This is a genomic window from Streptomyces sp. NPDC005004 (assembly GCF_053600675.1).
Genome location: NZ_JBSGAH010000006.1, coordinates 167,924 through 222,001, shown reverse-complemented (window position 1 = coordinate 222,001; position 54,078 = coordinate 167,924). Strand labels below are relative to the sequence as shown.

The 54,078-nt window shown below is 72.1% G+C and carries 57 protein-coding genes and 1 pseudogene (1 of these 58 running past the window's edge); 23 read left to right on the top strand and 35 right to left on the bottom strand.

All coding sequences use genetic code 11. The features are described from left to right. Positions 1-61: 61 nt before the first annotated feature. Entirely contained in the window at positions 62-379 is a 318-nt protein-coding gene (locus ACWEEU_RS10685) for an ATP-binding protein (RefSeq protein WP_385747455.1), read from the bottom strand. 466 nt (positions 380-845) lie between these two features. Here ACWEEU_RS10685 and ACWEEU_RS10680 point away from each other — a divergent pair, with 466 nt between their 5' ends. Then, positions 846-1,604, top strand: coding sequence for an alpha/beta hydrolase (locus tag ACWEEU_RS10680; protein ID WP_451730817.1), 759 nt, complete (start codon positions 846-848; stop codon positions 1,602-1,604). A gap of 13 nt (positions 1,605-1,617) precedes the next feature. Here ACWEEU_RS10680 and ACWEEU_RS10675 read toward each other — a convergent pair whose 3' ends face one another. Further along, complete coding sequence (locus ACWEEU_RS10675; RefSeq protein WP_451730814.1) at positions 1,618-2,571, bottom strand: LysR family transcriptional regulator; 954 nt, start codon at positions 2,569-2,571, stop codon at positions 1,618-1,620. 63 nt (positions 2,572-2,634) lie between these two features. Here ACWEEU_RS10675 and ACWEEU_RS10670 point away from each other — a divergent pair, with 63 nt between their 5' ends. Both ACWEEU_RS10670 and ACWEEU_RS10665 read left to right on the top strand, forming a co-directional pair. Continuing rightward, a complete protein-coding gene (locus tag ACWEEU_RS10670) occupies positions 2,635-3,915 on the top strand; it encodes an MFS transporter (protein WP_451730811.1) in 1,281 nt (426 codons plus the stop codon). Between the two features lie 163 nt (positions 3,916-4,078). After that, a complete protein-coding gene (locus tag ACWEEU_RS10665) occupies positions 4,079-5,092 on the top strand; it encodes a sigma-70 family RNA polymerase sigma factor (protein ID WP_385747462.1) in 1,014 nt (337 codons plus the stop codon). On the opposite strand, the gene ACWEEU_RS10660 is transcribed toward ACWEEU_RS10665, so the two are convergent. The 9 genes from ACWEEU_RS10660 to ACWEEU_RS10620 all read right to left on the bottom strand — a co-directional run bounded on the left by ACWEEU_RS10660 (position 4,976) and on the right by ACWEEU_RS10620 (position 14,401). Next, complete coding sequence (locus ACWEEU_RS10660; protein WP_451730807.1) at positions 4,976-5,374, bottom strand: STAS domain-containing protein; 399 nt, start codon at positions 5,372-5,374, stop codon at positions 4,976-4,978. The genes ACWEEU_RS10665 and ACWEEU_RS10660 overlap by 117 nt on opposite strands. Continuing rightward, positions 5,371-5,616 (bottom strand): hypothetical protein, encoded by a 246-nt coding sequence (locus tag ACWEEU_RS10655; protein ID WP_451730804.1) that lies wholly within the window; start codon positions 5,614-5,616, stop codon positions 5,371-5,373. Before ACWEEU_RS10655 ends, ACWEEU_RS10660 begins: the two co-directional genes overlap by 4 nt. 96 nt (positions 5,617-5,712) lie before the next feature. Beyond that, positions 5,713-6,996 carry a thymidine phosphorylase gene (locus ACWEEU_RS10650; RefSeq protein ID WP_385747497.1) on the bottom strand — a complete coding sequence of 428 codons (1,284 nt, stop codon included), beginning with the start codon at positions 6,994-6,996 and terminating at the stop codon, positions 5,713-5,715. A 70-nt stretch (positions 6,997-7,066) separates the two neighbouring features. Then, positions 7,067-7,468 carry a cytidine deaminase gene (locus ACWEEU_RS10645; RefSeq protein ID WP_161178717.1) on the bottom strand — a complete coding sequence of 134 codons (402 nt, stop codon included), beginning with the start codon at positions 7,466-7,468 and terminating at the stop codon, positions 7,067-7,069. Further along, positions 7,465-8,754: an ABC transporter permease gene (locus ACWEEU_RS10640; RefSeq protein WP_385747468.1), complete on the bottom strand. Its 1,290-nt coding sequence runs from the start codon at positions 8,752-8,754 to the stop codon at positions 7,465-7,467. Before ACWEEU_RS10640 ends, ACWEEU_RS10645 begins: the two co-directional genes overlap by 4 nt. Beyond that, complete coding sequence (locus tag ACWEEU_RS10635; RefSeq protein ID WP_385747470.1) at positions 8,754-9,881, bottom strand: ABC transporter permease; 1,128 nt, start codon at positions 9,879-9,881, stop codon at positions 8,754-8,756. Before ACWEEU_RS10635 ends, ACWEEU_RS10640 begins: the two co-directional genes overlap by 1 nt. Continuing rightward, positions 9,878-11,404, bottom strand: coding sequence for an ABC transporter ATP-binding protein (locus tag ACWEEU_RS10630; RefSeq protein WP_385747499.1), 1,527 nt, complete (start codon positions 11,402-11,404; stop codon positions 9,878-9,880). The genes ACWEEU_RS10635 and ACWEEU_RS10630 overlap by 4 nt, the downstream gene beginning before the upstream one ends. Positions 11,405-11,662: 258 nt before the next feature. After that, on the bottom strand, positions 11,663-12,721 hold the full coding sequence (locus tag ACWEEU_RS10625; RefSeq protein ID WP_385747472.1) for a BMP family lipoprotein: 1,059 nt from the start codon (positions 12,719-12,721) through the stop codon (positions 11,663-11,665). 426 nt (positions 12,722-13,147) lie between these two features. Next, complete coding sequence (locus tag ACWEEU_RS10620; protein ID WP_385747474.1) at positions 13,148-14,401, bottom strand: M20 family metallopeptidase; 1,254 nt, start codon at positions 14,399-14,401, stop codon at positions 13,148-13,150. Between the two features lie 231 nt (positions 14,402-14,632). On the opposite strand from ACWEEU_RS10620, the gene ACWEEU_RS10615 reads away from it, so the two are divergent. Further along, complete coding sequence (locus ACWEEU_RS10615) at positions 14,633-15,283, top strand: class I SAM-dependent DNA methyltransferase (RefSeq protein WP_451730798.1); 651 nt, start codon at positions 14,633-14,635, stop codon at positions 15,281-15,283. A gap of 13 nt (positions 15,284-15,296) precedes the next feature. Here the strand turns inward: ACWEEU_RS10615 and ACWEEU_RS10610 are convergent, their stop codons facing one another. Genes ACWEEU_RS10610 through ACWEEU_RS10590 form a run of 5 tightly spaced genes read right to left on the bottom strand, consistent with a single transcriptional unit; the run spans position 15,297 to position 20,561 of the window. Further along, on the bottom strand, positions 15,297-15,695 hold the full coding sequence (locus ACWEEU_RS10610; protein ID WP_451730795.1) for a YunG family protein: 399 nt from the start codon (positions 15,693-15,695) through the stop codon (positions 15,297-15,299). A 58-nt stretch (positions 15,696-15,753) separates the two neighbouring features. Then, the gene (locus ACWEEU_RS10605; protein ID WP_451730792.1) at positions 15,754-16,962 is read right to left on the bottom strand and encodes a hypothetical protein; all 1,209 of its coding nucleotides are present in this window, start codon (positions 16,960-16,962) and stop codon (positions 15,754-15,756) included. 40 nt (positions 16,963-17,002) lie between these two features. Further along, a complete protein-coding gene (locus ACWEEU_RS10600; RefSeq protein WP_385747481.1) occupies positions 17,003-17,941 on the bottom strand; it encodes an N-acetylneuraminate synthase family protein in 939 nt (312 codons plus the stop codon). A gap of 14 nt (positions 17,942-17,955) precedes the next feature. Beyond that, complete coding sequence (locus ACWEEU_RS10595) at positions 17,956-19,209, bottom strand: cytidylyltransferase domain-containing protein (RefSeq protein ID WP_451730789.1); 1,254 nt, start codon at positions 19,207-19,209, stop codon at positions 17,956-17,958. A gap of 38 nt (positions 19,210-19,247) precedes the next feature. After that, the gene (locus tag ACWEEU_RS10590; RefSeq protein WP_451730786.1) at positions 19,248-20,561 is read right to left on the bottom strand and encodes a DUF6716 putative glycosyltransferase; all 1,314 of its coding nucleotides are present in this window, start codon (positions 20,559-20,561) and stop codon (positions 19,248-19,250) included. Between the two features lie 198 nt (positions 20,562-20,759). Here ACWEEU_RS10590 and ACWEEU_RS10585 point away from each other — a divergent pair, with 198 nt between their 5' ends. From ACWEEU_RS10585 to ACWEEU_RS10575, 3 genes are all read left to right on the top strand, one after another. Further along, positions 20,760-21,737, top strand: a complete 978-nt coding sequence (locus tag ACWEEU_RS10585) for a glycosyltransferase family 2 protein (RefSeq protein ID WP_451730783.1) — start codon at positions 20,760-20,762, stop codon at positions 21,735-21,737. Continuing rightward, positions 21,734-23,068: an alpha-2,8-polysialyltransferase family protein gene (locus ACWEEU_RS10580; protein ID WP_451730780.1), complete on the top strand. Its 1,335-nt coding sequence runs from the start codon at positions 21,734-21,736 to the stop codon at positions 23,066-23,068. The genes ACWEEU_RS10585 and ACWEEU_RS10580 overlap by 4 nt, the downstream gene beginning before the upstream one ends. 67 nt (positions 23,069-23,135) lie before the next feature. Beyond that, positions 23,136-24,248, top strand: a complete 1,113-nt coding sequence (locus ACWEEU_RS10575; protein WP_451730778.1) for an acyltransferase family protein — start codon at positions 23,136-23,138, stop codon at positions 24,246-24,248. 2 nt (positions 24,249-24,250) lie between these two features. On the opposite strand, the gene ACWEEU_RS10570 is transcribed toward ACWEEU_RS10575, so the two are convergent. Continuing rightward, positions 24,251-24,469, bottom strand: coding sequence for a TetR/AcrR family transcriptional regulator C-terminal domain-containing protein (locus ACWEEU_RS10570; protein ID WP_451730775.1), 219 nt, complete (start codon positions 24,467-24,469; stop codon positions 24,251-24,253). A gap of 28 nt (positions 24,470-24,497) precedes the next feature. Here ACWEEU_RS10570 and ACWEEU_RS10565 point away from each other — a divergent pair. Then, a pseudogene (locus ACWEEU_RS10565) lies at positions 24,498-24,893 on the top strand (aromatic-ring hydroxylase C-terminal domain-containing protein); the annotation flags it as partial. On the opposite strand, the gene leuE reads toward ACWEEU_RS10565, so the two are convergent. Both leuE and ACWEEU_RS10555 read right to left on the bottom strand, forming a co-directional pair. After that, a complete protein-coding gene (leuE, locus tag ACWEEU_RS10560; RefSeq protein WP_385751121.1) occupies positions 24,890-25,543 on the bottom strand; it encodes a leucine efflux protein LeuE in 654 nt (217 codons plus the stop codon). The pseudogene ACWEEU_RS10565 and the gene leuE sit on opposite strands and share 4 nt — an antisense overlap. 96 nt (positions 25,544-25,639) lie before the next feature. Continuing rightward, positions 25,640-27,220, bottom strand: coding sequence for an acyl-CoA mutase large subunit family protein (locus ACWEEU_RS10555; RefSeq protein WP_451730772.1), 1,581 nt, complete (start codon positions 27,218-27,220; stop codon positions 25,640-25,642). 83 nt (positions 27,221-27,303) lie between these two features. Between ACWEEU_RS10555 and ACWEEU_RS10550 the strand changes: the two genes are divergently transcribed. After that, on the top strand, positions 27,304-28,113 hold the full coding sequence (locus tag ACWEEU_RS10550) for a L,D-transpeptidase family protein (RefSeq protein WP_451730769.1): 810 nt from the start codon (positions 27,304-27,306) through the stop codon (positions 28,111-28,113). A gap of 195 nt (positions 28,114-28,308) precedes the next feature. On the opposite strand, the gene ACWEEU_RS10545 is transcribed toward ACWEEU_RS10550, so the two are convergent. Together ACWEEU_RS10545 and ACWEEU_RS10540 are read right to left on the bottom strand one after the other, a co-directional pair. Next, positions 28,309-29,439: a hypothetical protein gene (locus tag ACWEEU_RS10545; protein ID WP_451730766.1), complete on the bottom strand. Its 1,131-nt coding sequence runs from the start codon at positions 29,437-29,439 to the stop codon at positions 28,309-28,311. Then, complete coding sequence (locus tag ACWEEU_RS10540; protein WP_385751110.1) at positions 29,439-30,101, bottom strand: RNA polymerase sigma factor; 663 nt, start codon at positions 30,099-30,101, stop codon at positions 29,439-29,441. Before ACWEEU_RS10540 ends, ACWEEU_RS10545 begins: the two co-directional genes overlap by 1 nt. 456 nt (positions 30,102-30,557) lie before the next feature. Between ACWEEU_RS10540 and ACWEEU_RS10535 the strand changes: the two genes are divergently transcribed. Then, positions 30,558-31,949: a hypothetical protein gene (locus ACWEEU_RS10535; protein ID WP_451730763.1), complete on the top strand. Its 1,392-nt coding sequence runs from the start codon at positions 30,558-30,560 to the stop codon at positions 31,947-31,949. 98 nt (positions 31,950-32,047) lie between these two features. Here the strand turns inward: ACWEEU_RS10535 and ACWEEU_RS10530 are convergent, their stop codons facing one another. The 4 genes from ACWEEU_RS10530 to ACWEEU_RS10515 all read right to left on the bottom strand — a co-directional run bounded on the left by ACWEEU_RS10530 (position 32,048) and on the right by ACWEEU_RS10515 (position 35,795). Then, complete coding sequence (locus tag ACWEEU_RS10530) at positions 32,048-32,446, bottom strand: hypothetical protein (RefSeq protein ID WP_451730760.1); 399 nt, start codon at positions 32,444-32,446, stop codon at positions 32,048-32,050. Positions 32,447-32,610: 164 nt separating this feature from the next. After that, positions 32,611-33,171: a hypothetical protein gene (locus tag ACWEEU_RS10525; protein ID WP_385750969.1), complete on the bottom strand. Its 561-nt coding sequence runs from the start codon at positions 33,169-33,171 to the stop codon at positions 32,611-32,613. 91 nt (positions 33,172-33,262) lie between these two features. Continuing rightward, entirely contained in the window at positions 33,263-34,087 is an 825-nt protein-coding gene (locus ACWEEU_RS10520) for a DUF4328 domain-containing protein (RefSeq protein ID WP_451730757.1), read from the bottom strand. A gap of 127 nt (positions 34,088-34,214) precedes the next feature. Further along, the gene (locus ACWEEU_RS10515; protein ID WP_451731025.1) at positions 34,215-35,795 is read right to left on the bottom strand and encodes a beta-N-acetylhexosaminidase; all 1,581 of its coding nucleotides are present in this window, start codon (positions 35,793-35,795) and stop codon (positions 34,215-34,217) included. Between the two features lie 214 nt (positions 35,796-36,009). On the opposite strand from ACWEEU_RS10515, the gene ACWEEU_RS10510 reads away from it, so the two are divergent. The 5 genes from ACWEEU_RS10510 (at position 36,010) to ACWEEU_RS10490 (ending at position 40,360) form a co-directional block, all read left to right on the top strand. Then, positions 36,010-36,558 carry a 2-oxo-4-hydroxy-4-carboxy-5-ureidoimidazoline decarboxylase gene (locus ACWEEU_RS10510; RefSeq protein ID WP_385750973.1) on the top strand — a complete coding sequence of 183 codons (549 nt, stop codon included), beginning with the start codon at positions 36,010-36,012 and terminating at the stop codon, positions 36,556-36,558. Between the two features lie 407 nt (positions 36,559-36,965). Further along, positions 36,966-37,346: a succinate dehydrogenase, cytochrome b556 subunit gene (sdhC, locus tag ACWEEU_RS10505; RefSeq protein WP_078495794.1), complete on the top strand. Its 381-nt coding sequence runs from the start codon at positions 36,966-36,968 to the stop codon at positions 37,344-37,346. 5 nt (positions 37,347-37,351) lie between these two features. After that, positions 37,352-37,825 (top strand): succinate dehydrogenase hydrophobic membrane anchor subunit, encoded by a 474-nt coding sequence (locus ACWEEU_RS10500; protein ID WP_018544066.1) that lies wholly within the window; start codon positions 37,352-37,354, stop codon positions 37,823-37,825. Between the two features lie 19 nt (positions 37,826-37,844). Continuing rightward, positions 37,845-39,599 (top strand): succinate dehydrogenase flavoprotein subunit, encoded by a 1,755-nt coding sequence (sdhA, locus tag ACWEEU_RS10495; RefSeq protein WP_385750975.1) that lies wholly within the window; start codon positions 37,845-37,847, stop codon positions 39,597-39,599. Beyond that, positions 39,599-40,360: a succinate dehydrogenase iron-sulfur subunit gene (locus ACWEEU_RS10490; RefSeq protein WP_385750977.1), complete on the top strand. Its 762-nt coding sequence runs from the start codon at positions 39,599-39,601 to the stop codon at positions 40,358-40,360. Before sdhA ends, ACWEEU_RS10490 begins: the two co-directional genes overlap by 1 nt. Positions 40,361-40,437: 77 nt before the next feature. Here the strand turns inward: ACWEEU_RS10490 and ACWEEU_RS10485 are convergent, their stop codons facing one another. From ACWEEU_RS10485 to ACWEEU_RS10475, 3 genes are all read right to left on the bottom strand, one after another. Next, on the bottom strand, positions 40,438-40,701 hold the full coding sequence (locus ACWEEU_RS10485) for a TM2 domain-containing protein (RefSeq protein WP_385749468.1): 264 nt from the start codon (positions 40,699-40,701) through the stop codon (positions 40,438-40,440). Positions 40,702-40,850: 149 nt separating this feature from the next. Further along, positions 40,851-41,243: a DUF2752 domain-containing protein gene (locus ACWEEU_RS10480; protein WP_451730749.1), complete on the bottom strand. Its 393-nt coding sequence runs from the start codon at positions 41,241-41,243 to the stop codon at positions 40,851-40,853. A 5-nt stretch (positions 41,244-41,248) separates the two neighbouring features. After that, a complete protein-coding gene (locus tag ACWEEU_RS10475; RefSeq protein WP_385749464.1) occupies positions 41,249-41,722 on the bottom strand; it encodes a TM2 domain-containing protein in 474 nt (157 codons plus the stop codon). Positions 41,723-41,869: 147 nt separating this feature from the next. Between ACWEEU_RS10475 and ACWEEU_RS10470 the strand changes: the two genes are divergently transcribed. The 5 genes from ACWEEU_RS10470 to ACWEEU_RS10450 are packed head-to-tail and all read left to right on the top strand — an operon-like array spanning position 41,870 to position 44,673. Continuing rightward, a complete protein-coding gene (locus tag ACWEEU_RS10470; RefSeq protein WP_451730746.1) occupies positions 41,870-42,289 on the top strand; it encodes a hypothetical protein in 420 nt (139 codons plus the stop codon). After that, the gene (locus tag ACWEEU_RS10465; protein ID WP_451730743.1) at positions 42,286-42,774 is read left to right on the top strand and encodes a thiol-disulfide oxidoreductase DCC family protein; all 489 of its coding nucleotides are present in this window, start codon (positions 42,286-42,288) and stop codon (positions 42,772-42,774) included. The genes ACWEEU_RS10470 and ACWEEU_RS10465 overlap by 4 nt, the downstream gene beginning before the upstream one ends. Before the next feature lie 11 nt (positions 42,775-42,785). After that, entirely contained in the window at positions 42,786-43,517 is a 732-nt protein-coding gene (locus ACWEEU_RS10460) for a TetR family transcriptional regulator (protein ID WP_385749456.1), read from the top strand. Next, entirely contained in the window at positions 43,514-44,275 is a 762-nt protein-coding gene (locus tag ACWEEU_RS10455) for a transglutaminase domain-containing protein (protein ID WP_451730740.1), read from the top strand. Before ACWEEU_RS10460 ends, ACWEEU_RS10455 begins: the two co-directional genes overlap by 4 nt. Beyond that, on the top strand, positions 44,272-44,673 hold the full coding sequence (locus ACWEEU_RS10450) for a hypothetical protein (protein ID WP_451730737.1): 402 nt from the start codon (positions 44,272-44,274) through the stop codon (positions 44,671-44,673). Before ACWEEU_RS10455 ends, ACWEEU_RS10450 begins: the two co-directional genes overlap by 4 nt. Before the next feature lie 14 nt (positions 44,674-44,687). On the opposite strand, the gene ACWEEU_RS10445 is transcribed toward ACWEEU_RS10450, so the two are convergent. Then, positions 44,688-45,896, bottom strand: coding sequence for a cytochrome P450 (locus ACWEEU_RS10445; RefSeq protein WP_451731022.1), 1,209 nt, complete (start codon positions 45,894-45,896; stop codon positions 44,688-44,690). 402 nt (positions 45,897-46,298) lie between these two features. On the opposite strand from ACWEEU_RS10445, the gene ACWEEU_RS10440 reads away from it, so the two are divergent. Beyond that, positions 46,299-47,081, top strand: coding sequence for a VOC family protein (locus tag ACWEEU_RS10440; RefSeq protein ID WP_451730734.1), 783 nt, complete (start codon positions 46,299-46,301; stop codon positions 47,079-47,081). 6 nt (positions 47,082-47,087) lie between these two features. On the opposite strand, the gene ACWEEU_RS10435 is transcribed toward ACWEEU_RS10440, so the two are convergent. Beyond that, complete coding sequence (locus ACWEEU_RS10435) at positions 47,088-48,569, bottom strand: oxidoreductase (protein WP_451730732.1); 1,482 nt, start codon at positions 48,567-48,569, stop codon at positions 47,088-47,090. Between the two features lie 69 nt (positions 48,570-48,638). After that, positions 48,639-49,094, bottom strand: coding sequence for an NUDIX domain-containing protein (locus ACWEEU_RS10430; protein ID WP_451730729.1), 456 nt, complete (start codon positions 49,092-49,094; stop codon positions 48,639-48,641). A 250-nt stretch (positions 49,095-49,344) separates the two neighbouring features. Here ACWEEU_RS10430 and ACWEEU_RS10425 point away from each other — a divergent pair, with 250 nt between their 5' ends. Then, entirely contained in the window at positions 49,345-50,109 is a 765-nt protein-coding gene (locus tag ACWEEU_RS10425; RefSeq protein WP_451730726.1) for an alpha/beta hydrolase family protein, read from the top strand. Positions 50,110-50,189: 80 nt separating this feature from the next. Here ACWEEU_RS10425 and ACWEEU_RS10420 read toward each other — a convergent pair whose 3' ends face one another. The 3 genes from ACWEEU_RS10420 to ACWEEU_RS10410 all read right to left on the bottom strand — a co-directional run bounded on the left by ACWEEU_RS10420 (position 50,190) and on the right by ACWEEU_RS10410 (position 52,545). After that, on the bottom strand, positions 50,190-50,876 hold the full coding sequence (locus tag ACWEEU_RS10420) for a maleylpyruvate isomerase family mycothiol-dependent enzyme (RefSeq protein WP_451730723.1): 687 nt from the start codon (positions 50,874-50,876) through the stop codon (positions 50,190-50,192). A 20-nt stretch (positions 50,877-50,896) separates the two neighbouring features. Then, complete coding sequence (locus tag ACWEEU_RS10415; protein WP_451730720.1) at positions 50,897-52,201, bottom strand: metallophosphoesterase; 1,305 nt, start codon at positions 52,199-52,201, stop codon at positions 50,897-50,899. A gap of 104 nt (positions 52,202-52,305) precedes the next feature. Continuing rightward, positions 52,306-52,545 carry an SCO4848 family membrane protein gene (locus ACWEEU_RS10410; RefSeq protein WP_385749436.1) on the bottom strand — a complete coding sequence of 80 codons (240 nt, stop codon included), beginning with the start codon at positions 52,543-52,545 and terminating at the stop codon, positions 52,306-52,308. 91 nt (positions 52,546-52,636) lie between these two features. On the opposite strand from ACWEEU_RS10410, the gene ACWEEU_RS10405 reads away from it, so the two are divergent. After that, positions 52,637-53,968 carry a D-alanyl-D-alanine carboxypeptidase family protein gene (locus ACWEEU_RS10405; RefSeq protein WP_451730716.1) on the top strand — a complete coding sequence of 444 codons (1,332 nt, stop codon included), beginning with the start codon at positions 52,637-52,639 and terminating at the stop codon, positions 53,966-53,968. Here ACWEEU_RS10405 and ACWEEU_RS10400 read toward each other — a convergent pair. Then, positions 53,916-54,078 carry the 3' end of a YihY/virulence factor BrkB family protein gene (locus ACWEEU_RS10400; RefSeq protein ID WP_451730713.1) on the bottom strand. The gene runs 770 nt beyond the window's last position, so the window shows 163 of its 933 coding nt (coding positions 771-933); its start codon lies beyond the right edge, outside the window; it ends in the stop codon at positions 53,916-53,918. The two genes, ACWEEU_RS10405 and ACWEEU_RS10400, sit on opposite strands and share 53 nt — an antisense overlap.

The window sequence follows — 54,078 nt, the reverse complement described above, 5'->3', positions numbered from 1 at the left end:
CGAGCCGCCGACGCGTCCCGGACGGATCCGGGCGCGACGACGGCTCGCGAGTGCCTCGGGGTCAGCCGAGGGGAATGCCGTTGACCGGCAGACCGTGGGTGGGCAGACCCTTGAGCGGCAGACCGCCGAGCAGCCCGGCGACCGGCGCCGCCGGCCCCTGGGCGACGACCTTCTGAACGGCCGGCTGCGCGGCGGCGAGCCCGCTGCCGACGGCACCCTGGCCCTGGGTGAGGGCCCCGGTGGCGCCCGGGAGCGTCTTGGTGACGGAGTCCAGGCCCTGCGGAGCGGCCGGTGCCGCGTTGGCGGCGCCCGCCCCGACGGCGGCGATGGCGGCACCGAGCGCGGCGACACCGAGGGTCTTGACGGCAGACTGCTTCATGGTGAATGGCGTCCTTGGAATGCGAGAAACGGGGATCTCATTCGATGAGCGGTCCCCGACCGTAAACGCGCCGAACCGTCCCCCGCAAACCCCGAAATGCGGACGACCTGTGAATGCGCGTCCGTATCACCGCCCCCAACACCCCATCTCCCGTCCGCCCGTTCGAGAGATAACCCCTGATGGGCGCCCCGCCCATGAACAGACATTCGCCCTTCTCTCCCTCGCATCCTCATTCGAGGGCGTCATTCCGTGCCCCACTCCGTTCATCGAAAGGAATGAACCCTGTTTTCATCGCATTGACGGAGAAGCGGCTCCGGTAAACCGCACATCCAACCGAACTCCCCACCGCCGTACGCCTTCACACCCGCCGCCCTGCCCGCCCCACGTCGGGCACACGTTCGGTCGATACCCAACGGTGACCGCCACGAAGGGTTTGGTTCACTGCCGCTTCTGACACTGTTCTGGCATGGGACAGCAAGCGGCGCCGGTCCGAACGGCCAGGCTGGGGAAGGCGGTCGGCTCCGGGCCGGGCGCGGTGAGTGGGGCGGTGCTGCTGCTCGCCGGGGGAACGGAGGTGTCGGAACAGCGGCCGTTTCCCTTCTCCACGGGGCTGGTTCGCGCGCTGGGGCGGCGGCTCGCCCGGACGGGGCGGACCGAGGGGCTCGCCGTGCATCCGGTGCACTACCGGTACCGGGGCTGGAACGGCACCGAGGCGCACCTCGCGGCGGACGCCACGTGGGCGGCCGACGAGACGGTTCGGCTCTACGGCGACGTGCCCGTGTGCCTGGTGGGGCTGCACATGGGCGGGCGGGCCGCGCTGCGCGCCGGAGGCCACGAGGCGGTCAACTCCGTGGTGGCACTGGCGCCTTGGCTGCCCGAGGAGGACGTGGCGAGGCCGGCCGAGCCGGTGAAGCAGTTGGTGGGGCGCCGGGTGCTGATCGCGCACGGCACCAACGACGAGCGGTCCGATCCGGAGCTGTCCTTCCGTCTCGCGGCCCGCGCAAAGAAGGTGAACCGGGACGTGTGCCGGTTCGAAGTGCACTCGGACGGTCACGGCTTGCATCAGTACCGGGACGAAGTGGTCGCCCTCACCGAGGACTTCGTCCTGGGCGCCCTCTTCGGGCACGCGGTGTCCCGTCCGGTGGAGGACGCCCTCGCGGCACCGCCGCCGATAGGGCTGCGGATGCCGCTGGCGTCCGGCTTCGGCCGCTCGCTGCGCAAGTAGGGCCACCGGTCGATCAGTTGGGCAACAGGCTGCCTCGCCGGGAGAGGAGGAACTTCTTGAAGGCGGCCACCGGCGGGGTGTCCGGGCGGTCGGCCAGCCAGGCGACGCCGATCTCGCGGACCGCGCGCGGGGCCGTCACGGTCAGCTCGACCACGCCGGGCCTCGGCACGGTGGGCGGGGGCAGCAGGGCGACCCCGAGTCCGGCCGCGACCAGGCCGCGCAGGGTCTCGGTCTCCTCGCCCTCGAAGGCGACCCTCGGCCGGAACCCCGCCTCGCTGCACAGATCGTCGGTGATGCGGCGCAGCCCGTAGCCGGGTTCCAGGGTCACGAAGGTCTCCTCTGCGGCCTCCGCGAGCCGGATGCGGCGGCGCCCGGCGAGGTGGTGGTCGGCCGGTACGACCAGCCGCAGCTTCTGCTCGTCCAGGCGGCGGGCGACCAGGTCCGGAGCGTCCGGCACCGGCGAGGTCAGGCACAGGTCGAGCTCGCCCGCGCGCAGCCGCTCCAGCATGGCCTCACCGTAGTTCTGCACCAGGCTGAAGCGGATGCGGGGATGGTCGGCGCGGAAGGCATGGAGCAGCCCGGGCACGGTCTCCGGGCCCATGGTGTGCAGGAAGCCGAAGGCGACCTTGCCGGTGGCGGGGTCGGCGTCGGCGCGGACCTCCTCGGCGGCGCGTTCGACCTCGGCGAGGGCGCGCTCGACGGAGGCGAGGAAGGTGTGACCGGCGGGGGTGAGGGAGACGGTGCGGCCGTGCCGGGCGAACAGGCCCACGCCGAGGTCCTGCTCCAGGCGGACCATCGCGCGAGACAGGGTGGACTGGGGGACGTTCATCTCCCGCGCGGCCCGGGTGACGTGCTCGGTGCGGGCCACCCCGGCGAAGTAGGCGAGGCGGGGCGCGAGCAGCATCGCCATGTCTTCTGTGTCACCGGTCGGTGACAGGCGCGGCTGCGACCTGTGCTGATGCTCCATGGGAACGATTATGGCGATTCCATGCATTGGACGGATCAGCGGGAGCGTACGTAGCGTCGAGGTATGTCTCCCGCCAGTACCGGGGCGTCCATCCGCGTGGACGCCGGCCAGCCCGTCCCCTCTCCCCAAGCCGCAGCGGCAGTCGACTCGCGCATGACGCCCGGCGGTCCCGGCTACCGCCGGATGAGCCTCGCCCTCTTCCTCGCCGGGGTCGCGACCTTCGCGCTGCTCTACTCCACCCAGGCCCTGCTCCCGCTGATCTCCGCCGACCTCGGGGTCGCGGCCGGCGAGGCGAGCTGGACCGTGGCCGCCGCGACCGGCGGGCTCGCGCTGTTCGTGCTGCCGATGAGCGCGCTGTCCGAGCGCTTCGGGCGCCGTACGGTCATGACGGTCTCGCTGGCGGTCGCGGTGAGCGTGGGCATGTTGGTGCCGTTCGCGCCGTCCATCGGCGCGCTGGTCGCGCTGCGCGCGGTGCAGGGCGCGGCACTGGCCGGGCTGCCCGCCTCCGCGACGGCGTATCTGGCCGAGGAGGTCCGCCCGAAGGCGCTGGTCACGGCGATCGGCCTGTTCGTGGCGGGCAACAGCGTGGGCGGCATGAGCGGCCGGGTGATCACGGGCTGGGTCGCGCAGGAGTGGGGCTGGCGGACGGCCGTCGGCGTGATCGGCCTGGTGGCGGTCGGATGCGCGGTGGCGTTCCGGCTGCTGCTGCCGGCGCCTCGGCACTTCCGGGCCGGCTCGCTGCGCCCGCGCGTGCTGGCCGGTACGGTCCGCGACCACCTCTCGAACCCGCTGCTGCGGCGCCTGTACGCGATCGGCGCGCTGTTCATGACGGTGTTCGGCGGGGTGTACACGGTGATCGGCTACCGCCTGACGGAGGCGCCGTTCTCGCTGCCGCAGGGCATCATCGGCTCGATCTTCCTGGTGTACCTGGTCGGCACGGTATCCGCGTCCACCTCGGGCCGTCTGGTGGGCCGCCTCGGGCGCCGGGGCGCGCTGTACACGGCGGCCGGGACCACCGCGGCGGGTCTGCTGCTCTCCCTCGCCCCGTCGGTGCCGCTGGTGCTGCTCGGTCTGGTGCTGATCACGGCGGGGTTCTTCGCGGGCCACGCGGTGGCGTCCTCCGCCGTGGGGCGTACGGCGGCGCACGGGCGGGCGCAGGCGTCGGCGCTGTACCAGTCGGCGTACTACATCGGCTCCAGCGTGGGCAGCACGGTCGGCGCGCTGGCGTTCCACTCCGACGGCTGGGCGGGCACGGTCTGCGTGGGGCTCCTCGCGGTGCTGGGCGTCGTCACGATCACCCTGCTGGGCACGCGGGCGGCGCGGCGGGAGGCGGTTCCCGCCTAGCCGGACGCGTGACGGTTCCCGCCCGGTCCGAGCCCGCGGTCCAGCGCGGTCCCGGACCGGGCATTTTCGTACTCCGGGGGCCGTTGTCAGTGGGCTGCGGTAACTTCCGGAGTGCTGGGGCGCGACGAGGCGCGATCAGGACGGCCACGGGGGTGGGTGGACCATGGGCGAGGGTACGGCGACGGCGGATCTCGACACCGCGCTGGAGAAGCACAGGACCGAGCTGACCGGGTACTGCTACCGGATGCTGGGCTCGTCCTTCGAGGCCGAGGACGCGGTGCAGGACACCCTGGTGCGCGCCTGGCGGGCGTACGACAAGTTCGAGGGCCGCTCCAGTCTGCGGTCGTGGCTGTACCGGATCGCGACGAACGTGTGCCTGGACATGCTGACGGCGAGCGGGAAGCGGGCCCGGCCGATGGATCTGACGGAGGCGACGCCGCTCGCGCGGGCGGCGCTGTCACCGCGTCCGGACCACACCTGGCTGGAGCCGGTGCCGGACGCGCGGGTGCTGCCCTCGGTGCAGGACCCGGCAGAGGCGGCGGTGGCGCGGGAGTCGATCCGGCTGGCGTTCATGGCGGCGCTCCAGCAACTGCCGCCCAAGCAGCGGGCGGTGCTGATCCTGCGGGAGGTGCTGGCCTGGCGGGCGAGCGAGGTCGCGGAGCTGCTGGGCACGACGGTCGCCTCGGTGAACAGCGCGCTCCAGCGGGCCCGGGCCACCCTCGCCGAGCGCGCGGACGCGGGGGACGACGCGGCGGTCTCCGACCCGCTGGACGAGGAGCAGCAGCGGCTCCTGGAGCGCTACGTGAAGGCGTTCGAGGGGTACGACATGACGGCGCTGACGGCGCTGCTCCACGAGGACGCGGTGATGACCATGCCGCCGTTCGACCTCTGGCTGCGCGGTCCGGCCGACATCACGGGCTTCATGTCGACCATCGGCGCCTCGTGCGCGGGGTCGCGCCTGGTCCCGGTCGAGGTCAACGGCCTTCCGGGCTTCGCGCACTACAAGCCGGACCCGGAGAAGGGCGGCTTCACCCCCTGGGCGGTCCAGGCGCTGGAGATCTCAGACGGCCGGATCACCGGTTTCCACTGCTTCCTGGACACCGCCCGCTGGTTCCCCCTGTTCGGCCTGCCCCTCCACCTCGAAGCGGAGGCCGACGAGAGCGAGGAGCGCGGCTAGGGCGGGCGCGGGGTCGCGCAGCCGTATCCGCCCGCCGCTGCGGCGGGCGGTGAGTTCGAGGCGGGCGAGCAGGTCGACGTGCCCGAGACCGGGTGCGCGGATCGCGCCCACGTCGCAGACGACGGTCCTGGTGCGGCCGTCCGCCAGCAGGGCCCGCACACGGTCGCACAGTCCGGCCAGTGCGCGGGGGTCGGCGGGGCCGGGCGGTATGGGCACGACGGGGATGTCGGCCGGGGTCTCGGGGTCCACGTGCGGTGGACCGGCGGGAGGCGCGGAAATCATCGCGGAGCCGCGGGTGAGGTCGCGCGGATCGTGGACATCCCGGTGCCCGCGGTGACCGGTCGTGGGGTCGCCCCGGGGGATTCCGCGATCACGTTGTGGCGGTAGGCGGGAGAAGGCGACACGGTGACGATCCCCTCGGTGATCTCCGCCTTGCCGCCCTCGGGCCAGTCCCTTTCCTCACGGAACCGGACAAGGTCGTCCCAGGTCCGGTAGGGGTCCTGGCTCACGGTGAGTGCGCTCATGGCGGACTCCGGTCAGTGCGCCACCGGGCGCTGCATGACGAACGGGACCGGTGGAGGTCCACCGGTCCCGTTCACCCGAACGAAGAAGTCCCCTGATCAGGCGATCCGCTCCAGCACCACAGGCGAAGCCGCGAAGTCCGTACCGGCCGGCGCGATGTCGAACGAGCCCTCCGTCGCCTCCAGGGCGTAGGCGAAGCGGTCCGGGGTGTCCGTGTGGAGGGTGAGCAGGGGCTGGCCGGCGACGACCTGGTCGCCCGGCTTGGCGTGCATCTCGACGCCCGCGCCCGCCTGGACCGGGTCTTCCTTGCGGGCGCGGCCCGCGCCCAGGCGCCAGGCGGCGATGCCGATGTCATAGGCGTCGAGGCGGGTGAGGACGCCGGAGGTGGGGGCCGTCACCACGTGCTGCTCGCGGGCGACGGGGAGCGTCGCGTCCGGGTCGCCACCCTGGGCGGCGATCATGCGGCGCCAGACGTCCATCGCGGAGCCGTCGGCCAGGGCCTTGGCCGGGTCGGCGTCCTTGAGGCCGGCCGCGTCGAGCATCTCGCGGGCCAGGGCGAGGGTCAGCTCGACGACGTCCGCCGGGCCGCCGCCCGCCAGGACCTCCACGGACTCGCGGACCTCCAGCGCGTTGCCCGCCGTCAGGCCGAGCGGGGTGGACATGTCGGTGAGGAGGGCGACCGTCTTCACGCCGTGGTCGGTGCCGAGGCCCACCATGGTGGAGGCCAGCTCACGGGCGTCGTCCAGGGTCTTCATGAAGGCGCCGGAGCCCACCTTCACGTCCAGCACGAGCGAACCGGTGCCCTCCGCGATCTTCTTCGACATGATCGAGGACGCGATCAGCGGGATCGCCTCCACCGTGCCGGTCACGTCGCGCAGGGCGTACAGCTTCTTGTCCGCCGGGGCCAGGCCGTCGCCCGCCGCGCAGATCACCGCGCCGACGCCGTCCAGCACCGACAGCATCTCCTCGTTGGAGAGCAGCGCGCGCCAGCCGGGGATGGACTCCAGCTTGTCGAGGGTGCCGCCGGTGTGGCCGAGGCCGCGGCCGGAGAGCTGCGGGACGGCCGCGCCGCACGCCGCGACCAGCGGGGCGAGCGGAAGCGTGATCTTGTCGCCGACGCCGCCCGTGGAGTGCTTGTCGGCGGTCGGGCGGGACAGCGAGGAGAAGTCCATGCGCTCGCCGGAGGCGATCATCGCGGCGGTCCAGCGGGCGATCTCCCGGCGGTCCATGCCGTTGAGCAGGATGGCCATGTTGAGGGCGGCCATCTGGTAGTCGGCGACCTCGCCGCGGGTGTACGCGTCGATGACCCAGTCGATCTGCTCGTCGGTCAGTGCGGCGCGGTCCCGCTTGGTGCGGATGACGGAGATGGCGTCCATGGCCAGGGTGTTCCTTCCGGGAGGTGCAGGTGTACGGCCCCCCTGCTCGGAAAGCGAGCAGGGGGGCCGTACGGACTTACTTGGTGAGATGGTCCGGGCCGAAGGCCTGGGGCAGCATCTCGGAGAGCGGGAGGACGCCCTCGGGGGTGTCGAGCAGCAGTCCGGGGCCGCCGAACTCGTACAGCAACTGACGGCAGCGGCCGCACGGCACGAGGAGGGCGCCGGTGCCGTCCACACAGGTGAAGTGTGTCAAACGCCCGCCGCCGGTGCGCTGGAGCTGGGAGACGAGGCCGCACTCGGCGCACAGGCCGAGCCCGTAGGAGGCGTTCTCCACGTTGCAGCCGGTGACCGTGCGGCCGTCGTCGACCTGGGCCGCCACACCGACCGGGTAGCCGGAGTAGGGCGCGTAGGCGTGCGCCATGGCCTCGCGGGCCTCGGCGCGCAGCGCCTCCCAGTCGAACGCGGTCGCGGTGGTCACTTGCCCTGCCCCTTCCGGTACCGCATTCCGTCCGCCTTGGGCATCCGCAGCCGCTGGGCGGACAGCGAGAGCACGAGCAGCGTGACGACGTACGGCGTGGCGCCCACGAAGTCGCTCGGGACCTCGTCGGTGAACAGGTACCAGGCCAGGACCAGGACGGCCATGACCGCGCTGATCACGCCCTGCCACAGGGCCTTGCGGTACAGCTTCCAGCCCGCGAGGGCGGCGAGCAGGACGACCAGCAGGAGCAGCAGGGCGTGCACGGTGACGCCGCCGTTGCGGAGCTGGAGGGCGTCGGAGTAGCCGAACAGGGCGGCGCCCATGGCCAGACCGCCGGGCCGCCAGTTGCCGAAGATCATCGCCGCGAGGCCGATGTAGCCGCGGCCGCCGGTCTGACCCTCCAGGTAGGTGTGCGAGGTGACCAGCGCGAGGAAGGCGCCGCCGAGTCCGGCGAGACCGCCGGAGATGGCGACGGCGGCGTACTTGTAGCGGTAGACGTTGACGCCGAGGGACTCGGCCGCCACCGGGTTCTCGCCGCAGGAGCGCAGCCGCAGGCCGAAGGGGGTGCGCCACAGCACCCACCAGCTTCCGGCGAACAGCAGCGCGGCCAGGATCGTCACCACGGACACGTCGGTGACGATACCGCCGAGAATGCCCGCGATGTCGGAGATGAGGAACCAGTGGTGTTGCTCGACCGAGTGCAGCGCGCCGGACAGGCCCGGCACGGTGATGTCGGTGAGGGAGTCGACCGGCGGGGACTGCTTGGGGTTGCCGCCCGCCTCGGCGGCCTTGCCACCGGCGAAGAAGAGCTTGGCGAGGTACTGCGTGGCGCCGAGCGCGAGCAGGTTGACCGCGACACCGGAGACGATGTGGTCGACGCCGAAGGTGACCGTGGCGACCGCGTGCACGAGACCGCCGAGGACACCGAAGCCGATGCCGCACAGCAGACCGAGCCAGGGGCTGGACTGCCAGCCGATCCAGCCCGCGCCGAAGGTGCCGAGGATCATCATGCCTTCGAGGCCGATGTTGACCACACCGGCCCGCTCGGACCACAGGCCCGCGAGACCGGCGAGACCGATCGGCACGGCGAGCCCGAGCGCGGCGTTGACCTGGCCCTCGGAGGTGAGCTGGTTCGCCCCGGTGATCAGGCGCACGACGGCGACGAGCAGCAGGGCGCCGGCGATGACCAGGAAGAGCCGGGTGGTGGAACGGCCCGGGCGCTTGTCCGCGCTGCCCGGGGCCTTGGGCGCCGCGGGCGGCGGCGCGTCCGTCATCGTGGCGGTCATCACGCCACCTCCTGCATCTCGGTCGGCTTGGCGGCCTGGGCGGCGAGTTCGGCGCCGACCCGCTGCTGCTGGCGCTTGAGGCCGTAGCGGCGGACGACCTCGTAGGCGATCACGACGCACAGGACGATGACGCCCTGGATCACGCCGAGGATCTCCTTGTCGTAGCCCTGGAACTCCAGGTGGTTGGTGGTGCGCTCCAGGAAGCCCCACAGGAGGGCGCCGAGCGCGATGCCGATCGGGTGGTTGCGGCCGAGCAGCGCGATGGCGATGCCGGTGAAGCCGATGCCCGCCGGGAAGCTGTTGTCGTACTGGTGACCCTCGTTCAGCAGCGTCGGCATACCGATGAGACCGGCCACCGCACCGGAGATGATCATGCTGGTGGCGATCATCTTCTTGACGCTGACGCCGCTCGCGGCGGCGGCCGACTCGGACTGGCCCACGGTGCGCAGGTCGTAGCCGAAGCGGGTGCGGCCGAGGATGAACCAGTACGCCACGCCGACGGCCACGGCGAGCACGAGGAGGCTGTCGAGGACGCCGGCCGGGCCCGTGTCGATGTTCGGCAGGAAGGACGAGGAGGGCAGCGGCTTGGTGGAGACCAGGGTGCCGCCGTCGTCGAGCTGGCCGAGCTTGCCCGGCTGGAGGAGGTAGCCGATGATCGCGGTCGCGATCGAGTTCAGCATGATCGTCGCGATGACCTCGCTGACACCCCGGGTCACCTTGAGGACGCCCGCGATGGCCGCCCACAGGGCGCCGGTGCCCATGGCGCACAGGAGGATCAGCGGGACGGCGAGCCAGCCCGGCACGGTGAGCGCGCCGCCGACGGCGGCGGCCACGAACGCGGCGAGGCGGTACTGGCCGTCGACACCGATGTTGAACAGGTTCATCCGGAAGCCGATGGCCACCGCGACGCCCGCGAGGTAGTACGTCGTCGCCTTGTTCAGGATGTAGACCTGGCTGTCGCTGGCGAAGCCGTAGGTCACCATGTCGCTGAACGCGTCGCCGGGGTTCTTGCCGGTCGCGAGGATCACCAGGGCGGTGACCACGAGCGCGGCGACGACCGCGAGCAGCGGCGCGGCTATGCCGAGGAACAGCCGCTCCTTGTCGATCCGTGAGGTCAGCTTGTTCATCGGTCGGCGTCCTCTGTGTGCTCCAGGTGGCCGGAGGCGGCACCGGTCATGGCGGAGCCCAGCTCCTCGGGGGTGATCGTGGCGGGGTCGGCGTCGGCGACCAGACGGCCGCGGAACATCACCCGCAGGGTGTCGGAGAGACCGATCAGCTCGTCCAGGTCGGCGGAGATCAGCAGCACCGCCAGACCCGCGCGGCGGGCCTCGCGGATGTAGTCCCAGATGGCCGCCTGCGCGCCGACGTCCACACCGCGGGTGGGGTGGGCGGCGATGAGCAGCTTGGGGTCGTGGCTCATCTCGCGGCCGACGATCAGCTTCTGCTGGTTGCCGCCGGACAGGGAGGCCGCGGTCACGTCGATGCCGGGCGTGCGCACGTCGTAGTCGGCGACGATGCGCTCGGTGTCCGCGCGGGCGGCCTTCAGGTCGAGCAGGCCGCGCCGGGAGTTGGGGTGCTCGGTGACGTGGCCGAGGATGCGGTTCTCCCACAGCGGCGCTTCCAGGAGCAGGCCGTGGCGGTGGCGGTCCTCGGGGACGTAGCCGATGCCGGCCTCGCGGCGGCGGCGGGTGGGCGCGGCGGAGATGTCCTCGCCGTCGAGCACGACGACGCCCGCGTCCGGGGTGCGCATACCCATGATCGCCTCGACCAGCTCGGACTGGCCGTTGCCCTCCACGCCCGCGATGCCGAGGACCTCGCCCTTGTGGATGGTGAGGGACACCTCGCCGAGGATGACCCGCTCCACGCCGTCCAGATCCTTCTGGGCCAGGTGCAGCCCGGAGACCTCCAGCATGGGCACGTCCGTGACCGTGGACTCCTCGGTCTCGGGCGTGGGCAGTTCGCTGCCGACCATCAGCTCCGCGAGCTGCTTGGGCGTGGTGGTGCTCGGCTCGGCGGTGCCGACGGTGGTGCCGCGCCGGATGACGGTGATCTCGTCAGCGACCGACAGCACCTCCCCCAGCTTGTGGGAGATGAAGATGACGGTGAGGCCCTCGGCCTTGAGCTCGCGCAGGTTGTCGAAGAGGGCGTCGACCTCCTGGGGCACGAGGACGGCGGTGGGCTCGTCCAGGATCAGGGTCCTGGCGCCCCGGTAGAGGACCTTGAGGATCTCCACGCGCTGGCGGTCGGCGACACCCAGCGCCTCGACGAGGACGTCGGGGCGGACGTTCAGGCCGTACGCGTCGGAGATCTCCTTGATCTTGGCGCGCGCCTTGCCTCCGATGCCGTACAGCTTCTCGGCGCCGAGGACGACGTTCTCCAGGACGGTGAGGTTGTCGGCGAGCATGAAGTGCTGGTGCACCATGCCGATGCCGCGCGCGATGGCGTCACCGGGGTTGTTCAGGACGACCTGTTCGCCGGCCACGGTGATGGTGCCCTCGTCCGGCTGCTGCATGCCGTAGAGGATCTTCATCAGGGTGGACTTGCCGGCGCCGTTCTCGCCGCACAGGGCATGAACCGTGCCGGTGCGGACCGTGATGTCGATGTCGCGGTTGGCGACGACGCCGGGGAAACGCTTGGTGATGCCGCGCAGTTCGACGGCAGCGGGAGGGCTGGACGCGTTGATGGCGCACTCTCCTCGGGGAAAGGGGCTGCGTTGGGGGAGGGAGGGCAGGCGTCGGCGACGCTAGCGCGGCAACTCGGTGCTACACGCGTAGAGTTGACACATTGTTATGGCCCGGCGGGAGGCGTCGGGTCCTGTCGTCAACCTCCCGTCGCCCCGCAGGCGGGAGGTTGACGACAGGGCCCAGGCGCCCCCACGCCGAGCCGTGGTCCTGGTGGACCGGTCAGATCACGGGGTGGTCTTGACCTTGACCGAGCCGTCGACGATCTTCTTCTTCGCGGCGTCCAGCTTGGGCTGGATGTCGTCGATGAAGCCGCCGCTCGTGGCCAGCGAAACGCCGTTCTTGGCCAGCGAGTAGACGTTGTTGCCGGTCAGCGGCTTGCCGTCGTGGACGGACTTGATGAAGTCGTAGACGCCGACGTCGACGTTCTTGACGACCGAGGTCAGGATCGAGCTCTTGTACTTGGCCAGACCCGGGATGTTGTACTGGTCCGAGTCGACGCCGATCGCCCAGGCGCCCTTCTTGCCGTTGACGGCCTCGATGGCGCCGTTGCCGGAGGAGCCGGCCGCCGAGTAGACGATGTCGGCGCCGTTGTCCAGCATTCCCTGCGCGGCTTCCTTGCCCTTGTCGGGGCTGGCGAAGCCGGAGGTGTCCGAACCGTGGCTCAGGTACTGGACGTCGACCTTGACCTTCGGGTTGGTGTCCTTGACGCCCTGGACGTAGCCCGCCTGGAACTTCTTGATCAGCGGGACGTCGACGCCGCCGATGAAGCCGACGTGCTTGGTCTTGGTCTTCAGCGCCGCGGCGACACCGGCCAGGTACGAGCCCTGCTCCTCGGTGAAGGTGATGCTGTCGGCGTTCTTGGCCTTCACGACCGAGTCGACGATGCCGAAGCTGGTCTTCGGGTACTTGGCGGCGACCTTGTCCACGGAGGTGGCGTAGGCGTAACCGACGGCGACGATCGGGTTGTAGCCCGCGTCGGCCAGGTCGGACAGGCGCTGCTCGCGGTCGGCCTCGGTGTCGCTGGACTTGGCGGTCAGCTCCTTGACCGAACCGTCGAACTCCTTCGACGCCTTGTCGGTGCCGCGCGCGGCGGAGTCGTTGAAGGAGTGGTCACCACGGCCGCCGACGTCGAAGGCGAGACCGATCTTGACACCCTTGCCGTCACCCGACGAGCCGGAGGAGGCCTTGTCGTTCTCGGAGGAGGTGCTGCCACAGGCGGTGGCAGAAAGGGCGAGGGCTGCGGTCGCTATACACGCAGCGGAAAGCTTGGCTACCCGGCGCACGGGAAGGCTCCTTCACCTGACCTGAGCGCCACGATGGCGCTTGATGTGAGCACCGAGGAGCGGTGCTCCGGCCGAGCGCCCCGGCGGCGTCGGCTCGCGGCATCGTAACGCGCGTAGATGTCAGAAAAACACCTCTCGGGCAGCCGTTATCGAACCGAGGCAAACGGGGTCTGAACTCGGCCGGGCAGGTGCCTCATGCCTTTGTTTCCGGGGCGGAACAAATGGCTTGCGGGTGTGTTGCGCGGGCGGACGGGGTGTGCGTGGGGGCGGGCGCCGGGGGTCGTACGACGGCGTGTGCGGCGGCGCCCGCGACGGTCTGCGTGGCAGCTCTGCCGAAGGTCCGCGTAAGCCCCCGCAGCGGCTCGCGCGACAGCCCGCGCGACCGGCCCGACGGCGGCTCGCAGGACGAGCCGCCCGCCCCTCGCGTCAGAGTTCCGGTGCCCCCATGAGGGCGGCGGCGGTGAACAGCTCCACCCCGACCGTGATCGCGTTCTCGTCGGCGTCGAAGTCGCCCTGGTGCAGGTCGCGTACGGTGCGCTCGCCCGGGCGGCGGACGCCGAGGCGGGCCATGGCGCCGGGGACGTGCTCCAGGTACCAGGAGAAGTCCTCGCCGCCCAGGCTCTGCTCGGTGCTCTCCACGGAGTCCAGACCCCGGCGGGCGACCATCGCGCGGCGCAACAGCTCGGCCGACTCCTGGTCGTTGACGACCGGGGGCACCCCGCGCACGTAGGTGATCTCGGACTTGGCGCCGTGCAGGGTGGCGACCTCGTCGATGGCGGCGTGCACGATGTCGGGGGCGTCGCGCCAGGCGTCGAGGTCCAGGCAGCGGACGGTGCCGGAGAGTTCGGCGTGCTGCGGGATGACGTTCGGCGCGTGGCCCGACTCGATGCGGCCCCAGGTCAGGGCGAGACCGCTGCGGGTGTCGACGCGGCGGCTGATCACCGCGGGCACGTCGGTGACGACGCGGGCGGCGGCCGTGACCAGGTCGGTCGTCAGGTGGGGGCGGGCGGTGTGGCCGCCGGGGCCGTCCAGGGTGACGTCCAGCTTGTCGCAGGCACTGGTGATGGGACCGTGCCGCAGACCGATCCGGCCGGTCTCGACCTTGGGGTCGCAGTGCAGCGCGAGGATGCGGCCGACGCCCTCCAGCGCGCCGTCCGCGATGGCGGTGAGCGCGCCGCCGGGGAGCTGCTCCTCGGCGGGCTGGAAGATCAGCCGGACGGGACGGGACAGCAGACCCTTGGCGTGCAGGTCGGCCAGGACCAGACCGGTGCCGAGGACGACGGTGGTGTGCACGTCGTGGCCACAGGCGTGGGCACGGCCGGGGACCGTGGACCGGTAGACGCAGTCGGTCTTGGTGTCCGGGATGGGCAGCGCGTCGATGTCGGCCCGCAGGGCCAGCAGGGGGGCGGCGGGGCGGCCGTCGTCGGCGATGCGGCTGCCGTGGCCCTCGGTGAGCCCGATGTCGCAGATGAGACCCGTTCCGGTGGACAGGACGCGGGGGGTGAGCCCGGCCCGCTCCAGCCGCTCCTTGATCGCGGCGGTCGTACGGAACTCCTGGTTGCCCAGTTCGGGGTGCATGTGCAAGTCGCGGCGGAACTCGACGAGTTCCGCGTGCAGGGACGCGCTGAGCGCGCCGGGGAGCACATCCCCGGGCAGGTCGGCCTCGGTCTCTCGGAGCATCAATCGGTTCACCCTCTGAAGGGTAGGACGCCCGGCCGGTCAACTGACCCTCGATCAACAAAAGTTCAGTCCGTCAGGGGAAGAAAATGTGACCGGCGGACGCATGGCGGTGGGCTGAGGTGGGTAAAACCTTTCTTTCTCCTTCCACGGATACCACGGCTGACGCACCCCCGCTCGCTTTGTCCACGGACCGGACCCGCGCGCCGGAGCGTGCCGGTAGGGTGCGGCGGCGTGACCGACACCCACGCCGGCTTTCTGCGCGCCACCCGTTCCTCCTACGACGCGATCGCCAAGGACTACTCCACCGAGTACCCGTCCTCGCTGACGTTTCCGCTGGACCAGGCGCTGGTGGAGGCGTTCGTCCGGCTGGTGGCGGCGAACGGGCCGGAGCCGGTGGCCGACCTGGGGAGCGGACCGGGGTTCGTCACGGCGCTTCTGCACGAGCTGGGGGTGCCTGCCTTCGGGGTGGACGTCTCCCCCGCGATGGTCGAGCTGGCCCGCGCGGCGCACCCGCGGCTGCGCTTCCACGTCGGTTCGATGACGTCCCTGGACCTGCCGGACGCCACCCTCGGCGGCATCCTCGCCCTGTACTCCACGATCCACGTGCCCGACGCGCACCTGCCCGCCGTCTTCGCCGGCTTCCACCGCACCCTGGTGCCCGGCGGCCACGTGCTGCTGGCCTTCCAGGCCCGTACGGACACCGGGCACCTCCATCTGGCCGAGCGCTTCGGCCACGACATCGACCTCGACTACTACTGGCGCACCCCGGAGCAGATGGCGGACCTGCTGGCCGGGGCGGGGCTGACCCCGGTGGCGACGACGCTGCGGCAGCCGCAGGGGGAGGAGAAGCGGGCGCGGGCGTTCGTGCTGGCGCGGAAGTAGGCGGGTCCGCGCCTCAGCTCGGCTCCGGCAGCGGGCCGAGCCGCGCCGCGACCCGCTCGCGCAGCAGCAGGTACTCGGCCCGGCGGCGGAGCGTCGGGCCCGGCGGGCGCTGGACGGCACGCAGGGTGGTGATGCTCTGCCCGCGCTGGAACTGCTCGCGCGTCAGGTCGAGTTCGACGCCGTTGGCGAGCCGGTTCCACCAGTGGTAGCCGTGCTGGACGCCGTCGAGACGGACCTCGCCGACCACGAGTTCGCCGCCGAAGAGGTCGTGGACGAGCAGTGCGGTGATGTCGCAGTGTCCCCAGGCCGGGTTGGCGGGGCGCCAGTCGGGCAGGTCGTCGGGCGAGCAGGTGTCGACGGCCCAGCTCGCCCGCAGCGCGCGATCGAGGTCCAGCAGATTCCAGGGAGTCATCCCGGCAGCATCGCAGGACGGTCCGACAGCCGGGCGGGGAGACCGCGGCCGGGCTTTCCTACGCCGTCCGCACCGACGCCAGCCGGTGCACGTCCCGGGCCGTCCCGGTCACGCCGGACAGGAAGCCCTGGGCGCGCGGTGAGGCGTTCTCGGTGAGCCAGGCGGGGTCCACGTCGCAGACGGCCACGCGGACGCCGGTGCCCTTGAGGGCCAGGGGGAGGGTGTGGACGACGGTGGAGGGGAAGCTGAGGATCGTCCGGCCGATGGGGCCCCGGCGGGCGATCAGCTCCAGGGGAAGGTCGGGGCGGACGATCTCCAGGCCGGTCTCGCCGGCCAGGCGGTGGAGCTTGGCGGTGCTTTCGCGGCGGTGTGCGAAGTAGCGGGTGGCGCCATGGGACTTGGCCAGGGTGTGTACGGCCTCCACATAGCGGTCCACGTCCACCACCCCGGTCTCCACCAGCGAGGTGCCCACCAGGTCGGCGCCCCTGGTGATGCGGGGCGGGCCGAAGCGGGCGCGGGTCCAGGCGAAGTCGTTCGCGGTGACCGTCACGCCCTCGGGGGTCTCGGCCACCGGCATGGCGGAGAAGACCTCGACGCGGCGGCCCGGTACGGGCAGGAGCCGGCGCCGGGCGGTGGCGGACACGGGTGCGAAGAGAAGCTCACGGGGGCCGGGACGACCGCCCTTGCGGTGCCAGCGCACCAGCCGCTCGCCACGGGCCAGTTGGGCGACGAACTCCATCGTCGCGGTGCCGTCGTCCACCACGACCAGGTCGCGGGCGCGGGTGATGGTCAGCAGGAGCTGCACGTACCGGGAGAACGGGTCCCCCATGACGATCCGTTCCGCCCGTCTCAGCGGACCCGCCAGCGCCCCGACCGTCTGGAACGGCGCGCTCGCCCCGCCCCGCGCCTCCTCCCAGCGCACCAGGTACCCCTTGTCCCGCGCGAGATCCGCCATCCGGCGCAACTGGCCCCGGGTCATGGGGTCGGTGGGCGCGAGCACGACGAGAGTCAGCCCGGTGGCGCCCTCGGTGTGCTCCCCGTCCCCCGAGGACCGCCGCCCCCGCCCGGCCGGGGACGGCTGGAACGGCGTGGGCAGAGGCGGACGGCCGGTCTCGGGGGTCCCGGCGGTGGGTGACGGGTCCGGGCGCGAGCCCATGGCGCGGTCCTCCGCCGGTCGCAGACCCTGTACGTGGGCCCACTCCAGTACGTTCAGCAGTTGCACGGGGCTCTCGACGAACGCGAGGGTGTGGGCGTGTTGGGGGCTCATCGGTGGAGGACCGTCCCGGGAGGGGTGGCGGGCTGAGGGATCAGACCGTGACCGGCTCGCCCGCCGCGGCGGCGATGTCCGCCTCGGCGACGACGCCGGTGACGCGGCGCAGCTTCTTCATGGGGCCCAGCTCGGAGTCGTAGACCTTCTTGACGCCGTCGCCGAGGGACGCCTCGACGGCGCGGATGTCGCGGACCAGGCGCGTCAGACCCTGCGGCTCGACGGAGGCGGCCTGGTCGGAGCCCCACATCGCGCGGTCGAGGGTGATGTGCCGCTCGACGAAGACGGCGCCGAGGGCGACGGCGGCCAGCGTGGTCTGCAAGCCCGTCTCGTGGCCGGAGTAGCCGATCGGGACGTTCGGGTACTCCTTCTCCAGCGTGTTGATCACGCGCAGGTTCAGCTCCTCGGCCTTGGCCGGGTAGGTGGACGTGGCGTGGCAGAGCAGGATGTTGTCCGAGCCGAGGACCTCGACCGCGTGGCGGATCTGGCGCGGGGTGGACATGCCGGTGGACAGGATCACCGTGCGGCCGGTGGCGCGCAGCGAGCGCAGCAGCTCGTCGTCGGTGAGGGAGGCGGAGGCCACCTTGTGGGCGGGCACGTCGAACTTCTCCAGGAAGGCGACGGCCTCGGTGTCCCACGGGGAGGCGAACCAGTCGATGCCCTTCTCCGTGCAGTACGCGTCGATCTGGCGGTACTCGTCCTCACCGAACTCCACGCGGTGGCGGTAGTCGATGTAGGTCATCCGCCCCCAGGGCGTGTCGCGCTCGATGTCCCACTGGTCGCGCGGGGTGCAGATCTCCGGCGTGCGCTTCTGGAACTTGACGGCGTCGCAGCCTGCCTCGGCGGCGGCGTCGATGAGCTTGAACGCGTTCTCCAGGTCGCCGTTGTGGTTGATGCCGATCTCACCGGTGACGTAGACCGGGCGGCCGGGGCCGACCTCGCGCGAACCGAGCTGACGGATACGGGAGTTGATGCTCATGTGAGGGTGTTTCCTTACCTGGGGAGGGATTCGAGCGAGGGTCCGAGAAGCCAGCCGGCGACCTCCCGGATCGCGCCGTCGCCACCGCGCACGGTGGTGACGGCGCGCGCGGCGCCGCGTACGGCGTCATGGGCGCCCGCGACCGCCACGGGCCAGCCGACGAGGGCGAAGCACGGGAGGTCGTTGACGTCGTTGCCGACGTAGAGCACGCGCTCGGGCGCGATGCCCTGTTCCTCGCACCACTGCTTGAGGGCGAGGTCCTTGCGGTCGATGCCGTGCAGCACGGGAAGCCGGAGCTTGCGGGCGCGGGCGGCGACCACCGGGTTGCGTTCCGTGGACAGGATCAGCATCTTCAGGCCGCTGTCGCGCAGGGCCGCGATGCCGAGTCCGTCCCCGCGGTGCACGGAGACGAACTCCCGTCCGTCGGAGTCGATCAGCACCCGGTCGTCGGTCTGGGTGCCGTCGAAGTCGAGGACCACGGCGTCGATGTCGTCGTGGGTGGGAAGGGCGCCGGGCCGCTCGGCGTCGAGGAGCGGCGCGAGGGCGCGGGCCCGGGCGAGATCGTGCGGGTCGTCGATCTCCAGGACGCGGGCCGGGTCGGTGCGGACGAGTTCGGTCCGGCCGAAGAAGCGGTGGCGGTGGGTACGGAAGCCGGTCACGTCCATCGCGTAGGCGGCGCCGGTCTCCAGGAGGTCCTGGGGGCGGTCCTGGCGGCGGGGGCGGACGGACTTGTCGTGGTTGACGCCGTGACCTCCGCCGCCCGCCGCCTCGCCGGTCCCGTCGCCCTCGCCGTCGCCGTCGCGCCAGACGAACCCGTGGAAGGGGGCGACCGTGACGGCCGTGTCGGCGGTGCCGGAGGCGACGGCCGCGGCCACCCCGTCGACGTCCTCGCGGGCGACGAACGGGCTGGTGCACTGCACGAGCAGCACCACGTCCACGGTCGTGCCGTGCCGTTCCTCGTGCGCGTCCAGGGCGTGCAGCACGGCGGCCTCGGAGGTGGCCGTGTCTCCCGCGATGGCGGCGGGGCGCAGCACCACGCCGGCACCGGCGGCACGGGCGGCGGCGGCGATGGCCGGGTCGTCGGTGGAGACGACCACGTCGGTCACGTGCGCCGCCGCGAGGCACTCCCGGACTGCGCGGGCCACGAGCGGCACCCCGCCGACGGGCGCGAGGTTCTTCGCGGGCACCCCCTTGGAGCCGCCGCGCGCGGGGATCACCGCGAGTACCCGGCGCGGCGAGGTGCCGTCCTGGGCTTCCGGATGGGACATGGAGTCTCCTGGAGAAGTGGTCGTGGGGGCCGGGTCCGTCACAGCTCCCCCATCCGGCGGATCACCGGGGCGACGCGCTGGACGCCGTGCCGGTACGCGCCGCGCGCCGCACGGCGGACGATCTGGCGCACGGGTCCGGGCGCCTGGCCGGCGGCGGCCGCGCCGGGCAGCGGGGCGCCGTCGGGTCCGAGGTGGTGGCGGGCGAGGATGCCGGGCAGATAGCCGGGGGCGGTCTGGGCCGTGTAGTACGGGTCGAGCGGCGGCAGTCCGCCGGGGCGGGCCAGCAGGGCGGCGATGCGGGCGCGGGCGGCGTCGAAGGCGCCCTCGTAGGAGCCTCCCCCGGAGGCGACTCCCTGCCGCGCCAGCCAGGTCGGCTCCGCCTTCGGCAGCTCCCCCGCGTCGATCCGGTCCCAGGAGGTCAGGCACCCGGACCCGAGGAAGTGGTGGTTGCCGAGTGCCTCGCGCACCCCGAGGTCGGTCAGTACGGCCGTCGGGATGTGCCGGTGCAGGGACTCCAGGGCGGCGGTGGAGCTGACCGTGACCAGCAGGTCGGTGCGGTCGAGCACCTCGCCCATGTGCCCGTACACCAGACGGAAGTTGGCGGGCGGGTTCAGTCCCCGGACCAGCTTCTGGTACGGCAGTTCCTCGATGTGCGTGGTGTGCTCGCCGGGCTTGGAGCGCAGCTTGAGCAGCACCTCGCGGTCGGGGTGACGACGGGCGTGCGCGATGAGCCGCCCGAGCAGATAGGCGCGGTCCTCGCGGCTGCCGGGCACGGAGGGCTGGACCGCGAACACCACCGTGAACGGCTCGTGTCGACCGCTGTACGGCGCCCCGCCGAGGAAGGGCAGCGCGACCTCGGTCACCGCGGCGGCGTCCGCGCCGACCCCCTCGTACACGTCCCGGAACCGCTCCGCGTCGTGCGCCGAGTTGGCCAGCACCAGATCGGCGCCGTGCCGCAGCAGCAGGCCGTCGGCGAGCTTCTCGTAGACGACCCCGACGTACCCGGTGACGACCACGGGACGCGGCCCGCTCCCCCACGCGTGCCGCAGCCCGTGCAGCATCGCCTGCACCCCGCCGCCGACCAGCGCGAGCACGAGCACGTCGCAGGGCTCCTCGCCCATCGCCCGCACGAACTCGACGGCCGTCACCTCGCGCAGGCTGTCCGCGCGGGCGCCGGTCTCCTGAAGCTGGCGGGCGGTCGGCGTGGCCCGTCCGCGCAGGAGGAAGCCGTCGAGCCGGATCTCCGCGCCCCGGGGAGCGAGGCGCCGCGCGGTGAGCGCGCCCCATTTCCATCGGGTGTCGGAATCCGCGAGGACGGCGATCCTCAGGGGTTCGGTGGTGGTTGCTGGCACGCCGCAGACGCTAGGAAGGCATTCGGAGGTTCCGCCCAACCTGAACGCAACAAAGGGTTAACAGCACATCGACGAATGGGGATTCGGCGCCGGATCAGGGTCCGGGAAAACCCGGTTCACGGCTTCGCCACGCGTCGTTCACCCGTCATCAAGGCGAGCGTCAGAACGAATGCCGGGCCCCGCCTTAATGTCCTCGGCGTGGTCAAGCTCTCGGTCATCGTGCCGTTCTACAACGTGCAGCAATACGCGCCGGACACCCTGAGGAGCCTCGGTGCGAACGCGCGTGACGATTTCGAGTTCATTCTCGTGGACGACTGTTCCCGCGACGGGACGCCGGACGTGCTCCGACGTGCCGAGCGCGAGTTGCCCGGCGCCGTCCTGGTCCGGCACGAGAAGAACGGCGGACTCGCCACGGCCCGCAACACCGGCATCGACCGGGCGCGCGGCGAGTATCTGACGTTCCTCGACGGCGACGACTGGCTCGCCCCCGGCTACTACGAGCGGCTCGTGGCCGCCATCGAGGGGCTGGGCTGCGACTTCCTGCGGACGGACCATGTGCAGTGCACCGGGCGGGCCCGGGCCGTGCACCGGGTGCCGCACGGGCGGCGCGACGTGGTCCTCGACCCGCGGGCGGCGATCCTGCCCGCGGACCGGTCGACGTCGGTGGACTACGCCTACGCCTGGGCGGGCATCTACCACCGCCGGCTGGCGGAGCGGGGCCTGCTGCACTTCACGGACGGGCTGCGCACGGCGGAGGACCGGCCGTGGATCTGGCGGCTGCACCGGGAGGCGGAGTCGTTCGCCGTGACCGGGCTGCTCGGCGTCTTCTACCGGCGCGGAGTCGCCTCCTCGCTCACCCAGATCGGCGATGTGCGCCAGCTCGATTTCCTGCGCGCATTCGACCAGGTCATAGCGGAAACCGCTGCCGACCGTGACGCCGGAGAACTGCTGCCCAAAGCTGTGCGCACATATTGCGCGATCATTTCCCACCATCTGGGAAGCATCGAAAGGTTCGAACCCCTGGTGGCGAGGAAACTGAAATCCCTGAGCGCGGCCGCCCTTCGGCGTATGCCGCAGGACGTGCTGACCGAGGCGCTGGATTCGATGGACCTGGAACGCGCCACCAAGCTGCGCCGGCTGCGCCGTCGCCCGGCACCCGCGGGGGCCGCCGCATGACCACTCAGATCTTCCAGGCGTCCACGCTGTACGGCGTGGCCACGCTGGCCGCCGCCCTCGACTCCGGCTGCTTCGCCCCCGCCGACCGGCGCGTCCTGCTCGTCTGCAACAACGCGGCCACCCCGGAGACCACGCCCGCCCTCGACCGGATGCCGGGCTTCGAGCGGCTGCGGGACCGCTTCGACGACGTGCTGTCGTACAACGAGACGATCGCCCCGTTCCACCCCGGGGGGTGGGCGCCCCGCGTGGACGACATGCCCTTGTGGGAGCGGTACGTGCGCCACGAGTGGCGGCTCGGCGACGAGCGGGTGGAGCTGGCGGTCGAGTCGATCCAGGTCAACCCCTCGCTCGCGCTCGCCCAGATCTTCACCGGCGCCCCGGTCACGGTGTACGCGGACGGCCTGATGAGTTACGGCCCCACCCGCAACAAGATCGACCCGCTGGTCGGCACCCGGGTGGACCGGCTGCTCCACCTGGACCTGGTGCCGGGGCTGAAGCCGTTGCTGCTCACCGAGTTCGGCGTCCCCGCCGAGCTGGTGCCGTCGGCCGCCTTCACCAAGGTGCTGGCCGAACTCGCGGCCGCCGACGACGACGTGCCCGCGCCGGACGAGCCCGCGCTGCTGCTCGGCCAGTATCTGTCCGCGCTGGACATCCTCACCCCGGACGAGGAGGAGGAGCTGCACGTCCGCATGTTGCGCGGCGCCGTCGGACTCGGCCACACCAGCGTGGTGTTCAAGCCGCACCCCACCGCGCCGGCCCGCTACGCCCGCACCCTGGAGCGGGAGGCGGAGAAACTCGGGGCGGACCTCACGGTGCTGGACACCCCGGTGCTGGCGGAGGTGCTCTACCAGCGGATACGTCCCGCGCTTGTCGTCGGCTGCTTCTCCACCGCCCTGCTGACCGCCGCCACGCTCTACGGACTGCCGGTGGCGCGGACCGGCACCGGGACCCTGCTGGAGCGGCTGGTCCCGTACGAGAACAGCAACCGGGTGCCGGTCACCGTGGTCGACGCGCTGCTGCCTGACCTCGCCGACCGGGCGGCCGTCGTCGAGGGACGGCGCGGCACGACGGTCGAGGAACTGGAGGAGCTGGTGCGCGCGGTGGCCTTCGCCATGCAGCCGAAGATCCTGCCGGGGTCGCGCCCGCACGCCGAACGCTTCCTCGCCGCGCACCAGGACGCCGGGACGCTGCGCTACTTCAAGCGCCGTCGGCTGGCCACGCTGGCGCTGCCCGGCGGGGTGCCCGCCCAACTGGCGTTCATCCCGCGCAACGCCACCGTCCGCCGGGTGGCACGCCGGGCGCGCGTGCTGCGCCGGGTGGTACGCCGCTGACCCGACTCGCCCGGCCCCGGCGCCCCGCCGCCCTCCGACGATCCACTCAACCCCCAGGACCCGGCTCATGACCGCCACACCGCAGCTCGACACGGCCCCCCTCGTCAGTCCGCCGGAGTCCGCCGTCACCCGGCCGCGGACGCGTCTGCTCGCCGTGGACGGGCTGCGGCTGGTGGCGGCGCTGATGGTGTGTCTGTACCACTACGCCGGACGCGGCGGCACGATCTCCGAGTCCTGGCACCAGAGCCCGTCCGAGGTCTTCCCCCGGCTCTCCCAGGTGGCCCCCTACGGCTGCCTGGGGGTGCAGTTCTTCTTCGTGATCAGCGGCTTCGTGATCTGCATGAGCGGCTGGGGCCGCGGCCTCGGCGACTTCTTCCGCTCGCGGGTGGCCCGGCTCTACCCGGCGTACTGGGTGGCGCTGGTGCTGGTCACCGCGGCGGCCTTCGTGCTGCCGGTCGTGGTGAAGCCCGTACGGGCCGACGAGTTCCTGGTGAACCTGACGATGCTCCAGCAGCCGATGGGCGCCACCCGCATCCTCGGGGTGTGCTGGACGCTGTGGGCGGAGGTCCGCTTCTACGCGCTGTTCGCCCTGTTCGTGGTCGTGCGCGGGGTGACCTACCGGCGGGTGGTGCTGTTCGCCTGCGTCTGGACGCTGGCCGCCGCGCTCTCCACCACCTCCGGCAACGCCCTCACCGACGCGGTGGTCATGCCGGAGTACGCGCCGTTCTTCGTCGGCGGCCTCGCGCTCCATCTGATCCACCGCTTCGGAAGCAGCCCGCTGCCCTGGGGCATCGTGGTGATGTCCTGGCTGCTCGGGCAGAGCGCGGCCGTGCGCGGGCTGTGGCATCCGGGCGCGCACGGCGACTTCACCCGGCACCCGGTGGTGATCGTCCTGGTGGTCACGCTGGCCTTCGCCTCGGTGGCGGTCGTCGCGCTGGGCTGGACCCGGTGGGCGTCCTGGCCGTGGCTGGTCACGGCGGGCGCGCTGACGTACCCGTTCTACCTGGTGCACGAGCACCTGGGCTGGTTCGCCGTACGGATACTGCACCGCGGCCTCGGCCTCGCACCCTGGCCGACGCTCGGCCTGACGGTGACGGCGATGCTGGCACTGGCCTGGCTGCTGCACCGCTTCGTGGAGAAACCGTTCGGCCCCCGCCTGCGCCGGGCTCTCAAGGGCTGACCTCAGCCGATCCCGTACCGCGCCCCGATCCCCGCCACGATCACCGCCAGCCCCTCCTCGAACTGCTCGTCGTAGTTCTCGAAGAGGAACGGTCCCGCCTCGGCCGCCAAGGGGAACTCCGCCAGGCGCCGGGTGCGTTCGGCGAGGTCGTAGCCCTCGCGCGGTTCACGGGGGAGGGGGCGTACGCCCTGTTCCTCGGTGACGAAGCCGATCGTGTACATGGAGGCGGTGCGGGCGGCGCTGACCGCCCGCCGCGCCAACGCCGCCGCCGTGCTCGACCTCTCCACCGGCGTCCACCGGGGCGAGGTCCGGCGCGGGAGGGCCACGGTGCAGCTCGGCGTCGGCTACCCGGACTCGGCCTTGCGCGAGGACACGCGCCGGGCCCCCTCCGGCGTCCGCGCGGGCGACCGCGCGCCGGACGGCAGGGTGGACGGCGTGCGCCTCTTCGACGCCTTCCGGGGCCCGCACTGGACCCTGCTCGGCGCCCCCGCCCCGCACGACGGCATCCGCGCGCTCCCGGCGGCCCCCGCCTCCTACGGGCCGGGCGTCTTCCTCGTCCGGCCCGACGGATACGTGGGCTGGGCGGGTGACTCGGCCGACGGGATCGAGGACTACCTGACCCGCGTCGGCCGGACCGCCTCCTAGACGGCGGAGGCCAGCGACAGCTTCACCGCGAAGCCGAGGAACAGCACCCCCGCCGCCGAAGTGGCCGTCGCCGACAGCCTCTTGCGGCGGCGGAAGGCGGCCGACAGGCGGGTGCCGCCGAATATCAGCGCGGTGAGGTAGAGGAAGCTGAACGCCTGGGCGAAGGCGCCGAGGACGACGAACGACAGGGCCGGGTAGGCATAACCGGGATCCACGAACTGGACGAAGAAGGCGACGAAGAACAGGATCGCCTTCGGGTTGAACAGGCTCACCACCAGCGCCCGCCGGAACGGCCGTTCGTCCGCCGCGGCCTGCTCGCCCGTCTCCGCCACGGCAGCCTCGCGCCGGGTCCGCCAGAGCTGCCACGCGGCCCGCATCATGCCGATCGCGAGCCAGGTCAGATAGCCGGCACCGGCGTACTTCACGATCCCGAACAGCACCGCGTTCGCCTGGAGCAGCGAGGCCACACCGGCCGCCGACAGCGTCATCAGCACGGTGTCGCCGCACCACACACCGGCGGCGGCCGTATAGCCCGCGCGCACACCCTTACGGGCGGCCACGGACAGGACGTAGAGCGAGTTGGGACCGGGCAGCAGCACGATCAGGACGAGCCCTGCCAGGTAGGTGGGGAGATCGATGACGCCGAACATGCAGGGAGTGTCGCACGGGCCACCGACCGTGCCTATGGCGAGGGTCCCAGCAGGCCGGAGCAGCTCCCGGCCGCGGCTCCCGCTCCGCGCCCGCCCTCAGAAGACGTCCGCCGGGACGTACGTCCCCCACACCCCCCGCAGCACCTCGCACACCTCCCCCACCGTCGCCCGCTCCCGCAGCGCCCGCTTCATCGGCGGCAGGACGTTCCCCGTGCCCCGCGCCGCCTCCCCGAGCGCGCGCAGCGCGGACTCCACCGCCCCCGTGTCGCGTTCCGCCCGCAGCCGGGCCAGCCGCTCCCGTTGCCGGGTCTCGATGCCGGGGTCCGGGCGGTGCGGGGCGTACGGCTCCTCCTCGTCCAGGCGGAAGCGGTTGACGCCGACGACCACGCGCTCGCCCTCCTCCGTCTCGCGGGCGATCCGGTAGGCGTTGCGCTCGATCTCGCCCTTCTGGAAGCCCTGTTCGACGGCGGCGACCGCGCCGCCCCGCTCCGCCACGCGGTCCATCAGCTCCAGCGCTGCCGCCTCCACGTCGTCGGTCAGCGACTCGACCGCGTAGGAGCCGGCGAAGGGGTCGACCGTCGCGGGGACGTCCGTCTCGTACGCCAGGACCTGCTGGGTGCGCAGGGCGAGGCGGGCGCTCTTGTCGGTGGGCAGGGCGATGGCCTCGTCGAAGGCGTTGGTGTGCAGCGACTGCGTGCCGCCGAGCACGGCCGCGAGTGCCTGCACGGCGACCCGGACGAGGTTCACCTCGGGCTGCTGCGCGGTGAGTTGGACCCCGGCGGTCTGGGTGTGGAAGCGCAGCATCCACGACTTCGGATCGCGCGCGCCGAACTCCTCGCGCATCACCCGGGCCCATATGCGCCGCGCGGCGCGGAACTTGGCGACCTCCTCCAGGAGCGTGGAGCGCGCCACGAAGAAGAAGGACAGCCGGGGCGCGAACGCGTCCACGGCCATGCCCGCCGCGAGCGCCGTGCGGACGTACTCGATGCCGTCCGCCAGCGTGAACGCGACCTCCTGCGCGGGCGAGGCACCCGCCTCCGCCATGTGGTAGCCGGAGATGGAGATGGTGTTCCAGCGCGGGAGCTCGGCGGCGCAGTACGCGAACAGGTCGGCGGTCAGCCGGAGGGAGGGGCGGGGCGGGAAGATGTAGGTGCCGCGCGCGATGTACTCCTTCAGGACGTCGTTCTGGACCGTGCCGGTCAGCCGGTCGCCGGGGACGCCCCGCTCCTCGGCCACCAGTTGGTAGAGCAGGAGCAGCGCGGCGGCCGGGGCGTTGATCGTCATGGACGTGGAGACGCGGTCCAGCGGGATGCCGTCGAACAGCTCCCGCATGTCCTCGACGGAGTCCACCGCCACGCCGACCCGTCCGACCTCGCCGTGCGCGAGGGGCGCGTCGGAGTCGTAGCCCATCTGGGTGGGCAGGTCGAAGGCGACGGACAGACCGGTGGTGCCGTGGGCGATCAGCTCGCGGTAGCGGGCGTTGGACTCGGCGGCGGTGCCGAACCCGGCGTACTGGCGCATCGTCCAGGGGCGGCCGGTGTACATGGTCGGGTACACGCCCCTGGTGTACGGGTACGCGCCGGGCTCGCCCAGTCGCTCGGCCGGGTCCCAGTCCGCGAGGTCGCCGGGGCCGTACACCGGCTCGATGGGCTGCCCCGACTCCGTGTGCCGTGCCATGGCCGCCTCCGGGAGGTGTCCGTCGTCCCCCGTACCACCCTGCCGTGTAGTTCGACGCGGGGCGCGCGGGGAAGCATCCGGGCATGTGGAATCCGGGGAGAACCGCCGTCGTGCTCGCCTCGGTCGCCGCCCTCGCCGCGCTCTGCGGCTGCACGGTGGCGCCTCCGGACGGCGCCGACGGCAAGCACCGCTCGCCGCTGCACGTGGAGCTGCCGTCGGGTGCGCCGCGTACGAGCACGTCCGCCGCGCCCGTCGCCGGTGCCCGTGTGCTGTGGTCGCGCGGCGACAGCGGCTTCGGGGTGCGCGAGTTGCAGGCGCGGCTGCGGCAGCTCGACTGGCTCTTCGACGGGCCGACCGGGAGTTACGACGATCTGACCGAGAAGGCCGTCAGCGGTTTCCAGGGCAAGCGCGGGCTGCCGAGGACGGGCCGTACGGACACGGCCACCTGGCAGCGGCTGGTGGCGATGACGCACCGGCCGGGCAAGTGGGAGCTGTATCTGATGGGCGGCCAGCCCGCGGCCGCGCCCGATCCTCGCTGTCTGACCGGCCGGGTGCTGTGCATCGACAAGACCAGCCGGACCCTGCGCTGGATGACGAACGGCCGGACCCTCTCCACGATGTCCGTCCGCTTCGGCTCGCAGTACTCACCCACCCGCGAGGGTGTGTTCCACGTCTACTGGAAGTCACGACACCATGTGTCGACGCTCTACGACTCCCCCATGCCGTACGCCCTGTTCTTCAGCGGCGGACAGGCCGTGCACTACTCGTACGACTTCGCGGCGCGCGGTTACGCGGGCGGCTCGCACGGCTGCGTCAACGTGCGGGACGAGCAGGCGATCGCCTCGCTGTTCGCGCAGGTGAGGGTGGGCGACAAGGTTGTCGTCTCCTGGTGAAGCGGGTGAAGCGGGGCGCGGGCGGGACCGGGGGAACATGTCCCGCCCGCGCCGGGTGCACGAGCCGTGGGTACGGGGGGAACCCCGGCTCAGTGCGACGGCCGATGACCAGTCGGCTCACTCTGTACTGCGCCACCGGCTCCAGAAACGTCACACCTTTGCCGAAGAAATTTCCGCTCTGGGTAAAACCGCAGGTCAGAGGGTGCTGAAGGTCGGGCTGGGGGTGCCTGTGGGGAGGTCCGCCGAGCTGGGGGCGGCGGGGAGGACGTAGGTGGAGGGGACGGGGGAGGCGAGACCGGTGCGGTGGCGGAGGGTGCGGTCGTGGCCCTTCCGGGTGTGGCCGTCACCGGAGCCCGCGTGGCCGTCGTTGTCGCCGTCGCCTGATCCGCCCGTGCCGTCGGACCGGTGGCCGTGGCCGAAGTGGCCGAGGGGGCCCTCGGTGTCCGGACCGCCGGGCACGGGCACGACCGGCAGACCGTTCCGGCGCCCCGACAGCACGGCCGTGCAGTACGCCTTCACGCGCGCCGAGCCGCCCGCGACACCCTCCAGCGCACGGCGGCGCCCCGCCTCGGGCTCCCGCCCGGCGCGCAGATCGCGGCAGGCCGCGACCGCCACCCGCCACCGGGCGCCGGGCCTGCGGGACCCGGTGCCGGGGTCGGTCGCCTCGCCGGTGTCCTGGCCGGCGCCGCCCGCCGCCTCGGGCGGGGCGTGACCGGGGTCGGCGGACTCGCTCGCGCCGGGGGTGGGCCCGGCGTCGCCGGACGGTCCCGGAGACGACGGCAGCCGGGAGCGCCCCGGCGTCGCGGCGGCGGACACGGACGCCCCGGGGTCGGGCCGCCCCTGCCGGAACGGCCCGGGCAGCACTCCGCTCCCGGCTGCCACGGCCACCCCGCCGAGCGTCCCGACGGCCACGGCGGCGGCCAGCGCCATCCGCACCGGCCGCCCCCACCGCACGTGGCGCGCACGCACGGGGCGCCGCGGCTGGGCGCCGATGTGGACGACGCCGGCGTCGAGGCGGTGGAACGGGGTTGCCGCGGAGGCGGCTTGGGACGCGGAGGCGTCGAGAGCGGCTCCCCCCGGCGCCTCGGCCGCCGGGGGACTGCCGGCCGCACGTCCTGCCCGCGCCACCCGGAACGCCGCCAATGCCGCTTCCTCGCCCGGGAGTTCGTCCTTCGCCGGAGCTGCGGAGTCGGCGAGTGTCGCCAGCAGGGACGCCAGCCGGGCACCCTCGTCGGGGACCCGGTCGCCGGAAGATCGCGGCGGCTCGCCGTTCAGCAGACGTTCCGACGTCTCGAGGTCCAGCCACTCGTCGTGCTCGTCGGCCATCACATGTCCCTCTGCGTCCGCGCACGCGCAGGCGTCACACTCGCGGGCGCGACGGTACGGGCGCGGGGTCCTCGCTGGGGCGGCAGCGCGTCGAGTCCACCGGCCGACTCCGGGTCGGGGCCGAGGAGTTCGGCGAGGCGCTTCAGTCCCCGGTGCGCGGCGGTGCGTACCGCTCCCGCGCGCTTGCCGAGCGTCTCGGCGGCGGACTTGGCGTCCAGGCCGACCACCACGCGCAGCACCACCGCCTCGGCCTGGTCCTGCGGCAGACGCGCGATGAGCGAGAGGGTGCCGTCGGTGGCCAGTGCCTCCATCGCCTCACCGGCGGTGTCCGACTCGGCGGCGCGGCCGGTCAGTTCGGTCTCGTCGCCGCCTATCAGCGGACGGCGGCCGCGCATCCGTATGTGGTCCAGGGCGCGGTTGCGGGCTATCCGGGCGGCCCAGCCGCGAAAGCGGTCCGCGTCACCGCTGAACCGGTCGAGGTCGCGGGCGATCTGGAGCCAGGCCTCGGACGTGACGTCCTCGGCGTCCGGCTCCCCCACCAGCGTGCGCACATAGCCGAGCAGCCGTGGATGCACCGCGCGGTACACCGTGCGGAAGGCTTCCTCGTCACCGCCCTGGGCCGCGCGCACCGCGGCGGTCAGCTCCGCGTCGTCCCCCTGCACCGCACTCCCTTACGCCTGTCTGGTGGTCGGCGCGAAAGGCACGTTACGGCCTGAAACAGCGCCCCGTCCATGTCTGTAGAAGATGCAACTGACTCGTGATCCATTGGGTGTGACACAAGCCGCACTCCCGACGCTGTACGAGATGCGGGCCGCACCCAGACCCGCCACCCGCGACGGCCGGGGCCTCTCCTGTGGGGGGTGGCGGCCCCGGCCGTCGCTTCGACGTCACTCCTCCCGCCCGCTGCAACGTCCCTTCCGGCAGCCCCCGTACGCTGCTCCGTCCACGTACGACGAGGGAGACGACGGAATTCGATGGTGGGCACCTTTGTGGGGCTTGTGGTGATGCCCTTGGTCGTCGCCGGGCTGGCCCGGTGGGCGGCTGGGCGGAGGCGGCACGCGTTGGGCGTGGGCCGGCCCGTGCACTTCCGGGGGCGGCTCGATGGGCGCAAGGGGTGGTTGCTGGTCGATCCTCGGCTCGACGGGCCCGTTTTCCTTGACCGGACCGGGGGTGCCGTCGCGCTGCCGCGTGGTGGGGAGGCTCTGGGGGCGACGGTCTCCACCGTCGACCGGCCCGCCGTCGAGAGGGTCCGCCTGCGGTATCGGACGCCTCAAGGGCGGGTGGTGCGGCTGGGGCTGGCCACGCATGACGCGTGGACGCTGGGCGCGTGGCTGGGTGAGGAGCCGCGGCCGGGTCCCGTGGGCGGGCGCCGGCCGCGGTTGCCGGTCGCGCCGTCGTGGGCGGTGTTCGCGCTCGCGGTGGGTCTGTTCGTGGGGCTCGTCGCCGCGGACGTCGTGGCGTTCGGGAAGCACACTGCTGCCGAGGTCGTGCGGGTGGACCGGGACGAGGAGGACTGCACGGTCGCCTGGGACGGCGGGGTGGAGCGGGCGAGTGTGGACTGTGACGCGGGGGCCCTGCGTGCCGGTGACCGCACAGCGGTCGTCGCGCTTCCCTGGCCGTTCCTGGGTGAGGCCGTGGACACCGGGGTCACTCCGCGCGTGGTCGCCGTACTCGGAGGTGTGCCCGGACTGCTCGGTCTGGGTGGGGCGTTGGTGGTCAACCCGCTGCTGTGCGCCCGGCGCGTCCGGCTGGCGCGCCGGGCCGGGCCGGTGGCCCTGCCGCACGTGGTCGCGGACGGTGAGGCGGACGAGGAGGAGTGGCCCGCTCTCGGGGACGATCTGCGCTACGCGAGCCTCGCCGCCGCGGCCCGGCACGCCGATCGCCATCGGCCCGGACCCCGGGTGACCCCGCCGCGCCGTGGCCCCGGCCGTACGTCCGTGGCGCCGTGGGCCTGGGTGGCGGCCACCGTCCTCGGCACCGCCGCCTGGTACCCGCTGGCGTTCTCCGGCAGCGCCGTCCTGGACGACCACTTCCACCTGGGGCACTGGCGCTTCCCGCTGTTCGGCACGGTCGGCATCGTGTGCCTCGCCCGGATCGGCTGGGTCGTGACCGACCGCGTCCCCCTCTGCGGTCCGGTCCTGCGGGCCGCGCGGACGGGTGACGGGAAGGACGCCTGGCAGCCCATGCGGTACGTCCGCCTGTGCCGCGATCCCGGCGAAATGGTGCTGGTCCTGTTCCGGCCGGAGGGCGGGGACGTGACCGCGCCCCGGTACCTCCAGCCGATCTCCCGCTCCCGGGGCACCGGGCGCCGTACCGTCGGCGGACCCGCGCCGGTCGGCGAGGCCCTGGTGCGCGACACCGGCGCGGGACCGCTGATCTGCGAGATAGACGGCGTCCGCTACCTCCCCGGCGATCGCGCCACCGAGGCCACGTCCGACCCCGCCCGCACCCGCGACGAACTGCGCGACCTCGCCGAGAACCACCTTCGCCCGATCGGACCCGCCCGCTAGGGCCTGTCTGACCATTCTCGTCGCCCGGCCCTAAGGGGCGTCTCCCCGATCTTCGCGGGCCCGCGGCACCCCCCAGGCGGGGCACGGCCGACCGGGGGTCAGCGCCCCGCGATCGCCTCCCGGCACAACAGCCCCAGCGACCCGTCCCCCTCGTAGGCGCGGCGGGCCTCGTCCATCGGGGTCCACAGGCGGCCGTCGGGGGTGCGCAGGCACGGGTCGCCGTCGGTGGCCCACCATTCGGCGCCGGTCTGGCGGGCGATCACCTCGCCGGCGTAGGCGCCGAAGCCGCGCAGGACGCGACGGACGGCCTCGTACGGCGGGCCGTCGCGGCGTATCTCGTCGATCACGCGGTCGACGCGCCACACGCTGCGCGCGGTGTAGTCGAGCCGGAGCCGGGCCCCCTCGCGGAGCGCGGCGACGGTGTCGGCGGCCCAGCGCGCGGGACGGGCGTCCAGGGGGGCGGACGGGTACGCGGGAGTGGGGTACGGGGCTGTCACACAGGGGACAGCGGTCCCGGAGCCCCGGCCGTAACAGGAATCCGGGCCGTTCCGGGAACCGGCGCAGGACCGCCGCACCGCCACCCCGGGACGATCACAGTTCCCGCCCACGCGAGGGGGTTTGAGCGGCGGGGCGCCCTGAAGAACCGTTACGCCCGATCCGCTCAGCCCTGACTGCGCGCCCGGCGCGAGACCACCGCCTGGAGGATGCGGCGCCCCTCGATCGACACGTCCAGGGCGCGGCGCAGCCCGCCCACGCCGTGCTCGGCGAGGAGTTCCAGGACGACGGTCTGGCGCCGGAGTTCGGCGGCGACCAGCGGGGAGGACGTCTCGTCCGTACCACCGTGGCGGTCCTCGGCCGCGCCGGCGGCGGGAGCGGTGTCCTCGGTGGCCGGGTCGAGGAGCCGGTGCACCTGGAGGGCGGCCAGCGAGCAGGCGTCGGCCCACTCGCGCAGCGCCTCGCCGGACCGCTCGGCCGGTGCCGTCTCCAGCATCCGCCGGACCAGCAGGGCCGCCTCGTCCTCGCCGGGGTCGACCGCGCCGAGCGCGGCCCGGGTCTTCTCCAGGCTCTCGGACCAGTCGGAGCCGTCGGCGAGGTGGGCCCACAGCGGGCGCAGCAGTTCGTCGTCCTCATACAGCAGGGGGACGCACCGATCCGAACAAGCCAGCCCACTGGCGGCCAGCCCGCGCGCGTCGGCCTGTGCGATCAGTTCCACCAGGCTCATGGAATCTCCCCTCGCCTGGGCGCCGTCTGTACGGAGCCCGCATTTCCCCTTACTGCGTGCGACGGCCCGGGAGTGTCACAGTCGCCGGTTTTCAGCCAAGAACGGGGGCGAACGGGACGGCGAGCGCCTTCTGGTGCTGCATCCGGGTCAGCCGGAGCACGACCAGCACGGCGAGTACGGCGGCGGGGATGTCGACGAGGTCGGCGAAGAGCATCACGCGCGCCTCCCACACGGCGTCCGCGCCGCCGTCGAACCGGGCCGTCGCCTGGTCCGCGACCAGGGAGACGAGCCACAGCGCCCACCAGAGGTCGATCAGCCGGTGTCCGGCCGGGCGGCCCTGGGGCGCGCTCGTGTTCCAGATGTCGAGCACGATCCGGCGCGGGAACCACAGATTGACGATCGGGCAGAACCACGCGCCGATCGCCCACCCCCGCTTCAGGCTCTGCCCGGACTGGTCGAACACCTCGGCGTTGACCCGCACCCGGTACAGCCAGCACAGATAGACGACCATCGCCGCGATCGTGGCGAACACCTGGGCGCCGCCGGTGAGTCCGGTGGCGAGGTCGGCCAGGTCGGAGGGACGGCCCTTGCTCGCGCTGTCCAGTTGCAGCGCGTCCGCGCAGACGGCGAACAGGTCGGCCACGCCGACGAGCGCCAGGAGCGTGACGGTGGCCCGTCCCAGCCCGACCGGCGAGCGCGGCGCGAGACCGGGCGGGAGCGCGAAGGACGCGGCGTACCGCGCGTCGTACGCCGCCCCGGACGGTGCGCCGGGCGGCGGTCCGGACGGTGCGCCGGGCAGCGGCGCCAGCGGCGGCTCGGCGGGCGCGAACGGCGGATGCGCCCCCGCGGCGAGGCACTCCGGGCACAGCGTGTTTCCGGCGGACGCGGGCTGACGGCCGCAATGGGTGCAGGTCATGAAGGTTTACCCCCCGATACGGTGCCGACGGCGCGACACCGCCCTCCCCAGGCCGGTGTGCACCGGGAAGCCGCCGGCGAGCGGGCCCGCCGACGGCTTTACCTGGAACATACGTTCCGTCAGGAGGTCAGTCCAGCCGATTCGCGAGTTGCCTGAACCGATCCCAGGACAAGGGGGGTTGGCCCGGGTCCCAGAGCTTCTGCACGGTCGCCCGCAGCGGCATCCGGATGCCGGAGGCGACCTGCGCCTCGGTCTGCGCGTTGGGGAAGTCGCACCACACCGCGAACAAGCCGCCGAGGATCTGCCCGTCGTACCGCGCCGGGACAGGGTCGGTGCCCCGGATCACGCGCGGGGTCCACTGCTCGTAGATGCGCTGCCCGGTCGGGTAGACGAAGGTCTGCGGCTCACCGAGGACGTAGTAGAGGTACTCGTCGTTGTAGTTGATGACCTTGCGGCCCGCGCTCAGATACTCCGCCGGCGGGCGGGCGCCTATCTCCTTGCCGGTCCAGTAGGCGACCCGGAGGTCCCCCGCGGGCTGGATCGAGGTGTCGCGCAGGAAGCCGTCGTTCCAGGCCCGCATGGTGCGGTCGTGGGCCCGGACGGTGGCGGCGCGGTCGTTGAGCCAGCCGGTGGCCAGGTCGGCGACGGAGCCGTCCGGGCCGTACGCCTTGCGGGCGGCGGAGGCGAGCTGGGGGTACGAGGTCTCCGGGTCGGAGACGGTCAGCGCCTGGTACTCGTCACCGCCGAGGTGCCACTGCTTCTGCGTGAACAGCCCGGAGTACTCGTTGAGCAGATCGTCGACGATCTTGGCGGAGGCGGGGTTGGAGATGTCGATCGCGCCCCGCGTCGGGGTGCCGCTCGCGTTGCGGAGCTGGAGGTCGGGGTGGGCGGCGATGACGGCGCCGAGGTGGCCGGGCGAGTCGATCTCGGGGACGACCGTGATGTGCCGGGCGGCGGCGAGGTCGATGATCTTCTTGACCTGCGCCTTGGTGAGATGGTCCTTGGAGACGATCTCGGGGTGGGTGGTGGACTGGATCCGGAACGCCTGGTCGTCGGAGAAGTGCAGTCCCAGCTCGTTGAACTTCAGATCGCCCAGTTCGCGTATCCGGTCCTCGATCCAGGACTCGGAGAACGGTTTGCGCGCGATGTCGAGCATGAAGCCGCGCACCTGCTTGGCGGGCTCGTCCCTCACGACGCCCTCGGGGGCGGAACCGCCGCCGTGCACCTCCTGTTTGAGGGTCCGGGTGCCGTAGAACACGCCCGCGTCGGCGGGGCCGCTGATCTCCACCCGGCCGTCGCGCACGGTCATGGTGTACGACTCCGGGCCGGCGCCCTTGCCGCCGAGCGTGAGCCGCAGGTCACCGGAGCGCGTGTCCTTCTGCTGCCCGGCGTACTTCAGGCCGAGCTCCCCGGCTATGAGCTTGCCCTCGTCGGCCAGCCCCGGGTCGGTCACCACCACCCGGTCGCCGCGCGCCGGCCGCCACCCGGGGCCGTGCGCCGGGGTGTGGGCGCGGACCGCCGGTATGGTCTGCGGCGCCTTCGACAGCGGATAGTTCCGCGTGGGCGACGGGCTCGGGCTGTCGCCCACGCTCGCCACGTCCGAGCCGCCGGGCGGGCCGCCGCCCGATGAGGCCCACACGCCGACGCCCACGCCGGCCACGACCGTCCCGGCGACCGCCGCGACGACGACCGCCCGTTTCCGCTTCACCTGCCGCGCCGTCGTACGGCGCCTGTGCTGGCTCACGACCCCAACCTACGACCGAACCGGCGCGGACCCGTCATCGAGAGTTTCCGAAACTCTCCCGTCCGAGTGAAAATCGGGCATCCGTCGGACACACACTGACCACTCTCGATAACGTGTCGGCACACCTTTCACACGTTCCCCTGCCACATCTGACGCATCCCCCTGCCCCACACCACACGTGACGCGAGGACCCACGCTGCCTGCGCACCGTTCGCCGTATCTCCCCACCCCCCTCGACGCCTTCAACCTGGCCCCCGCCGACGAGGCCCGCGCCCTGCTGGAGCGCTGTCTGCGCAGCTCGCGCTGGGCGGACCGGCTCGCCGAGCACCGCCCGTACCCCGACCTGCCCGCCCTGCTCGCGGCGGCGGACGAGGCGGCGTACGACCTGGACCAGACCGATCTGGCCGAGGCCCTGGCCGGGGAGTCCCTGCCCCGGCTGCCCGAGGGGACGTACTCCGCCGCCCACACCGCGCTCGACGCCGCGCACGCCGCCTACGAGGCGCGATTCGGCCATGTTTTCGTCATCTCTCCGGGCGACACCCCACCGGAGGAGCTGCCGGACCGTGTCCTCGAAGGAATCCGGTCACGATTGACGAACGATCCGGACGACGAACGGGTGATCGTGGCCGAGGAACTGCGCGGCCTGGCCCGCCACCGTCTCGCCGCCCACCTCGGCCCCACCGGCTGCCGCACCGCCAGCCACTACGCGCCCCGCCCCCACGCGTAGAACCGGTCCGCGGATCACGGCGCGGGTGCGCACCGGCGCCGCGTCTTCCCAGGTGAGCGGGGCCGGCGCCGTCCGGATGCCGGGCGGGGAAGGACGCCGCCGCGCCGGGGGCGGCACCGCGCGGGCGAAGCCGGGCGGTGAACCCGCCCCTCGACGACACCCCCGCGGGCGGGCGGTCCGCATCCCGAGCCCGCGCCGTGATCGGCGGGACCGGCCTCGGCCCCGGACCCGTTCCGGGGTGGTGTCGGTCACCCGTGCGGTGCGGGGTGGATCACACAGACCGGCCCCCCGTCGGCCCTGGCGCACGTCATGGATACGATGCTGAGGGCCGGTGGACCGTACCCGGCCGGGCCCGACCGACAGTGAAGCCGGCGCGGCCCTAGTCCCCGCACCCGGAGGGTTCTTCCGTGCCGGCTGGAACGCTGTACCGCGGCCGGGAAGGTATGTGGTCCTGGGTGGCTCATCGAGTCACCGGTGTCCTCATCTTCTTCTTCCTGTTCGTTCACGTGCTGGACACCGCTCTCGTGCGTGTCTCCCCCGAGGACTACGACAAGGTCGTAGCCACGTACAAGACCCCGATCGTCGCGCTGCTGGAGTACGGCCTCGTGGCCGCCATCCTCTTCCACGCGCTCAACGGTCTGCGCGTCATCGCCGTCGACTTCTGGTCGAAGGGGCCGCGCTACCAGAAGCAGATGCTGTGGACCGTCGTCGGTGTCTGGCTCGTCCTGATGGTGGGCGCGCTCTACCCCGTCCTCGGCCACGCCGCTCGTGTCCTGTTCGGGAGCTGACGCCGATGTCCACCTCTGAGATCAATCTGACGGGCTCCTCCGCGGAAGGCTTCGAAGACGCCTACGCGCTGAACCTCGACGCGCCGCGCTCGCGCACGCGCACCAAGAAGACCCCGAAGTCCACCCGGGGCAACTTCGAGATGGCGGCCTGGCTCTTCATGCGCCTGTCCGGCATCGTGCTGGTCGTCCTCGTCATCGGCCACCTGCTGATCCAGCTCGTGCTCGACGGCGGCGTCTCCAAGATCGGCTTCGCCTTCGTGGCCGGCCGCTGGGCGTCCCCGTTCTGGCAGGTCTGGGACCTGGCGATGCTGTGGCTGGCGATGCTGCACGGCGCCAACGGCCTGCGCACGGTCATCAACGACTACGCGGAGCGCGCGAACACCCGCCTGTGGCTGAAGGCGCTGCTCTACACCGCCACGGTGTTCACCATCCTGCTGGGCACGCTGGTGATCTTCACCTTCGACCCGAACATCCGCTAGGCACGGGGCTGCGAGAATCATGAAGATCCACAAGTACGACACCGTCATCGTCGGCGCCGGCGGCGCGGGCATGCGCGCGGCCATCGAGTCCACGAAGCGCAGCCGCACCGCCGTGCTGACCAAGCTCTACCCCACCCGCTCCCACACGGGCGCCGCGCAGGGCGGCATGGCCGCCGCGCTCGCCAACGTGGAGGAGGACAACTGGGAGTGGCACACCTTCGACACGGTCAAGGGCGGTGACTACCTGGTCGACCAGGACGCCGCCGAGATCCTGGCGAAGGAGGCCATCGACGCCGTCCTCGACCTGGAGAAGATGGGCCTGCCGTTCAACCGGACGCCCGACGGGACGATCGACCAGCGCCGCTTCGGCGGTCACTCCCGCAACCACGGCGAGGCCCCGGTCCGCCGGTCCTGCTACGCGGCCGACCGCACCGGCCACATGATCCTCCAGACGCTGTACCAGAACTGCGTCAAGGAGGGCGTGGAGTTCTTCAACGAGTTCTACGTCCTGGACCAGCTCATCACCGAGGTCGACGGCGTCAAGACGTCCGCCGGTGTGGTGGCGTACGAGCTGGCCACCGGCGAGATCCACGTCTTCCAGGCGAAGTCCGTGATCTACGCCTCCGGCGGCACCGGCAAGTTCTTCAAGGTGACGTCCAACGCGCACACCCTGACCGGTGACGGCCAGGCCGCGTGCTTCCGCCGGGGCATCCCGCTGGAGGACATGGAGTTCTTCCAGTTCCACCCGACCGGCATCTGGCGCATGGGCATCCTGCTCACCGAGGGTGCCCGCGGTGAGGGCGGCATCCTGCGCAACAAGGACGGCGAGCGCTTCATGGAGAAGTACGCGCCCGTCATGAAGGACCTCGCCTCCCGCGACGTCGTCTCGCGCTCCATCTACACGGAGATCCGCGAGGGCCGGGGCTGCGGTCCCGAGGGCGACCACGTCTACCTCGACCTCACGCACCTCCCGCCGGAGCAGCTCGACGCGAAGCTCCCGGACATCACCGAGTTCGCGCGCACCTACCTCGGCATCGAGCCCTACACGGACCCGATCCCGATCCAGCCCACCGCGCACTACGCCATGGGCGGCATCCCGACCAACGTCGAGGGTGAGGTCCTGGCGGACAACACCACCGTCATCCCGGGTCTGTACGCGGCCGGCGAGGTCGCCTGTGTCTCCGTGCACGGCGCCAACCGCCTGGGCACCAACTCCCTGCTCGACATCAACGTGTTCGGCCGTCGCGCGGGCATCGCCGCCGCCGACTACTCGCACACGGTCGACTTCGTCGAGATGCCGGAGAACCCGGCCGGTTTCGTCGTCGAGCAGATCGAGCGGCTGCGGAACTCCACCGGCACCGAGCGGGTGGCCGACATCCGCCGGGAGCTGCAGGAGACCATGGACGCCAACGTGATGGTGTTCCGCACCGAGCAGACGATCAAGACGGCGGTCGAGAAGATCGCCGAGCTGCGCGAGCGCTACGAGAACGTGGCGATCCAGGACAAGGGCAAGCGGTTCAACACCGACCTGCTCGAGGCCATCGAGCTGGGCAACCTGCTGGAGCTGGCCGAGGTCATGGCCGTCTCCGCGCTCGCCCGCAAGGAGTCCCGCGGCGGTCACTACCGCGAGGACTACCCGAACCGCGACGACGTCAACTTCATGCGCCACACGATGGCGTACCGCGAGAAGGGCGACGACGGCTCGGAGACCATCCGTCTCGACTACAAGCCGGTCGTCCAGACCCGCTACCAGCCGATGGAGCGTAAGTACTGATGGCTACCCCTGTTCTGGACAAGGCGGAGGCGGCCGCCGCCGCGTCCCCCTACATCACGGTCACCCTGCGCATCCGCCGGTTCAACCCGGAGGTCTCGCCGGACGTCCACTGGCAGGACTTCCAGCTGGAGATGGACCCCAAGGAGCGCGTCCTCGACGGGCTCAACAAGATCAAGTGGGACCACGACGGCACGCTGACCTTCCGGCGTTCCTGCGCCCACGGCATCTGCGGGTCCGACGCCATGCGGATCAACGGCAAGAACCGGCTGGCCTGCAAGACGCTCATCAAGGACGTCAACCCCGAGAAGCCGATCACGGTCGAGCCCATCAAGGGCCTGACCGCGCTCAAGGACCTCGTGGTCGACATGGACCCGTTCTTCCAGGCGTACCGGGACGTCATGCCGTTCCTGGTCACCAACGACACCAACGAGCCGACGCGTGAGCGCCTGCAGTCCGCCGAGGACCGCGAGCGCTTCGACGACACCACGAAGTGCATCCTGTGCGCCGCGTGCACCTCGTCCTGCCCGGTGTTCTGGAACGACGGCCAGTACTTCGGTCCGGCCGCCATCGTCAACGCGCACCGCTTCATCTTCGACTCGCGCGACGACGCCGGTGAGCAGCGCCTGGAGATCCTCAACGACCGTGACGGCGTGTGGCGTTGCCGCACGACCTTCAACTGCACGGACGCCTGCCCGCGTGGCATCGAGGTCACCAAGGCGATCCAGGAAGTGAAGCGCGCCCTGATCACGCGCCGCTTCTGATCCTTCCGCAGCACGCCCGAGGGCCCCGTTTCCGCCATCCGGAAACGGGGCCCTCGGGCGTTGCGGCGTCCGTGCGCTCAGCCGCGCAGCACGCGGCCCTGGCTGTCCGTGCGGTCGTTGCTCACGAGGAAGATGATGCCGTCGATGAGCGCCCAGAAGCCGAGACCGCCGCAGGTGAGGAGCTGGGCTATCCCGACGCCGGTGTTGCCGACGTAGAAGCGGCCGATGCCGAGCCCGCCCAGGAAGATCTGCAGGATGCCCGCGACGATCTTGGACTTGTCGGAGTACGGGCGCCCCTGCGGGTCGAAACCGTAGGGGGCGTCAGGGGTGGGGACGCTCATGGCAGTTGCTCCTGGGAGTGCCGTAGGGATTCCGGGCAGGAGAGATCCCACGGCGAAGTGCGTGCCCCGTCGTCCCCCCTGTGCGTGGTGATCCTAGGGACGACGTGAACACGCAGGCGTACGGCCGAACGATCGTTCCCGTACCGTGATCAATGGTGGATGTTGCGCACCACGCACCACGTCACCGCGAGCCCCAGGACGACCGCCTGCGCGCGCGGGCTCAGCCGGGGCTGCCAGCGGCGCCCCCGCAGCCCCTCCAGCGCCCAGCGCCCCAGGAGTGCCAGCGCGTACGGCGAGGCCAGCAGCAGGGCGCGGTTGTCCAGCCACGCCTCGGTGAGGTGACCGTGCATCAGGTCGTAGACCATGCGGGTGCCGCCGCAGGCGGGGCAGAGCAGCCCCGTCACCATCCGGAAGGGGCAGCCGGGCAGGAGGTGGCCGTGCTGGTGCGGATCGGTGCCGTAGAGGTACGCGGCACCGGCGGCGCCGGCGGCGAGCACCGCCAGGGGCGCCGCCGCCGGGTGGCGAAGCGTGAAGCGGGGCATGGCCGTCAGCTGCGCAGGATGCGGCCCTGGGCGTCGGTCTGGTTGTCGTTGACCAGCAGCATGATGCCGTCGATCAGCGCCCAGATGCCGAAGCCGCCGCAGGTGAAGAGCTGCGCCAGGCCCATGCCGACGTTGCCGAGGTAGAAGCGGCCGACGCCGAGGCTGCCCACGAAGAGCTGGAGCACGCCCGCAACGATCTTGGACTTGTCGGAGTACGGGCGCCCGTAGGGGTCGTAGCCGTAGGGGGCGTTGGGGTCACCCGTGTAGGTGCCGGGCGGGACGGCGCCGGGCGGCGGGTAGTAGCCCTGCTGATAGCCCGGCGGCTGCTGGTAGCCCTGCTGGTAACCGCCCTGCTGCGGGTAGCCGGGCGGCGGGAACGGCGGGGGCTGGTTGGGGTAGCCGTACCCGGGCGGGCCCGGCTGCTGGGGGCCGGGCTGACCGGGCTGCTGGGGGCCCGGCTGCTGAGGCTGCTCGCTCAAGGCGACTGCTCCTGGGGATCGTTGCGACAAGACGATTATTTCGGATCATCATGCCAGGCGGTCCGGCGGCTTGGTTGAACACGTTCAAAAAGAGGTCTACAGTCATGCCCTGTCAGCGTTTTGAACGCGTTCAAGAAGGGGTGGGGCATGGACCGCACCGTCATCGCCTACGTCATCTACCTGGCCGTCAGCATCGGACTGACCATCTGGGTGGCCCGTACGCTCAGCCGCAACGGCCGGATCTTCCTGGCGGACGTGCTGCGGGGCGACGAGAAACTGGCCGACGCCGTGAACCATCTGCTGGTCGTCGGCTTCTACCTCGTCAACCTCGGCTTCGTGGCGCTCTACCTGAGCAAGAGCGGGGAGATCGAGGACACCCGCGGCATCTTCGAGGCCCTGTCCACCAAGCTGGGCGTGGTGCTCCTGGTCCTCGGTGTGATGCACCTGGGCAACGTGTACGTGCTCAACAAGATCCGTCGGCGGGGGCTGATGGAGCGCGAGACCAACCCGCCGGTGAACCCGCAGAGCTGGGTCCCGCCGATGGCGCCTCCGGCGGCCGGGGCGTGAGCGCCGCTCAGGGCCGGGGCGGGCACACCGCCCCGGTCCACGGGCTCACCGTCCTCTACGACGCCGAGTGCGCACTGTGCCGGCACGTACGGGACTGGCTGGCCAGACAGTCCAAGCTGGTGCCGCTGGCACTGGTCGCGGCCGGGTCCGCCGAGGCGCGGGGGCGGTTCCCCGGACTCGACACGACCGACCTCCTGGACGAGGTGACCGTGGTCGGCGACGCCGGGCAGGTCTACCGGGGTGCCCGGGCCTGGATCGTCGTCCTGTGGGCCCTGCGCGAGCACCGCGCGCTGGCGCACAAACTGAGCACCCCGACCGGGATGCGCCTCGCACGGGGCGCGGTGCTGGCCGCCGCCGAGTACCGGGGCAGGCAGTGGGGCGGGAAGGGGACCTACCGCCGGGCCGACGGCTGGTGGTACGACCCGCAGCGGGGGTGGGTGCACACCTCCCAGTCCCGTTCCGACGGCTCCCGCCCCACTGGTTAGGCTCTTCTACCGTGCCCGCGAAGAACGACGGCCCCGACGCGGCCGGACCCCAGACCAAGTCCGAGCAGACCCGCGCGCTCATCCTGGAGACCGCGATGCGGCTCTTCCAGGAGCGCGGCTACGACAAGACGACGATGCGGGCCATCGCCACGGAGGCCGGGGTTTCCGTGGGCAACGCCTACTACTACTTCGCGGGCAAGGAGCACCTGATCCAGGGCTTTTACGACCGGATCGCCGCCGAACACCAGGTGGCGGTCCGGGAGGTCCTCGACCGGGAGACCGACCTGGAGGCGCGGCTCGCGGGCGTGCTCACGGCGTGGCTCGACATCGCCCGGCCGTACCACGAGTTCGCCGTCCAGTTCTTCAAGAACGCCGCCGACCCGGACAGCCCGCTCAGCCCCTTCTCCCCCGAGAGCAGCCACGCCCGGGAGGAGGCGATGCGTGTCCACCGCGAGGTCCTGGCCGGCTCCAAGACCAAGGTCGCGCCCGAACTCCGCGACGTGCTGCCCGAGTTGATGTGGCTCTCCCAGATGGGACTCGTCCTCTACTGGGTCTTCGACCGCACCGAGAACCGCGAACGCAGCTACCGCCTCGCCCGCCGCGGCGCCCGTCTCACCGCCCGCGGCGTGGCCCTGGCCCGCTTCCGCGTGCTGCGTCCGCTCGTCCTGGAGGTACACGAATTGTTCACCGACTTCCTGCCGGGGATGACGAAGGCGATGCCGGATCCGGGGAAACGCCCATGACGAGTTCGCTGCTCACACCGCGGGGTCGGGTCCGCTCGGCGGGCGGGGGTACGGCGGCGGGGAGCACGGCTCCCACCCCGATCCTGGACTGGCGGCACCCTTCGGTGTCCGCGCCGCTGCGGGAGATCTCCGCATCCCTTGCCGGAGAAAGCCCCGCCGACGACCCCGTGGCGACCCTGCGCCGGGCCCACCGCTGGATCGCGGGCGCCGTCCGCCCGGTGTACTCGGTGCGGGACGAACGCCCGGTCTCGGAGGTGCTGCGCCGCCGCCGTGGCTCGTGCAGTCAGCGGCTCGCGGTGCTGGAGTCCTTCGCGCGGGCGTCGGGCGTGGCGACGCGGGTGCGGGGGCTGGTGGTGGACGGGCGGTACTGGTACCCGCGCTTCCCCGGACTTAGGCCTCTCGTCCCTGACCAAGTGGTGCTCGCCTGGCCGGAGTTCGCGCTGGACTCGTCCTGGCTTCCCGTCTCCGAACTCTTCGGCGGCCTGGACGAGCTGAGCGCCCGCCCCGGCGGCGGCTTCACCAACTCCGGTGCGGAGACCCTCTTCGACGCGGTCTCCCGTACGGCGATCGACTGGGACGGCTCCACCGTCTGCCCGGCGGACTCCGCCTCCTGCGACCTCTCCGCCCACGTCCTGACGGACCTCGGCCACTTCGACTCCCGCGACGAGCTGTTCGACCGCCATGGGCAGACCCTGTGCGGCATGGCACGGCTCGTGGCGGAGCCGGTGCTGGGGCGCCGCTCGGCGGGGGCCCGGTGACGCCGGGGCGGGACACGCCGCACGGCGGCGGATACTCGCTCGCTCCCGTGCTCGCCGCCATCGGCGCGTACGGGGGCACCGTGTGGACCGCGCGGTCCTGGGCGAGCTGCCCGCTCGGGAACGACGCGAGCAACACCATCGGGCTGTGGATGACGACGGCGGCGGTGTGGCTCTCCCTGACGCTGCTGCTGCTTCTGCTCCAGCTCGCGCTGCGGCGCCTGCCGCTTCCGGGGGCCCGGGTGACGAGCCGGCTCGCCCTGCTCGCGGGAGCTGCCGCACTGACCCTGCTGTACCGCCTCGGGATGGACTGGCCGTACCACCCGCCCGGGGGCGACTGCATGGAGGGCTACCCGCTCTTCCCGTTCACGGGCAAGACGGGACCGAGCGGAGCCCCCTGACAGCGAGCTCCGGTTCACCAGACCACGGGCAGCTCCAGGGGAAACCGCCGGATCGTCTCGGTGTCCCAGCGCACTTCCTCCGCCGGCACGGCCAGCCGCAGTCCGGGGAAGCGCTCCAGGAGCCGCCCGATGGCCACTTCGAGTTCCGCCATGGCCAGGGGCACGGCGATGCAGCGGTGTCCGCCCCAGCCGAACGTCATGTGCGGACGGCTGGGCCGGTGGATGTCGATGGCGTCCGGGTTCGGATAGCGCTCCGGATCGCGGTTGGCCGCGAGGTACGACACGTGGACGAAGTCTCCCGCCCGGATCTGCGCACCGCCCAGTTCCAGGTCTTCGAGAGCCAGCCGGGGGATGCCGACCCCGTTGCGGAACGGGATGTAGCGGAGCATCTCGTTCAGTACGTCGGTCAGGTCCCCGGGCCGGTGCCTGAGGTGGTCCGCCAGTTCGGGGCGGGTGAGGAGCAGATAGACGATGTTGCCGATCTGGCAGGTCGCCGTGTCCTGCCCGCTGAGTGCGAGGGTCATGGCGGTGACCGCCAGTTCCCGGTCGCTGAGACAGTCCTCGCCGTCCCGGGCTTCGGCCATCAGGCTGATGAGGTCGTCGCCCGGTGACTTCCGGCGCTGTTGCACGAGTTCGCCGAAGTAGGACGTGAGGTCGGCCTTGGCCGCCACGGCGGCTTCCTTGGTGCCGGCGCCGACGACCAGCAGCCGGTGCACGGCATCCTGCATCCGCGCCCAGTCCTCGCGCGGGACGCCGAGCAGGTCCATGACGGTGTGCTGGGGAAGCGTGTCGGCCAGCATCTCCACCACGTCGGCCGGCGGGCCGTGCTCCTCCATCTCGTCCAGCAGGCTGTCCGCGAGGCGGACGATCCGGGGCCGCATCTCGTCGGCCCGCTGCTGGGTGAACGCCTGCGAGGCCAGTTGGCGGACACGGCTGCTGTGCGGCGGGTCCATGACGTTGATCGACTCGGGCGAGACGATGGGCTCGGGCGTCAGCCGGGGGTAGTCGTGGGCGATGATGGCTGCCCGGCTGAGCCGGGGGTCCGTGGTCACCCTTTTGACGGCGTCGAAGCCGGTGACGATCCAGGCGTCGGCGTCGCCGTAGGGAAGCCTGACGCGGGCCGGGGTGTCCCGGCGCATCAGTTCGGCAAGCGCGGGATCGAACTCGAGCGCCTCACTGAAATCAAACGGACACTCGACGGCCCTTTTGTCGCTGGGCACCAGGGGGCTCCTCCGTGTCGGGAACGGGTGGGGAACGATGGCGTCCACTGCGTGACGGGGCCCCAGGCGATACGCGCAGTCACCGGGAGCCGTTGATTACGCAGAGTAGGCGCGATCAGAGTGTGGCCGTGCGCCGGGAAACTCCGAAGCCGCCACGCCACGCCGCCGAGCCAGGTTCTGCCGGACGGCCCCGCATCGTGCGTGAGGGCGGCCCTTCTGCGGCACAGCGCCAGGCACGCACTCTCGCCGCGGACACCGCTCGGACGTCCTTCGGGCGACGACGCGAATGGCCGGACGGATTCTGCGGTGCCCGCGCTTGCGGGGTGGGGCGGCGTGTCGGGTCGCGGGGCGGGGGGCGCGGGGACAGGGTGGCTGGGGGAAACCTCTCCAGAGAGCGAGTGAGCGATGCCCGACGTCACCACCCCGTACCCGACCGGCACTCCGTGCTGGGTCGATCTGATGGCGCAGGACCAGCAGGCCGCGCTGGACTTCTACCGCGACCTGCTCGGCTGGCAGGGCACGGCGGGGCCGGCCGAGTTCGGCGGCTACGCGGTCTGCGAGCTGCTGGGCAAGCCCGTGGCGGGCATCGGTCCGGCGATGGCCCCGGAGGGGATGCCGGAGCCGCCCACCGTCTGGACCAGCTATCTCGCCAGCACCGACGCCGAGGCCACCCAGGACCAGATCGTCGCCGCGGGCGGGACCCTGCTCGTCCCCGTGATGGACGTCGGCACGCTGGGCCGGATGCTGGTCGCCGCAGACCCGCAGGGCGCGGTGTTCGGCGTCTGGCAGCCGGGCGACTTCTTCGGCGCGGGCGTGGCCAACGAGCCCGGCGCCCTCATCTGGAACGAGCTGCACACGACCGACGTGGAGGCCGCCGCCGCGTTCTACGGCGACGCGTTCGGCATCGACATCGTCCCGGCCGACGGCATCGACTCGTACTGGGAACTGCACGTCGGCGACCGTACGGTCGGCGGCGCCACCCTCCTCGCCAACGACCCGCCGGACACCCCGCCGCACTGGCTCACCTACTTCGCGGTCGACGACGTCGACTCCACGGTGGACGCGCTGGTCAAGCGCGGCGGCACGGTGCTCGCTCCGCCGTTCGACATGGTGGCCGGGCGGATGACGGTCGTAGCAGACCCCCAGGGCGCCCCGTTCGCCCTGATCAAGCCGAGGCCGCGCGGATAGGGGGCGTCAGCTCCTGTTCAACATGCGGGACACCCCGGCGACCACGGCCGTCGTGAGGAGCCAGCCGATGGCGATCAGCAGGTACGACAGCCATTGCGCGGCCCCGGTCCAGTGCCATGCGCCGCGCTGGCCGAAGTCGCCGATGGGGAAGAGCAGGTCGACGGTGTAGACGAAGGCGTTGAACGGATCTCCCTCTCCGGGTTTGGTCCGCAGGGGCGTGCAGAGGCTGAACGCCAGGGTGCCGAGCAGGGAGAGCGCGGCCAGCCACACTCCGGCCAGCCAGGGCCGGTAGCCGTACCCGACGGTGACGTCGAGCAGATGTCCCCACGCGCGCCCCGCCGGGTGCAGGGTGCGGCGGCGATGGCGCTGCTTCTCCAGGAGCACCCGGCGGGCGGCGTCGTCGTGACCCGCCTGCCGGTAGCAGGCGGCGAGCTGCTCGTAGGGCTGCGGGGCGTAGCCCGGGTTGCGGCGGACCCAGGCCAGGCGGTACTCCGTGTCCTCGCGCGGGGACGCCGGGTCGGAGCGGAGGGCGCCGTAGACGAAGCCGTCCGTGCGGATCTCCCGCGGCCAGCCGTGCTCGCGGTCGTGCAGCGTGGTGACGGTGGCGCCCCGGAGGTCCACGGTTCCCTCCGGGGGCTCGGCGAGGGTGAGGTGCAGGGCTCCCGTGCGCATCCCCGCGCCCAACAGCGCGGTGCCGCCGCCGCCCAGGGTGGCTCCGTCGAGGGTGAGCCGGTTGGATATCAGGGCGCCCTCGAACCGGAGGGTTCCCCTCGCGCCGAACCCCTCGGACAGGTCGACCACCGTGGCCGTCATGCCGTCGGCGTTCAGTGCCACGCCGCCCGGTGCCTCCAGGCGCGCACCGCGCAGGTGCAGTCCGCCGGGCAACTGCGCGCCCGGCAACCGCATCCCGCCGTACGCGGTGAGACCCGTGCAGAAGACACCGCCGCCCATGACGAGACCGCCCGCGAACACGGCCCACTTCCCGGGTGCGGTGATCCGCGCCCGGTTCAGTCCCAGTTCCCCTGCCACATGGGCGTTCAGGAGGGAGAGCCGACCCGTGTCCATCACGGTGCCGTCCAGTTCGAGGTGCCCCTCGATCCGCCCCAGTCCGGCGTCGACCCCGGGAACCCTGCTGTCGGTGATCCGGATCGTCCGCGTCGAGGCGCCGTAGAAGCTGACCGGGTGCTCCAGCAGACACCCCTTCAGCCAGAGCACCTGCCCGATCTCCGCCCCGGCCAGATCAATACGCCCCGTGATCCGCGCCCCGGCGAGCCGCAGCGCGGCCACGCTTCCGGCGCCCGCCGGATTCACCCCCAGCAGCAGGGCGGACACCACCTCGGCGCGCACCGTACGCCCCGGCCCCCACTCCGCTCCCCCGGCGGGGTCGTCGTGCTCGGGCGTCCCGGTCCGCAGATCCACCCACCGCCCCTCGGGAAAGCCGTCCCACAACTCCCGTTCCGCAGCGCTCAGTTCGTCATAGGTCAGCACCGCAACAGGCTACGGTCCGCCCGCGTGACCCTCGGCCGCTCGGGCAACGGCGCCAGGCAGCCGACCGCTTCACACCGACGCGTCCCCCGCGATGAGCTCCCGATGCGACTCCTGCAACCCCTCCGGCAACGCGTCCGGGCTGCACCACCGCGCCTCCAGGATCTCGAACTCGTCGATCTTCAGGGTGCCGCCGACGTACCGCGCCTCGTACGCCACCTCCAGGCGGAGCCGGTAGCCGCTGAGCAGTCTCACCAGGCGGCCGGGCTCGACCTCGAGCCCGGTCTCCTCCTTGACCTCCCGTACGACGGTGTGCGCGAACTCCTCGCCTTTGACGGCGAACCCCGTGGGCAGTCCCCACGCCCGGTCCGGCGGCCACATCCGGTGCCTGAGCAGCAGCACGCGCCCCGCGTCGTCCCGTACGACCCCGGTGACGCCCACCATGAACTTGGCGTTCGCGAACCACAGGATCCGCCATTGCACCGGACCCCGGATGCTCCGCCACAGCCGCGCGACAGCTCGCTTCATGGCCAGGCCCTCTCGCTTCGCGTGCCGACATCTTCACTCATGATCGCAGTCGTACCGCAGCCAAAAAGGGTTGGACGGGAGAACGCCCGGGCTTGTAGCTTGCGAATCGACCGTGACACCGGCTCAGGAGGTGAGACCCATGAACGCAGTAGCGATGTGGGTGCTCCCCCTTTCCCGTCACGGCCGGCGATCGACGTAGGTGTCGCCGGGAGCGCCTCGACAACAGGGCACTCCCGAAAGGCAACACCTCATGCATTCTCTGCACTTCACCGCCGAGTCGTTCTCGGACGGCGTCGCCGAGCGCGACTTCCGCCTGGGTGAGATCCCCGGCGTCCTCTGGTCGCCGGCCTCCGGCTCCGGGCGTGCGCCGCTGGTCCTGATGGGACACGGCGGCGGCGCTCACAAGAGGCACCGGGCGATGGTGGGCCGGGCTCACCTCCTCGTGCGTGACTGCGGCTTCCATGTCGCCGTCATCGACGCGCCCGGTCATGGCGACCGGCCGCGTGACGCACAGGACGAGCGGGACGTCGCCGCGCTGCGCGGCGCGCAGGCGGCGGGCGAGCCGGAGGCTCCGGTCGTCGTGCCGTACAACGCCCGGCTGGCGGAGGTCGCCGTGCCCGAGTACCGGGCTCTCCTCGACGCCCTGCTGGACCTCCCGGAGATCGGTGCCGAGGGACCGGTGGGGTACGTCGGTATCGGGCTCGGCATGGCGATCGGGGTGCCGTTGGTGGCGGCCGAGCCCCGGATCACGGCGGCGGTCTTCGGGATGGCGTGGCCCGACGCGCTGTTCGAGGCGGCGAAGCGGATCACCGTGCCGGTCGAGTTCGACGTGCACTGGGACGACCGGCGCATCCCCCGTGAGGCGAGCCTCGCGCTGTTCGACGCCTTCGCCTCGACCGAGAAGTCGCTGCACGCCCACGCGGGCGAGGACTTCGACTTCCCGAGGGTCGAGTCCGACAGCGCCGCCCGCTTCCTCGCCCGGCATCTGGGGCGGAGGGTCACCTCAGCGGTCTGACGGACGGTGAAGGCAGCGGCGTCCGGTCGGTCCGTCCGCCGGGCGCCGCTGCCTCCGCCCGGCATCAGGGAGCGCCCCGGTCAGGGAACCAGCGGTCCCGCCAGCACGCCCAGACCCGCTTCGCGGTCCCCGGTCCAGGTCAGCGCGTCGGTGTCCCGGGGTGTGCGGCTCCACAGCATCAGCAGCAGGTCCTCGGCCGTGCCGGAGACCTCCGCCAGGGGTTCGCCGGGACCGTGGGTCCAGGAGGCGCCGGAGTCGGTGGCGGTGAGGCGCACCGCCTGGGTGGGAGCGGTCGCGGCGCCCTTGGAGATCATGCGGGGCGCCATCGTGTCGAAGACCTCCGCGACGCCGTCGGCGGCGAGGGCGGGGTCCAGCGGCTTGGCGGAGCCGAGGGCGTGCTCGGCGTCCCAGCGGTGCATCAGCGTCTCCTGGGTGCGGCGCCGGAGCCAGAAGCCGACCGTGCGGGGCAGGGCGAAGGTCCACGCCTCGGTGGCGGGGTCGACCGAGAGTGCCTGGACGAGCGCGTCCGCCGACGCGGCGTACCAGGACGTGAGGTCCGCCCGGTCGCGGGGCGCGGCGCTCTCGTCGTAGCCGCGCCCGTGCCGCTCCCGCACCGCCGTGACGACCCACAGGTTCCCCGCGCCCATGTGGACGGCGAGGTCCGCCAGCGTCCAGTCGCCGCAGTGCTCGACCGGGGCGGACAGTTCGCCGTCCAACACGGCGCCGAACGCGTCCAGTTCACGTCGAAGTTCCGTCAGGTAGTCCACGGCGCCAAGGTACCGCCCGCCTACGCGCTCATCGCCGCCAGCTCGATCACCGTCACGTCCGACGGCGCGTCCACGCGGGTCGGCGGTCCCCAGGCGCCCGCGCCCCGGCTGACGTAGAGCTGGGTGTCGCCGTAGCGCTCAAGGCCCGCGACGGTGGGGTTCGCGGCGGCCGCGAGCAGGTTGCCGGGCCAGAGCTGGCCGCCGTGGGTGTGGCCGGAGAGCTGGAGGTCGACGGCGTGGCGGACGGCCTCGTGGATCTGGACGGGCTGGTGGGCGAGGAGGACGCAGGCGCGGGCGGGGTCGCGGCCGTCGAGGGCCTTGGCGAAGTCCGGGCCCTGGCCCTCGCTCTCGCCCTGGAGGTCGTTGACGCCCGCGAGGTCGAAGTACGGCATCTCGGTGCGGGCGTTCTCCAGCGGGTGCAGACCGAGCGTGCGGACCTCCGCGACCCACTGCGCGGCGCCGGAGAAGTACTCGTGATTTCCCGTGACGAAATAGCTCCCGTGGCGCGCCTTGAGACCGGCGAGGGGAGCCGCGGCGGGGCCCAGGTTCTTCACGCTGCCGTCGACCAGGTCGCCCACCACGGCGATCAGGTCCGGCTGGGTGGAGTTGACCGTGTCCACGACCCACTGGGCGAAGTCGCGGCCCAGGACCGGGCCGAGGTGGATGTCGCTGACGACGGCGATCCGGTAGCCGTGCGCCGCCCTCGGCAGCTTCGCCAGCGGCACGGTGACGCGCTTGACGCGCGGACCCCGGAGCACTCCGTACGTGCCCCAGCCGACCGTGCCGACCGCCACCCCGGCGACGACGCCTCCGGCCACCCGGGAGACGAAGAGGCGGCGGGAGAAGTCCTGGGGCGGAGGGGTGACCAGGGGCTCGGTCACCACGGTGTCCGTCGCCGAGGCCGGCACGGCGGGCGGCTTCTGCGAAGCCGACGCGGACGCCGTAGCCGGGGCCGGGCCCGGGGCCGGCGACGTCCCGGTCTCCTGACCCGGCGCCGCGCTCGCGACCGGACCGCGCCGCCGACCCGCCCACCACCGCACCGGCTCCACCGCCACCGTCGTCAGCAGCAGGTACAGCGCCAGCGCCATCCACAGGAACCCGGGCCACGCCAGGGTCCGCTGGAGCCAGAAGGGCGCCCCGGAGCGCTCCGCCACCAGCGCGGCGACCATCAGCAGCGGGCCCGCCACGAAGAGGGCCGTACCCGCGCGGCGGGCCGGACCAGGGGCGCGGGTCGTGTCGCGGACCAGGCGGCGCCAGACGTAGTGGTGCAGGGCCACCACGGCGGCCAGTACGGCCAGGGCGACCAGCACGAAGACGATGACCACCGAGACCGCTCCCGTCCTTGACTTGTGGATGTTCTACCAGTCGGCCGGATCCACCGGGACGCCGGGAGAGCGGCGGTCCGTGCGACGCCCGAGGGCGCCCTCCGCTATGACGTCCGCCGCAGTGCGCGCAGTCCGCGCAACCCGATCACTCCGACGACGGTCCCAAGGATGAAGGAGACGATCGCCAGCAGCAGGTGCACCCAGAAGTACGCCGTGGGGTGGCCGTTGTCGAAGGCGAGACCGCTGCCGTCTGCAACGAGATTCTTGACGAAAGTGACCCAGATGACCCACGACCACACCCCGAAGGCGAGCAGGAACCAGGACACCGGGCGGCTGAGCTTCATGCCTCCAGTATCGCCGCCCTCTGGCCGGTTCCTGGCCCGGGGTGGAGTGGGGAGCGGGACTTCACACGGCGTGGCGGGTACGTTCTCGACCGTGTCCGCACCTCAGAAGATCGGCAAGCGATCCTTGTTGATCGCTTCCGCTGCTTTGCTGACCGTTTCCGTGACGACGACGCTCACGGCACCGGTCGCTCTCGCCGCCCCCGAGCCCTCCGGGAGCCCCAAGCCCTCCGGGAGCCCCACCGCCACTCCCCCGGCCCGGATGTCGAAGGTCGGCGGCGAACGGCTCGGGCAGCCCGGCACCCAGGTCAACCTCGCGGGCGGCGTCCCCGTACTGCCCAAGGACCTCACCGCCCGCTCCTGGATCGTCAGCGACGCCGAGTCGGGCGAGGTGCTGGCCGCGCACAACGCGCACTGGCGGCTGCCCCCGGCGAGCACCCTGAAGATGCTGTTCGCGGACACGATCCTGCCCCGCTTCCCGAGGTCGGAGACGTACAAGGTGGCGCCCGCCGACCTGGCCGATGTCGGCGCGGGCTCCAGCGTGGTCGGGATAAAGGCGAACCGGACCTACTCCGTTCACGACCTCTGGCTCGGCGTCTTCCTGCGCTCCGGCAACGACGCCGTCCACGTGCTGTCCGCCATGAACGGCGGCGTCCCCGCGACCGTCAAGGACATGCAGGCGCACGCCGCCCAGCTCCAGGCCCTGGACACCCACGTGGTCAGCCCCGACGGCTACGACGCCGACGGCCAGGTCTCCTCGGCGTACGACCTCTCCCTGTTCGCCCGCTCCGGGCTGCAGAAGAAGGACTTCCGGGAGTACTGCTCGACCGTGCGGGCCAAGTTCCCGACCGGCACCGCGCAGCCGGGCAAGGGCGGCGGCAGCCACAAGGCGGTCACCGGGTACGACGAGATCCAGAACACCAACCGGCTGCTCAGCGGCGACACCGACGTGCCCGTCTACCAGGGCATCGCCGGGGTGAAGAACGGCAACACCACCAACGCGGGCGCCACCTTCACCGGCGTCGCCGAGCGCGGCGGCAAGGTGCTGCTCGTCACCGTGATGAACCCGGAGAAGCACGAGCACAACGAGGTCTACAAGGAGACGGCCAAGCTGTTCGACTGGGGCTTCCAGGCGGCCGGGAAGGTCCAGCCGGTGGGGACGCTGGTGCCGCCGAAGAACGCCGTGACCGCCTCCCCCGAGGCGTCGGCGGGTGCGACGGCGCCCGCCCCCGCCTCCCCGGGCACGACACCCGGCGCCGCCGGAACGGAGCCCGTCGCCGGTGCCGCCGTCGAGGGCGGTCACCGGGGTGCCGGGACCGCGCTCGCCGTCGCGGGCGGACTGCTCGTGCTGCTCGCGGGCGCGGCTTTCCTGGTCAACCGCCGCTGGCCGCTGCCCGACCTGCTGCGCCGCCGGAGCCGTCCGTGACCTCCCCGGAGGACTTCTCCTCCTCCTTGCCCTCCTCGCTGGTCGTCGCCGTCCAGGCGGCGCTGTAGAGCAGGATCTTGCAGGTGAAGTTGATCCACAGCAGCAGGGCG

Bases quoted from the DNA above. Each gene is read 5' to 3' on its own strand.
- ACWEEU_RS10685 (WP_385747455.1), bottom strand. From the start codon at position 379: ATGAAGCAGTCTGCCGTCAAGACCCTCGGTGTCGCCGCGCTCGGTGCC.
- ACWEEU_RS10680 (WP_451730817.1), top strand. From the start codon at position 846: ATGGGACAGCAAGCGGCGCCGGTCCGAACGGCCAGGCTGGGGAAGGCG.
- ACWEEU_RS10675 (WP_451730814.1), bottom strand. From the start codon at position 2,571: ATGGAGCATCAGCACAGGTCGCAGCCGCGCCTGTCACCGACCGGTGAC.
- ACWEEU_RS10670 (WP_451730811.1), top strand. From the start codon at position 2,635: ATGTCTCCCGCCAGTACCGGGGCGTCCATCCGCGTGGACGCCGGCCAG.
- ACWEEU_RS10665 (WP_385747462.1), top strand. From the start codon at position 4,079: ATGGGCGAGGGTACGGCGACGGCGGATCTCGACACCGCGCTGGAGAAG.
- ACWEEU_RS10660 (WP_451730807.1), bottom strand. From the start codon at position 5,374: ATGATTTCCGCGCCTCCCGCCGGTCCACCGCACGTGGACCCCGAGACC.
- ACWEEU_RS10655 (WP_451730804.1), bottom strand. From the start codon at position 5,616: ATGAGCGCACTCACCGTGAGCCAGGACCCCTACCGGACCTGGGACGAC.
- ACWEEU_RS10640 (WP_385747468.1), bottom strand. From the start codon at position 8,754: ATGACCGCCACGATGACGGACGCGCCGCCGCCCGCGGCGCCCAAGGCC.
- ACWEEU_RS10635 (WP_385747470.1), bottom strand. From the start codon at position 9,881: ATGAACAAGCTGACCTCACGGATCGACAAGGAGCGGCTGTTCCTCGGC.
- ACWEEU_RS10620 (WP_385747474.1), bottom strand. From the start codon at position 14,401: ATGCTCCGAGAGACCGAGGCCGACCTGCCCGGGGATGTGCTCCCCGGC.
- ACWEEU_RS10610 (WP_451730795.1), bottom strand. From the start codon at position 15,695: ATGACTCCCTGGAATCTGCTGGACCTCGATCGCGCGCTGCGGGCGAGC.
- ACWEEU_RS10605 (WP_451730792.1), bottom strand. From the start codon at position 16,962: ATGAGCCCCCAACACGCCCACACCCTCGCGTTCGTCGAGAGCCCCGTG.
- ACWEEU_RS10600 (WP_385747481.1), bottom strand. From the start codon at position 17,941: ATGAGCATCAACTCCCGTATCCGTCAGCTCGGTTCGCGCGAGGTCGGC.
- ACWEEU_RS10595 (WP_451730789.1), bottom strand. From the start codon at position 19,209: ATGTCCCATCCGGAAGCCCAGGACGGCACCTCGCCGCGCCGGGTACTC.
- ACWEEU_RS10580 (WP_451730780.1), top strand. From the start codon at position 21,734: ATGACCACTCAGATCTTCCAGGCGTCCACGCTGTACGGCGTGGCCACG.
- ACWEEU_RS10575 (WP_451730778.1), top strand. From the start codon at position 23,136: ATGACCGCCACACCGCAGCTCGACACGGCCCCCCTCGTCAGTCCGCCG.
- ACWEEU_RS10570 (WP_451730775.1), bottom strand. From the start codon at position 24,469: ATGTACACGATCGGCTTCGTCACCGAGGAACAGGGCGTACGCCCCCTC.
- leuE (WP_385751121.1), bottom strand. From the start codon at position 25,543: ATGTTCGGCGTCATCGATCTCCCCACCTACCTGGCAGGGCTCGTCCTG.
- ACWEEU_RS10555 (WP_451730772.1), bottom strand. From the start codon at position 27,220: ATGGCACGGCACACGGAGTCGGGGCAGCCCATCGAGCCGGTGTACGGC.
- ACWEEU_RS10550 (WP_451730769.1), top strand. From the start codon at position 27,304: ATGTGGAATCCGGGGAGAACCGCCGTCGTGCTCGCCTCGGTCGCCGCC.
- ACWEEU_RS10545 (WP_451730766.1), bottom strand. From the start codon at position 29,439: ATGGCCGACGAGCACGACGAGTGGCTGGACCTCGAGACGTCGGAACGT.
- ACWEEU_RS10525 (WP_385750969.1), bottom strand. From the start codon at position 33,171: ATGAGCCTGGTGGAACTGATCGCACAGGCCGACGCGCGCGGGCTGGCC.
- ACWEEU_RS10520 (WP_451730757.1), bottom strand. From the start codon at position 34,087: ATGACCTGCACCCATTGCGGCCGTCAGCCCGCGTCCGCCGGAAACACG.
- ACWEEU_RS10500 (WP_018544066.1), top strand. From the start codon at position 37,352: ATGTCCACCTCTGAGATCAATCTGACGGGCTCCTCCGCGGAAGGCTTC.
- sdhA (WP_385750975.1), top strand. From the start codon at position 37,845: ATGAAGATCCACAAGTACGACACCGTCATCGTCGGCGCCGGCGGCGCG.
- ACWEEU_RS10490 (WP_385750977.1), top strand. From the start codon at position 39,599: ATGGCTACCCCTGTTCTGGACAAGGCGGAGGCGGCCGCCGCCGCGTCC.
- ACWEEU_RS10485 (WP_385749468.1), bottom strand. From the start codon at position 40,701: ATGAGCGTCCCCACCCCTGACGCCCCCTACGGTTTCGACCCGCAGGGG.
- ACWEEU_RS10480 (WP_451730749.1), bottom strand. From the start codon at position 41,243: ATGCCCCGCTTCACGCTTCGCCACCCGGCGGCGGCGCCCCTGGCGGTG.
- ACWEEU_RS10470 (WP_451730746.1), top strand. From the start codon at position 41,870: ATGGACCGCACCGTCATCGCCTACGTCATCTACCTGGCCGTCAGCATC.
- ACWEEU_RS10455 (WP_451730740.1), top strand. From the start codon at position 43,514: ATGACGAGTTCGCTGCTCACACCGCGGGGTCGGGTCCGCTCGGCGGGC.
- ACWEEU_RS10440 (WP_451730734.1), top strand. From the start codon at position 46,299: ATGCCCGACGTCACCACCCCGTACCCGACCGGCACTCCGTGCTGGGTC.
- ACWEEU_RS10430 (WP_451730729.1), bottom strand. From the start codon at position 49,094: ATGAAGCGAGCTGTCGCGCGGCTGTGGCGGAGCATCCGGGGTCCGGTG.
- ACWEEU_RS10425 (WP_451730726.1), top strand. From the start codon at position 49,345: ATGCATTCTCTGCACTTCACCGCCGAGTCGTTCTCGGACGGCGTCGCC.
- ACWEEU_RS10410 (WP_385749436.1), bottom strand. From the start codon at position 52,545: ATGAAGCTCAGCCGCCCGGTGTCCTGGTTCCTGCTCGCCTTCGGGGTG.